We start from the raw sequence: 55207 nt of genomic DNA, 5'->3' as shown, positions 1-55207 counted from the left end.
CGCGCCGGCAAGGCTGGTCAGGGGAAATGCCAAGGCTAGAGCTAGGGCGGTTGCGCCCAGGGTCAGTGTGTTGCGTTTCATGGTGCGTCTCCTGTCGAAGGTGAAATTCAGCGGGCAGCGCCCGTACGCCTCTTCGGCGTTGGATAGAGTGTGGCCAAATGCACCGTAAACCGGGGCTCTGTTTGTGTAAATCTTGGTAAATCATCCATGGGGCGGCTTTTCAGTCACATTCGCTTGGCTATGATCGGCACATGACGAGCGCGAACGGATAGTTATGAAAGTATTGCTGGTGGATGACGATGCCGAATTGGCCGAGATGCTGGCGGAGTACCTGCACAGCGAAGGCTTCGCTACGGGCATCGCCCTGGAAGGCGCGCGTGGCGTCGCCGAGGCGCTCACCGGCCAGTACGACCTGGTGGTCCTGGACGTGATGATGCCGGGTATGAACGGCATCGAGGTGCTGGGCCGCATCCGCCTGCAGAGCCGGGTCCCGGTGCTCATGCTCACCGCCAAGGGCGACGATCTGGACCGCATCATCGGGCTGGAACTGGGGGCCGATGACTACGTGCCCAAGCCCTGCACGCCGCGGGAACTGACGGCACGCATCCGGGCCATCCTGCGCCGCACCCAGGGGGCAACCTTGGCCACGCCCGAAACCTTAAGCGAAGGGCCGCTGCAGATGCAGCCGCAGAAGCGGCAGGCAAGCTGGGGCGGTCTGGCCCTGGATCTGACCAGCACCGAGTACAGCCTGCTGGAGGCTCTGGTGCGCAATGCCGGGCGCGTGGTGAGCAAGAACGAGCTGTCGGAGGCTGCCCTGGGAAGACCTCTGGCCCGCTTTGACCGCAGCATCGACGTGCACCTCAGCAGCATTCGCCACAAGCTCGCCGCCTTGCCCGGCGGCGACGCATGCATACAGACCGTGCGCGGCCGCGGCTATCTGTTCGTCAAGGACTGAGGCCATGGGGCGCTTGTTCTGGAAGGTTTTTCTCGCCTTCTGGCTGGCTCTTTTGCTGGCAGGGGCGGGCGTTGGGACGGTGGTCTGGCTGCGTCACCTGGCCCTGGAGCAGGAGAGCGCGGCCAGCGTGGACCTGCGCTGGCGAGCGGCCCGCTGGGTCGGCGTTACGGAAGCGGTGCTGCGCCGGGGCGGCACCGCGGCCTTGCGTGAGCTGTTTTCGGACTGGGAAAGGTCGACGGCCCTGGAAGTGTTTGCGGTGGACGAGACGGGCCGCGATCTGCTCGGCCGGCCGGTGCCCGATGAACTGCTCGAAAGAGCCCGCGCGCTGGCCCAGGAAGGCCAGTTCCCGGACCAGGTGCGGCACGTCCAGGCCGACGATGGCCACAGCTATCTCTTGTTCATGCAAGGGCGCGAGCCGCCGCCGGGGGAGTCGTCGCCACCACCCGGAGGTTTCCGCACGCCGCCCCGGCATCGTCCGGCCCCCGCTCAGCCCGCCCCGGTGCTGCCGATCGCCTCCGGGATTCTTGCCAGCCTCTTGTTCAGCGCCTGGCTCGCCTGGTATCTGGCCAAGCCCATACGCAGCCTGCGCCGGGCATTCGCGGCGGTGGCGCAGGGGCAGATGCAGACCCGCGTGGCGCCATCCATGGGCCGGCGGCGGGACGAACTGGCCGATCTGGGCCGCGAGTTCGATCACATGGCCGGGCAGATCGCCAGCCTGATGGATGCCCAGCGGCGCCTGCTGCACGATGTCTCCCATGAATTGCGCTCGCCCCTGGCCCGTTTGCAGGCGGCCATAGGACTGGCCCGGCAAAACCCGGAAAAGCTGGATTCGACCCTCGCCCGGATCGAGCGCGAATCCCTGCGGCTGGATCAGTTGGTGGGCGAGTTGCTGACTCTTTCGCGCCTGCAGGCCGGCGTGAACGGCCCGCTGGAGGACGACATCGACCTGGCGGAGTTGATTGCGGACATCGTCGAGGATGCGCGGTTTGAATCGCAGGCCAAGGCCGTGCGCCTGGAATGCACCTCGCTCGAGCCGGTGCTGGTGCGTGGGCGGGCTGAGTTGCTGCACCGCGCCATGGAAAACGTGGTGCGCAACGCGGTCAGACATTCCCCGCAGAGCGGCTGCGTGATCGTTCAAGCCCGTATGGACAGGCGGGCCGGCCGTTTTCACCTGGCGGTACTCGATCAGGGGCCTGGAGTCGCGCCGGAGATGCTGGGCTCCATCTTCGAGCCCTTTTTTCGGGGCAGCGGCGAAGGGCAGGGCGGCTTCGGCCTTGGGCTCGCCATCGCGCGAAGGGCGGTGGAGGCGCACGGCGGCAGCATCAGGGCGCGCAACCGGCCGGGCGGCGGCTTGTGCGTGGATATCGTCCTGCCGGCCCGCGCGGTGGAAGCGGGGCTGGCTTATTGAACAGGCCCCAAAATACCCTCCTGGTATTTCGGGCCGACGCCAAGGTCGGTCGCGCCCGACCTTGGCTGACGCGGCCTGTGGCCGCGCCGGGGCATACGTGCCCCGCATTTACCCGGCCACTAAGGGCCGGGTAAATAACCGCTGGATCAGGCATTCACATTCACGACGATCCGCCCGCTGAGGGTGCCGTCGAGCAGGTCATGGGCGCATTGGATCACGTCCTTTAGGCCGATTTCCCAGGTCAGACCATCGGCCAAGGCTGCGGGCAGGACGCTTGCGAGTTGGCCCCAGGCGGATTCGCGCTCGGCCATGGGCGCTTGGGCACTGTCGATCCCCGCCAGGGTGATGCCGCGCAGGATGAACGGAGCCATGGAGCCCGGAAAATCCAGGCCCTGCGCCATCCCGCAGGCGGCCACCACGCCGCGCGGATGCAGCCCGGCGCAGACGTTCGCGAGGGTGTGGCTGCCCACGGTGTCTATCGCCGCGGCCCAGCGCTCGCGCTGCAGCGGTCTGGAGGCCGCGCTCAGTTCCTGCCGGTCCATGATTTCGGCGGCGCCCAGCGCCTTGAGGCGGGACCATTCCGCCGGCCGCCCGCTGCTGGCGGTCACCCGGTAGCCGCGCGTTGCCAGCAGGGCCACGGCGTAGCTGCCGACGCCGCCGCTGGCGCCCGTCACCAGCACCTCGCCGCGCTCAGGCGTGATGCCGTGGCGCTCCAGCGCCATGATGCAGAGCATGGCCGTGAAGCCCGCGGTGCCTATGGCCATGGCTTGACGCGGCGTGAACGCCCCCGGCAGCCGCTGCAGGTGCCTGCCTTCCACACACGCTCGCTGCGCAAGGCCGCCCCAGTGGCTCTCGCCCAGCCCGTAACCGTTGACGAAGACCGCATCGCCGGGCTTCCAGGCCGGATCGGCGCTTTCGCGGACTGTTCCTGCCAGATCGATGCCGGGCACCATGGGAAAGCGCCTCACCACCGGCGCGCCACGGGAAATCGCCAGCGCGTCCTTGTAGTTGAGGGTGGAATAGCTGACATCCACCAACACCTCGCGACCGGCAAAAGCGGATTCGTCGAGTTCGGCCAGTCGGGCCCGGAACACGCCTTCCGGGGATTCCAGCAGAATGGCTTTCACCATGGGGCAACTCCAGGCAAGATGGAAGGCGAGCGTATTGTCAAACCGCCCGGCCCGCCATGCAACGTCGCAGGACTTGCCGCGGTCCAAGGGAGCAGATCCAGGACATTTCCTCCGCAAGCCATCGCCATTCCAGGAGATCAGCCATGCTGCATCAGGAGACTACCCTCACACCCTGCAATTTCGTCATCTTCGGCGCCACCGGTGATCTTGCCACGCATAAGCTGCTGCCCGCCCTTTACCGGCTGGATCTGGCCGGGAAACTGCCGCAGGGCATGAATTTCGTCGCCTGCGGCCGGCGTGAACTGGACGATGAAAGTTGGCGCCAGCAGGTGCGGGCTTCCCTGGAGCAGAAACTCGAGGCACAAGGGGAGGTTCTGGATCGGTTCACCGGGCGTTTCGATTACCTGCGCGGCGAACTGAATGACCCGCAGTTCTACGTGGCCATGAAGGAACTGCTGGCCAAGCCGAAGCTGGGCGTCTGTTCCAATGTGGTGTTCTACCTGGCCATCAAGCCGGGGGATTTTCCTGCGGTGATCAAGAACCTGGACACGGTGGGCTTGTCGGGGCGCCGCGGTCAGCACCGCATCGTGGTGGAAAAGCCTTTTGGCATCGACATCGAGTCCGCGCAGACCCTCAACCAGTTGCTACACCGCTATTTCGACGAAACCCAGGTGTTCCGCATCGACCATTACCTGGGCAAGCAGACGGTGCAGAACCTGATGGTGTTCCGCTTCGCCAACACCCTGATCGAGCCCCTGTGGAACCGCAATTTCATCAACCATGTGCAGATCACGGTGGCGGAGCAGCGGGGCATCGAAGGCCGCGCCGATTATTACGACAAGGCCGGGGCTCTGCGCGACATGCTGCAGAACCACCTCATGCAACTCCTGACCCTGGTGGCCATGGAACCACCGCCCGCCCTGGAAGCGGATGTGCTGCGCGACGAGAAGGTGAAGGTGCTGCGCTCCATCCGCGCCATCGGCAAGCGTTCGGTGCATGCCTATGCCTGCCGGGCGCAATACCGCGCCGGCCAGTCCGGCGGCCAGGACGTGCCGGGCTATCAGGATGCGGAGGGAATCGAGCCCAATTCCATCACCGAGAGCTATATCGCCGCCAAGTTCTACATCGACAACTGGCGTTGGCGCGGCGTGCCGTTTTACCTGCGGACCGGGAAGCGGCTCAACCAGGCGGTGTCGATGATCGCCCTGCGCCTGCGGCATCCGCCCCAGCAGCTGTTTCGGGAAACGCCGCTGGAAGTGCTTGAACCCAACTGGATCGTACTCTCCTTGCAGCCGGAGGAAAGCATGCACATGGAGATCCATGCCAAGCAGCCCGGCCTGGACATGAACACCCGGGTGGTCAAGCTCAACGCGGGCTTCCGCGCGAATGACGAGCAGCCACTGGATGCCTACGAGACCTTGCTGTTGGACGTAATCGAGGGCGACCGCACCCTGTTCATCCGCTTTGACGAAGTGGAATGGGCCTGGCGAGTGGTGGACCCCATCGTCAAATACTGGGCCCAGGAGCGGGATTTCATCCACACCTATCCCGCCGGGAGTTGGGGGCCGGTGGAGGCCAATCGCCTGTTCGACGAGGACGACACCGCCTGGCGTAATCAGGTCTAGGCGCTGTGTCGGCTGCTCTGGTCACCCTGATGGCGGGCATGGCCTTGCTGCAGAATTTTCTGCTGTATTTTCCCGAGCCGGCACCGCTGGCGGCCGTGGAGCAAGGCGGCCTCCAAGCCTGGCCTGATCGGAATGCCTTCCGCGGGCTGCGGGCGGAGCCCGCCGGTGAAGCGCGTGGCACCGTGGTGGTCTTCCACGGCAATGCGGGCCATGCCGGGCAGCGCGGCTACTACGCTCAGGTTCTGGCAGGCCTGGGCTTTCGCGTGATCCTGGCGGAATATCCGGGTTACGGGCCGCGGCCCGGCGCACTGGGTGAGCAGTCCTTGGTGACCGATGCCATCGAAACCCTGCGCCTCGCTCATCAGGCTTTCGGCGCGCCGCTGATCCTGCTGGGTGAATCCCTGGGCGCGGCTGTGGCCGCCGGAGCCGCGGCACAGTCGCCCGATCGCGTGGCTGGGCTGCTGCTGATCACGCCCTGGGACCGGTTGGAATCGGTGGCCGGTCATCATTATGCTTGGCTACCCGTGTCATGGCTCATGAGCGACCCGTATGACAGCGTCCGCTATCTCACGAGCTTTCAGAAACCGGTTGTCGTGGTATTGGCGGAGCGAGACAGCGTCGTGCCCGTGGCCAGCGGCCTGGGCCTGTATCAGGCATTGCCGGGGCCGAAGCGCCTGGTGGTGGTCCAGGGCGCGGACCATAACGACTGGCCGGCTCGGGTTGAAGGGGTCTGGTGGGCGGAGGTTCTGGAATTTCTGGTCGGCAAGGGGGCTTCTTAAACCCTCTCATGCGAGTTCGGCTCAGGCGCTGGTTGCGCTCTTTGCTGCCCGGTTTCGCCGCGCTTCCTTGGGGTCAGCGATGAGGGGACGGTAGATTTCCACCCGGTCACCGGAGCGCAGGATCTGATCCAGCTTGCAGGCCTTGCTGAAGATGCCGATGCGGTTCTGGGCCAAGTCGATCTCGGGAAAGCGCTCCAGAATGCCCGACTGGCGGATGGCGCCTTCGGCCGTGGTCGCTTCGGCGACCTCCAGGGCTAGGATGACCTGCACATCGGGGCGCGCGTAGGCGACTTCAACCTTCATCTTCTTCGTGGTGATAGAGGTAGATGGCCTTGGCCCGCTCGCTGAAGGCCGAGACCATGGTGTTGCAGATCTGGTTGAAGATGGCGCCAAAGGCCAGGTTGGCCAGTTTGCCGTTCATCTCGAATTCCAGATCCAGGGCGATCTTGCTGGCGTCGGCGCGCAACTCGGTGAAGGTCCAGACCCCTTCCAGGTGACTAAAGGGACCGTTCAGCAGGCTCAGGCGGATTTCCCGCGGCGCCGTGATGGTGTTGCGGGTGGCGAAGGACTTTTGGAAGCCGGCGCGCGCGATGTCCAGTTCCGCGTCCACCACGTTGCCGGAATGGCGCAGGATGCGGCTTCCGGTGCACCAGGGCAGAAACTTGGGGTAGGACGGAATATCATCCACCAGGTCGAACATGAGGTGCGCGGGAAAACGCACCAGGGCGCTGCGCTGTACCGTGGTCATTCAAAGGACTCCGAGGGCGTCCAGAAAGATGATGACGATGCCGGCCGGCGCCACATACCGCGTCAGCGCATGCCACAGACCGAAGGCCGGGCCGGGCCCCATCTCCAGTTCGGACTCGACAGTCGCCCTTGGCATCACCCAGGCGGCGAACACGGCCACCAGGAGGCCGCCCAGGGGCAGCATCAGGTTGGCGGTGACGAAGTCCACCAATTCGAACAGGGTTTTGTCGAAAAGTTTCACTTCCGACCAGATGTTGAAGGAGAACGCGGTGGCCAGGCCCAGGGCCCAGCAGGCCAGGCCGGCATAGAGGCAGGCGGTCTTGCGGTGCAAGGCGAGGTTTTCGGCGAGGAAGGCCACCGCCGGCTCGATCAGGGCAATCGCCGAGGTGACGGCGGCAAAGAACACCAGGACGAAAAACACCATGCCGAACAGCCAGCCCGCCGGCATCTGGCCGAAAGCGATGGGCAGAGTCTGGAAGATCAGGCCGGGGCCCATGGTGGGTTCCAGACCATTGGCGAACACGATGGGGAAGATGGCAAGGCCCGCCATGAGCGCGACGGCGGTGTCGGCGCTAGCGACAAAGGCGCTGGAGCGGGCGATGGACACGTGGGCCGGCAAATAGGAGCCGTAAACCATGATGGAACCCATCCCCAGCCCCAGGGAGAAGAAGGCCTGGCCCATGGCCGCCAGCACCCCTTCGCCGGTCAGCTTGCTGAAGTCCGGGTTGAACAGGAAGGCAAAGCCCTGACCGAAACCGCCGGAACTCATGCCATAGAAATCCAGCAGCACCAGCATCGCCAACAGGGCCGGCATCATGTAGCGGGTGGCCCGCTCCAGACCGCCGCTGACTCCGCGGCTGACGATGACCATGGTGGCGACCATGAACACGGTGTGCCAGATGAGCTGGAATTCCCAGGAGGATTTGAACTCGTCGAAGAATCGGGTGGCCGCCGCCGCGTGGATATGTTCGAACAGGGCGCTGTTGACCTTGAAGATATAGGCCATGGACCAGCCGGCGATGACGCTGTAATAGGACAGGATCAGAAATCCCGCGGTAACGCCCAGCCAGCCGGCATAATGCCAGTTGGGGCTCGCCTTGGCCTCCTCGGCCAGGGTCAGCATGGTGTTGATGGGGCTTTGCCGGCCGCGCCGGCCCAGCAGGGTTTCCGCGATCATGATGGGCAGGCCGATGGCGACCACACACAGCAGATAGACCAGCACGAAGGCGCCACCGCCGTATTGGCCGGCGAGGTAGGGGAACTTCCAGATGTTGCCCAGGCCGATGGCGGAGCCGCTGGCCGCCAGGATGAACGCCATGCGCGAGGACCATTGCGCATGCAGGAGACGCTGCTCGGTCATTAATTTCCCCGGTGAGTTAAATCGTACCCGCGCAAGCGGTGACGCTGCGCGATGCGGTAAAATAACAAAATTACCCCCTACAGTCAGGCATATTCCTCCTCGCAATGGCAGCCAAGAAGAAAAACCAGAACGGTGATTCCAACATCGCGCAGAATCGCGCCGCCACCCACGATTATTTCATCGAGGAGCGCTTCGAGGCCGGTTTGGTGCTGCAGGGCTGGGAAGTGAAGAGCCTGCGCGATGGTCGGGCGCAGCTCAAGGAAAGCTATGTGGTGCTGAGGAATGGCGAGGCCTACCTGCTGGGCGCACACATTTCGCCGCTGTTATCGGCTTCCACCCATATTCACCCCGATCCGCTGCGCACCCGTAAGCTGCTGCTGCACGCCCGTGAGCTGAGCCGCCTCATCGGACATGTGGAGCGCAAGGGCTATACTTTGATCCCGTTGGCCCTGTACTGGAAAAAAGGCCGCGCTAAGCTGGAAATCGGTCTCGCAAAAGGCAAGAAGCTGCACGATAAGCGCGCCTCGGAAAAGGACAAGGACTGGCAGCGGGAAAAACTGCGCATCATGAAGCAAAGGTAAGCTCGAATTCCCGTTGTCGCTGTTTTCCCGGCCAGATACGGGCCGGGCTCCCGCCGTTCTTGGGGGAAACAGTGGCCACCCCGTACTCAAACTTTGAAATGCTAAGGAAGCAATGTTGTCACATCGCCGTATTCGCCATGGGTTCGCCCTTGCACTCGTCCTGATTGTTTCCGCCTTGCTGGTTGGTAATGCGACGGCGGGACCTTATTCCGCACTGGTGGTAGAAGTGGAATCGGAGCGGGTGCTGTTCTCGCAGAATGCCGAGGAACTGCGCCATCCCGCCTCACTCACCAAGATGATGACGCTGTACCTGACCTTCGAGGCGCTGGCTCGCAAGCAGATATCCCTGGACGACCGCCTCGTGGCCTCGCGCTACGCTGTGTCGAGGCCGCCCTCGCGGATCGGTCTTCGTGCCGGGGAAACCATCGCCGTGGAAGAGGCCATCCTGGCGCTGGTCACCCAATCCGCCAACGACGCAGCCACCGTGCTGGCCGAATCCCTGGGCGGTTCCGAACCGGGCTTCGCCGCCATGATGAACGCCAAGGCGCGCCAGTTGGGCATGAACAACAGCGTGTTCTACAACGCCTCGGGTTTGCCCAATCCGGACCAGGTGACCACGGCCTGGGATATGTTCCGGCTGGGCAAGGCCTTGCTGAAGGATTTCCCGGAATACTATCCCTATTTTTCCACCGACCATTTCAATTTCGGTGGAAGCAGCTTTCACAATCACAACCATCTGCTGAAGAACTATCCGGGCGCCGACGGGATCAAGACCGGGTTCGTCAACGCTTCCGGGTTCAATCTGGTTGCATCCGCCAAGCGCAATGGCAGCCGCCTGATCGGCGTGGTGTTCGGCGGCAGCACCCACTCGCGGCGTGATGCGCACATGCGCGACATCCTCGATGATGGCTTCGACCGTCTGGAAGGTCGCGAGCCGGTCCAGCGCTATGCGCTGATGCAACCTTCGGATGTGCCCACCCTGTTGCGGCGTCCGCCCAACGTGACGGATGAGCAGGATATGCTGCGCTATGCCCGTCGGACACAGGCGCGATCACCGGCGCCCAAGAACAGCCAGGAGGCTAACCAGAGCAAGCAGGCGTCGAGTTCTTGGCATGTACGCGTGGGCCAGTTCAAGAATGAAAAACAGGCGGAGCAGCGGCTGAGTCAGGCCATGAAAGCGGCCCCAACGGCCCTGCGGCATAGCAAGGCGGCCATTTCACGGCATGGCAAGACCAGTTACGTGGCCTACTTCAAGGGGCTGGACCGGAATGACGCGGCCCAGGCGTGCAAGCAACTGGGGCGCAAGCGTATCCAGTGCAGCCTGGCCGTGGCTTCCAACTAGCAGCCGGCCGATTTGCCTGTCAACTCGTGAATAAGGCCCGGGCGTGAGCGATTCCCGCCGCTGGTTCATCCTGACAGGCCTGGGGGCATCCGCCTGGCTGATCTATCTCTTGGCGCCGATCCTCACGCCCTTCGTGGCCGGCGCTTTGCTTGCCTACCTCAACGATCCTCTGGCGGATCGCCTGGAGGCGGCGGGCCTGAAACGGCAGACCGCGGTGATCGTGGTTTTCCTGGTGGTGGCTCTGGCCGCGATTCTGGCCCTGCTATTCCTGTTGCCCCTCCTGGAAGCCCAGGTCGGCCGCCTGCTGGACAACCTGCCCGCCTTCGCCGCCTGGTTCAAGACTTCCGCCTTGCCCTGGCTGCGGAACCGCTTCGGTGTCCAAATCAACCTGGGTGGTGGACTGGATCAGGTGGCCTCTCTGCTGGGCGCTTACTGGCAGGAAGCCGGAGGCGTCGCCACGGCCGTGGCCAAGTCGCTCTCGCATTCGGGGGCGGTACTGCTTTCCTGGATCATGAACCTGCTTCTGATCCCTGTGGTGACCTTCTACCTGCTGCGAGATTGGGATGTGCTGGTGGCGCATATCGCCGAGCTGCTGCCGCGCCCCTGGGCGCCCACGGCAAAGGGTCTGGCCCGCGAGGCGGATGAAGTTCTGAGCGCTTTCCTGCGGGGGCAGTTCTCGGTGATGCTGGCCTTGGGCACGCTATACAGCATCGGATTGTGGCTGGTTGGCCTGGATCTGGCCCTGCTGTTGGGTGTGACCGCAGGGTTGGTGAGTTTCGTACCGTACCTGGGGGCCGCGGTCGGTGTGGTGTCGGCCTCCGTGGCGGCCGTATCGCAGATGGGGGAATTCTGGGCAGTGTTGCCGGTGTTGGGGGTTTTTGCCGTCGGGCACGTGTTGGAAGGGGTCGTGCTCACGCCTTGGCTGGTCGGCGACAAGATCGGCTTGCACCCGGTGGCGGTGATTTTCGCCGTGCTGGCGGGAGGCCAGTTGTTCGGATTCTTGGGTGTTCTGATGGCGCTACCCTTGGCCTCCGTGGTCATGGTGCTGCTGCGCCATGCGCATGGCCTTTACAAGGACAGTGAGCTTTATGGAGATGCCGAGGTTACGGCAGCCGATCAAGACCCGCCGAGGAAACGCTAATCCGGAAACTGAGCGTGCTGCGCTCGGGGAAGGGAAGGGTTGGATTGCCTCCCGCGCCCATGACGGGCCCGGGAGGCAAACGAAGATGCCGGATTATTCCAGCTTGCCGCCGGGAACGGTGCCGTCGGAGCGGGCCTTCAGGTAGGCGTAGAGGTTGTCCATGCCGTCCATGACCATCTTGTTGTCCTTGAATGCGCGCATGGCGCCTTTTCCGTTCGTGACAGTGGCGGCGAACTGTTCCTTGGAGAGGGCCTTCAGTCCGTTGACGAGGTTGGGGAACGCGCCGCCGCCTTCCGCACCCGGCCCGTGGCAGGCTTCGCAGCCACCGCGCTCGTAGACCTTTCTACCCTTCGAGATGGCCTCTTCGACCGCGAAGGCGCTTTGAGCCGCGAACAGCAGGACAGCGCCGGCGCCGACCGCAGTTATGATTTTTTTGCTCATCAGTTTCCTCCTAGCATGGGAAATCAAGTAAATTCCTTCGGAATCGCCACGGCAAGCCATTCGCTTCTCGTGATTCCAGTCAGGGTCCTTTAGTTGTTAATCGCTAACCGGACCGCGCGTAATTCTATAGCCTTGCGGTGAATTTGACCAAGTGGAAAATTCCTCTTGTCCCGGTCACTTGAAGCCGAGTGTCGCCGGCCAGCGTAGCGCCGGATGAAGAAGCGCGCGGGCATAAAACTGCCTTTGCACCGGGGTAGCTTTGGACATCGCGACGCGAGGTCAGTGTGCCTGGCAATCGCTGAATGGGAACTGAACGCGCGAGCCAGTCGGGTGCGTCTACCGATTGGCGCTGTGGCCTGCCTTGGCGCGGGCTTGGACGTTGCTGGGAGTCCGTATTGGAGAGGTGTCAATTGATCGCATATCGAATGCTGGCTCTGGCTTGCTTGCTGTGTGGCGTGCCGCTCGGGGGCCAGGCTCAAACTTATGAAATCAAGGGCGAAGGGGTTCGCTTTCAGCCGGAGATCATCCATGCGCGTATAGGCGACGTCATCGCCTTCCGCAAGATGGTTCCCCATGCCGTCGAGTCCATCGATGCCATGTGGCCGCAAGGCGCCGAAGGTCTGAATTCAAGTCTTGGGGCGGACGTCGATTATGTCATTGCCACGGAAGGCGTCTATGTATTCCGGTGCCCGCAGCACTGGCGGGCACGCATGGTGGGCGCCATCGTCGTGGACGGCACGGAGGATGTGCCCGGCATCGTGGCGGGAATGCTGGAAAATGCCGACAGCGAGATGCTCAAACCCGCCAAACGCTTGCTCAAACGCCTCGCCGTTCTGTATCCACGACCGGTGGAAACCCCATGAAATTGGGAAGGTCAGAGTTGTAATCCATAAGTTTTAACTGATGATAACTATAAAAATAAGCCTATTCAAGGACTTAAGAAATTTCGACAAAAACAATGTAAAAAAAGTCAACAAGATCGCTTGAATATGACTGTTTTCATTTTTAGAATGCTTGCGCGGATGGGGGATGTCCTCACCGGCATCACTCCTCACGAGGTTGCAGGGCATAAGCCTTGCGAAGTAAAGGCGACGGTCTTTCCCGACGTCGATGTTTCAATGACTAGATCTTATGAGGGTACAAAAAATGGAAAACAACGAGAAAGATAACTTCTGGCTCTACATTGGAGGCATCATCGTAATCGCGGTCGGTCTGGTGTTCATGCTGAAGGGCCGTGAGATGGAGAGTGTTCCCTACGACGCCTATTCTCAGACCAAGGCCGAAGTAGAAAAGCAGATCTCCAAAGCAAAATAAGAAAATGTCGTTCCGTACGTGAAAGCGTGCAAGGGAACGATAAAAGCACCAGAGGAAAAAGAATAAGAAATCAGGAGGAGAGACTGTCAATTGGGCTTTGCTGTGTGGGAATGCTGCTGGCGTTCAGAAAATTAGAACAAACGACGTCGGTACCCACCCAGCAAAGTCGATTTACTTGGGAATGGATTTATCACCTCGGGTTTTCCCGCCCCACCTACCTATAGCGCATCGGGTTCCGCCCAGTCTTGGGCGACCCTTTCAGAGCCCTCACACCAGTAGCTTGAGTCCAGGAGGCAATGCCTCCCCGAAGGCGCGTTTCGAGTCGGCCTGGTCCAGATGCACATAGTGCTTCACCATCGCTACCCAGGTTTCGGGGGCCTTGGCCGCCTGTAGCGTGGCTACTACCTGGGCGCGCAGTTCCGCACTCACATCACGTTCCCGGTCTTCGCACAGCCGTGCCATGAGCGTCGCGGCAAAGCCCGCCAGGGGTTGCTTCTTCCAGTCCAGTTTCAGCAACTCGCCTAACCAGGCCTCCGCCGCGTCGACCGGCACCACTTCGTGGGAACTGCCATGGAAAGGAATTCTGGAGCCAATTCTGCCCAGGGCCCACCAGATTTCGGCGGGCGCGTCACCGCCCTTCTGCAATCGCTCCAGCAGCCAGCCGCCCAACTCCACCTTGGTGACTGGGGACAGGCGTTCCAGCGTCGCGGCAAGGCGGAGCATGTCCTCGAAGGCGCGCTTGCGCGCCAAAGTGGCCAGATTGCCGCGCTTGATGGCGCGAGGGTCGATGAAGTCGGACAGGTCCTGGAAGATCCGAGTTTGCTCGGTCGAGCCGAGACCGCCGCAAACTCTGCGCCACAGCGTCCACCACTCCGCCCAATTCTGCGCTTCGTTCACATGCTGGATACCGGATTCATAGATCGGCCAGAGACGTTCGACTCGCCAGTCATCCAGAGCCACCCCAAAGCCCGGCCGTAGACAGTAGCCGGTAAGGCTCAGCCACAATCTTTCGTGTTCGGCGGTACGGCGCCGGTGCGGCATCCCGTCAAGCAACGGTGCGGACAGTTCGCGCAACAGCTTGGTGTCCCATTCATCGCGTTTGCCCAGGCGCTTTTCCAGTTCGCCGCGTAGACCGCGAACGGCTTTGGGGTCAGCCTCCTTGGCTTTCTTGCCGAAGACTTTCTGGATAAGCGCGACCGCTTCGTTCAGGCGTGGATGCGTCTGGTCGTCGGGGTCGTCGGCTCCACGGCTTTCGTCCTGGCCTCGCAACTGGAATTCCACGTCCCAGCGGCGCTCCGGGTCATCCTCGGCGATACACTGAAGCGACAGGGTGCCGATTTCGCTCAGGGTGGCGGACAAACGAACCCTTACGTTCCCTGGCTGCGCGCCTTCGTTTTCGCGGAAGGCTACGGCCAGGGGAGGCAAGTGGACAAAGTCGGGATCGTCCAAGGCCACCATTTCGCCGGGCTGGCAATTCACCTCACCGGCGCTTGAAACGAGGTGGAAACGCACCGGCTGTCCCAGGCGCAACGCGAAACTGCGCCCTTCGAGGACGATTTCCCGGCCTTCCTCGCATCCCTTGGGTAATAGGCACACGCCTTCACGCCCTTCGCCGTCCGTGTCCACCAAAAGGAAAAAACTGCGCGGGGATCCGCCGCCGATGCGGCCGACGCCCAGGCCATGCCGCGCCATCGCATAGGCCACCGCGCCGTAGGCGACCGCCAGATCCGGACGGTCATTCTTGAGCTGCTTGGGTCGGCGACCGATCCAGGATTCCAGCAAGTCCAGAACCCGTGACTCGATGAGGGGACTACGGAAGGCCCCGCCGTTGAGCAGAATGGCATCAGGCGCATGGACGCCGTCTTCGCTGTCCTCGGGCGCGGCAGCGTGCGCGCTGAGGAAGGCAGCCAAGTGCCGGCTGACGGCCGGATCTGCCACATAGGGCAGCCCGAACTCGACCACCGCACTGCGGCGACGCTCCGGTCGCTGGTCCAGGGGGACGAGAGGAAAGAAGCCATCCAGGACTACCTGGCTTACCTCGCTTGCGCTGAGCGCCGTGCTGCGTGCCCCGCCGACGAGACGGGAGCCCCCGCCCAGCAGAGTGACGCTGGCCGATTCCGTACCATCGCCGGCGAGCAGGCGCTCCTTGGCTGAACGGCACTGCTCCACCAACTGCGCCAATTGCGCGGCGGTGAGCTTCTGTCCTTCGGGCACGAGCCGCTGTTCGAGCCGGTGCGCCAGGGTCAGGTCGATATTGTCCCCGCCGAGCATGAGGTGGTTGCCGACGCCGATTCGGGTCAGTTCCGGGCGCGCGTCTTCTCCATGCTCCACCCGGATCAGGGTCAGGTCGGTGGTGCCGCCGCCGACGTCGACAATCAGCAGCAGATTGACTCCGGAGAGGCTGCGCCGCAGGCTCTTTCGGTGCCGCCATAGCCAGTCATAGCAGGCGGCTTGCGGTTCCTCGAGCAACTGCACATCCCTTAGTCCGGCCAGGCGGGCCGCTTCCAGGGTCAGGGCGCGTGCGGATTCGTCGAAGGACGCGGGCAGGGTCAGAATGACCTCCTGGGCCTCCAGCGGATGTTGCGGCTGCTGGTGATTCCAGGCTGCCCGCACATAGGAAAGATAACTGGCGCTGGCTTCCAGCGGGGATACTCGGGCCGCGTCCGCCGGGGCGCCCCAGGGCAGGATGGCGGCGGTGCGATCCACGGCCGCGTGGCAGAGCCAGCTCTTGGCGCTGGTGACCAGGCGTCCGTGGGACTTGGCGCCCAGTTCACGCGCCCAGGTTCCGAAAATGGCGTCTTGGCAGAGTTCGCCTGCGGTCCAGGGCAAACGCATGTCCGTCTCGCTTAGTTCCCCCTGGGCGGGGTGATAGCGCGTCGATGGGAGCAGGGGGCGTCGGTCCACCTGGCCCGGGGCGATCAGTTGTTCGAGTTGGAACAGTTCGATCTTGGCGTTTCCCCGTTTTACCGTGTCGGCATAGGCCACGACGGTGTGGGTGGTCCCAAGGTCGATGCCGACCATGTATCGGGGCATGGCAAGCCCCGCTGTGTTGCTGGCGTTCATCATCGAGTGCTATTTGGACGGCAGGTGTTGCGGTTTGGCCAGGTAAAGCCTGCTATTGTCCGAAAAAGCAGGTGGGTATGGGAACTCCTGGTGGGAATTATGTCCCGCAGAGAACCGAGACGTGCACGCCGGCTAGCTTTAAGTGCTCGGGCGCGTCGGGCGGGAAGGATCGCTAGGCTGAGAGTGTGACACGAATGGTGGGAAAGAGAGTCGCGCCGGTCGGACCTGCTCGTGGCAGATCTCTGGGAGTCCGCCGGCGCCAAATAATCGTTTTATTGCCACTCAGCACAGCATGCGTTCATTCCCTCTGAAGGGAAGCGCATGCAAGCGCGAGCCTCAGGGCTTTGGCGATCTGTACTGAAACGCTAGTGAGCTCAAAACTTGGGATATGAGCTCGGGCACCGTGTGAACTTGTTGGATGCCTTGTTGGGGCCGCCGCGGCTGCCAAGACCGGTCGCAAGAAATGTCTCCACGGACCGGGTGGTTCCTCCCGCCTGCGGTCCGCTCGACAGCCCCCCGCCGGTGGAGGCTTTGACCTTGAACACGTTCTGACTGCGACCGTACATTTCGTTTTGAGACATAGTGCACCCTCCAAAAAAGATTAACGCTCGATGACTATTGACCTCCATCCATGAACGGGGCCGATCTGCCGTCCTGCTCACTTCGCGACGGCACGCCAGACGGATTCACTCACACATCAGGCTCTGGGCGTAATCGGCAATTTATTATTTCCAAAAAACGTCCTTGTAGCAATAGGTATTTATATGCTAACTGCGCGCCGCGGTGCGGACCTATGGAAAGCGTGGTGGGCTTAGGCTATCCTCTCTCGCCGGCAACGGCGGTCTAAGCCCGAACGGGTTGGTTCGAGTGCGTGCAATTTTGCAAGAGGTTGGTCAATGTTTTGTCGTTACTGCGGTAAGGAGTTGAAAGATACTGCGACGGTTTGTACGGCCTGTGGCAAGCCGGTTGATGCGCTGTCGTCCGGCGCTGCGCCGAAAGGAAGCCGCTGGAGTTTTTCCGAGATGGTGGGCCTGATCGGCGCGACCCTGTTCATCCCTCCGGTGGGTATCGTTATGGGATTGCTGGGGCTGCGTAATGAAGCCAAGAAAGTGCAGGCGGCGATCCTCCTCACCATATCCGTGTTCATGTCCCTGGTGATGCTGGCGGTGGTGCTGGGCCTTTAGCGTTCTTGCCGCTTCGGATTCGGGCGCCAGGCCCTTCTCATTACAGAATGCGGGCTGCGAAAGGCGCAGAAGTCGGCCTTAACGGCCGCCCTTAAGACAAGCCAGGGTCTTCTCGTCGATCACCTTGCCTTTTCCCATACAGTCGTTCAACGACCGCTGAAAGCGGGGGTCCGATGCGGCCGGCGGGGGAGTCGCGCTGGGCCCTGCATCGTAACTCAGGACCAGATTGTCGCCTTCCTGGCTGAACTGCAGCAGGCTGAGCGCGCTCATGCCCAGAAGCACGAATTCTTCCTTCATTTCAGGATTGATCGCCGCCGGCGTGTCGCTGATCTGGATACGGCCAATGCGCAGCGTGTCCAGTTCTGTTGCGTAGTGCGTGACAAGACCGCCACCGGTCCTGAAGTTCATAGCCTTGCCTTTTCTCAGGCCGATGCGCCTGGCAATGCCCTCGGGCACGACCACCATGCTGGCCCCGGTGTCCACCAAAAATCGCACATCGGTCCCGTTGATTTCCCCATCGCCCATGTAGTTGCCGGCGAGGTCTCGGGGTAGCACCACCTTGACCCGAGTGTCCCGGAGCGCTGGTGATTCCTCTGTAAGCCCAGATGCTTCCATCTCCGCGTGCGACGCGCCGATGCTCGTGCAGAGCAAAAGGACAGCACGGGCCAACTGCGCCTTTAGGCTGATGCTTTGGGTGTGTGCCATGCGTTGACTCGGATGGTGGTTGTCTGGCCGAGAGTATAGCGCCCGTGGTGCGTGGGAGTGCCTCGAGACGCCAGGAAGTACTCTTGGAAAACCTGGGGGGCAGGATTATGCTGCAACCACCGCCGGACTCGGACCGGCGCAAAGAAGAGGAGATGGTTATGCATCCCACAGCGAGATCGATATCCACCCCACTGGCATGCCTGGGCGTGTGCCTTTTGGCGGGAAGCAATGCGGCCCTGGCGAGCGGTGACTGCTGGCTGGACATCTATGACAAAACCAATTTCGAGGGGGCGCACGTGCGCATCGACGGGCCGGCGGAACTGCTGAGTCTGGGCAAACTGGCCGGCGAAGACTGGAGCAACCGCATCGACAGCCTGAAGGTCGGACCCAAGGCCCAGGTGATTGCCTACCGGCTGGAGCATTTCCAGGAGGCGCCATCCGAACAACCCTATCACGGCGACGCTATTCGAAATTGGGGTGGCGATCCGAAAGGCTACTCCGATCAGGATATAAGCTTCGCGCCGGGCCAGATGGAGCACCACCTGGGCGAACTCAACTATCACCAGAACATTAATTCACTTAAAATCAAGTGCCTGCCCTAAATCCCTGGGCTGGTTCGACCGACCGCCGCAGGCCCCTGCGGCGGTATTGACGCTACACACAACAATAGGGAGGTCCATATGTCAGAGTTTCTTTTCAAGACCGGCGAAGCCACCGTACTGGCGGCTGAAGGCCAGTACACCGACGCGATGCCCGAAGTGCTGATCGGGCACGTCAACGGTCCTGTCGGTCAGGCGTTCGCCAATATGATGGGGCAGACCGCCGGGCATACCCGGATGTTCGCCATCCGCGCCTGCAACCAGATGGTGCGGCCGGCGACCATGATGGTCCCCAAGGTCACCATCAAGAGCAGCGCCTACATCAACCTGTTTGGTGGCGTGGTGCAGTCGGCGACGGCCGATGCGGTGCTGGATTGTGTGATCGAGGGCATCATTCCGCGGGATCAGGCCAACCACTTATGCATCATCTCCCTGATCTGGCTGGACCCTGAATGCGTGAAAGATCCCAATCTGGACGAAAAGGACCTGTACCGCACCAATTATGAGGCCACCAAACTGGCTATCCAACGCGCCATGCGCGATCAGCCGAGCCTGGAAGAACTGATCGCCAACCGCCACAGCATCAAGCATGACATGTTCGATCCGGATGCCTGACGAACTCTCCCGCCTCGCGATTAGGCGCAGGGCGATTGGCGTACTTCTCATGCTCAGCCTGGCGGGTTGTGGCACGCCGACCAAGTCCCAGCCTTCGGGCCGGGACTATCTGAGCGACGCGGGCCAATGCAGTCGCGCCAGCCAGGCGGTGAGCACTGTTCGCGTCCGAACGGGTACGGCGCGCATGGACCTGCCTGTGGAACTCGGGATGGACCCGTCGAAATACCGCCAGTGTATGGAAGCCCGGGGCTGGGCTCCGCCGAGCCCTGAGCAGGATCCCTATTTCCAGGTGGCGCTGCGCTGCCGCAGGGCAGCTACTCAGACCATGCAGGTCGCGGATTCACAGGCGCGTCTGGATAGCCGTTTCGATGAGGCGGCTTACAGTGAGTGCATGAAACGCGGCGGTGTCCTAGGCGAGGTGATCGTGCATCCCCTGCAGCCAAAGTAGTCCTGGCCAGCAATCATGCGCAGGTTTTGACGATTTCCTTGACCAGTGCCGGTCCGCGGTAGATGAAACCGGTGTAGATCTGCACCAGGCTGGCCCCGGCCTGGAGCTTCGCTTGCGCGTCAGCCGCGCTGAAGATGCCGCCGCAGGCGATGATGGGCAAAGCCCCGGCCAGATTTGCGGAGAGCCTTGCCACGACCTGGGTCGATTTCTCCAACAGCGGTCTTCCGCTCAGGCCCCCGGCTTCCCCGGCCAGGGGCGAGCCTTCGACCCCGGCCCGGGACAGGGTGGTATTGGTGGCGATGACGGCATCCATACCGTGCGCCACCATCAGTTCGGCGAGGCGGGCGATCTCGTCCGCTTCTAGGTCCGGGGCGATCTTCACGGCAATGGGTACACGGCGCCCCTGTGCCTGGGCGAGGGCTTCCCGTTCCTCCTGGAGTCCCGCCAGCAGAAGGCGGAAATGTTCACCGCTCTGCAGGTTGCGCAGACCCGGCGTGTTGGGCGATGAAATATTGACCGTCACGTAATCGGCGTGGGCGTAGACCTTGCGCAGCCCGGCGCGGTAATCGTCCAAGGCGTTTTCGACCGGTGTCGTCAAATTCTTGCCGATGTTGATGCCGAGTATCCCCTGGTAACGCCGCCGCCGCAGGCGCTCAATGAGCGCATCCACGCCTTGGTTGTTGAAGCCCATGCGGTTGATGAGCGCGTCCTGCTCCACCAGGCGGAACAGGCGTGGCTTGGGGTTGCCGGGCTGCGGCCTGGGCGTCACGGTACCCACTTCGATGAAGCCGAAGCCGATGGCGGCGAGCCCCTCCAGGCAAATACCGTCCTTGTCCATGCCGGCCGCCAACCCCACCGGATTGGGGAAGTCCAGGCCCATGACGGTGACCGGTTTGGCGGCAAGGCGCTGGCGCAAGGGATTCAGCGGGCCCAAACGGGCCATTTGCTCCATAGAGACAAGACCGATGGTGTGGGCGGTCTCGGGGTCCAGGCGAAACAGCAGCGTACGCAGGGTTTCGTAGAGCATGGCTCGGCCTCGTCAGGCAGTTGCGGTGGATGCGTGCAGCATGGCGCGGATGTATTGCAGCGCGTTGACATCGATCTCCGCCACGCGCCGCGCACCATGACACAGGGCTCCGCGGAAGCCCAGGTAATCAGGCGCCAGTTCGCGCAGGGGAACGATGTCCCTGGCGCGCAGCGAGCCCGCGAGCCCGCAGAGCAGCCCGTGCGCCTGCGCCTGGTTTACGAACGCGCGCAAGAATTCAGCGTCGCGCACTTCGGTGAGGGAGCCGCGGTCCTTATCCATGGTGTCCAGCATGGCGCCGGCAAACCCCGCTTTAGCCAGGCGCGGCAGCCAGTCCAACTCCGCGGGTTGGTCGGCGAACAGCACGGCTACCAGGGAAACCCCGGCGGCGGCCATGGATCGGAGGATTTCCAGCGTGCCATCCCAATCGCCTTCGGGAAAAAAGCCGATCTTGACGTAATCGACGCCGGTTGCGGCCATCTCCTGCACGGCTGCGAACACCGTAGACGGGCACATGGGCAAATCACCCACGGTGGCGCTGATGGGCCTTTGGCCGCGCAGCTCGGTGACGATGAGTCGCACCTCGCTGACCGGCAGGGCGCCCAGCGCGCCGAAGCGCGGGGCCTTCAGGTCAATGATATCGGCCCCGGCCGCTGCCGCCAGACGGGCCTCCGCCAGGTTGGCTACGCTGGCCAGCATGCCGGTCATGGGATTTCGGTCTCCTGGACTTGTCCTTGCCGGAAGGCGTCGAATTTTTCCATCAGCCAGGACCAGGCCTCGTTCTCGCGCTCCCCGGCGGTCTTCTCCAGTCCGATGCGCAAATAGGCCAGTTCGGCCGCGATTTTTTCCCAAGGCAGCATACCCACACGGCTGGCCAGGATCGCCGCCTCCAGCACCGCAAACTGGGCGCGGTTGAAGCCGCGAAAGGGCGCATGGTTGGCTTCATGCACTACGCGGCAGTGCAGCTTGGGGCGCAGTTCATGCTCTTCCATGCTCACCAGTTCCAGTTCGGCATGGCTGAGGGCGCAGGCAAGGCGCCAGCCCGGCACGCGCTCCGTAGCCGTTACCGGCCAATCACGGCGGCCTGTCAGGCAGCCGGCAAACAGGCGGACATCGTCGGTGTGGTTCATGACGGCGTGCCCCGTGGCGAGAATATTGTCCAGGGTCCTGGAGGGCCGGTAGGGCATGATGAGCATCTCGCCGTTCACCGCGTGCACACCCATGGGCGCGAGATAGGCTGTGCCGTCGGGCGACAGGCTGGTGATGATGGTTTCCAGGATCATGGTTCGTCCTTGTGCTTTTTCAGGGTAGTGCCGGCGGCTTTGTAGACGTGCGGGTCGACCGCGCTCTCCTGCGTCTCCACCGCGCAGCCCCAGTCCAGGGCTTCATCCTGGGTGTAGCGCTTGCCCAATTGCCAGGCGATCTGCGCCCGGCCCAGTTCGACGCCCAGATAGAAGGCGTGGCCACCATCGTGCTCGACGCCCAGATGGGGAAACAGGTCGAAGGGGTCGGTAGCGGTATGGAAGCCGTCGCGGTTGAAAATGTGCATGCCCTCCGGGCTGGTTTGGATACGGAAGCTGGGGTCCTTGATTTGGGCCCAGAGCTCTTCCAGTTCGGCCCTCGAATAGGGAAAGGGCGCGCGCCCGTGCAGGGCCATCAGGCCGTCGTCGATATGCTTGGGCAAGGTGTTCAACTCTCGCGCGGCGAACAGGATGCGCCGGGCCAGATCGGCCTCGCGCACCGCGCGGCGCGCGTGCTTGCTGACCTGGGTGGTGAGAATCGCGCCCACGTTCAGTTCCGAGCAGATGCCGAGCAGCATGGCGTTGATGCCGATGGTGTCCGCATGCGTCAGTTCGGTCAGGTTGCCCACCCCCATCATGATTGCGGCATCGGGGTGGCGGCGCCGGGTCTCGTGGTAGCGTACCAGGGAGTCGCTGAAGCCGAAATGTATGGGGTCGAGGATGGGGTCGAGCAGAAAATCGCGGTTTCTGGCGAGCATGGCGGCCACGGCGCGGTCCAGGCTGTCGAGGTCGCCGTGCCGGGCGGGAATCAGCACCGGGGTGGCGGCGACCTCGTCGGCTATCCACAGGCTGTCCTCGTGCAGGCTCAGCAGGTAATCGGCACCGGCGCGTCCGCCGCGCAACAGGTCGTCGTTCTCCAGGGAGTCGACGCTGACTTTGAAGCCTTCCACGCGCAGGGCGGCGATGGCGGTTTCCATGTGATCGAAAGGCGTCGCCGGCAGACAGCCCAAGTCGATGACATCCGCTCCGTCGCGCCGGTAATCGCGGGCCTGGCGCAGGATCGCATCGACGGGCAGGCGCGGCGCATCGGTGATCTCGGCGAATATCAGCAGATCGTAGCGGTCCAGCGAGGGCTTCCGGGCCTTCTTGCCGAAGAATTCGGGCAGGTCCCGCAGTTCCTCCGGTCCACGTTCGAAGGGCAGGCCCATCGCCGCGGAGAGTTGGTCCAGATCGCCCCGGCAACGGCCGGGGACCAGCACGCGGTCGGCACCGTAAGTGTCTTTCAGACGCCTTCGAATCATGTCCGCGGTCATCAGGGCCGCCACGCTGACGCCCAGCTGATGCACCGTGTACTGGAACTCCGGCTCCATGTCCGCAAGCACCTGGCGCAACTGCTTTTCAGCCAGCTTGCCGGTAAGAAAGAGGATATGCTCCGCCATGTCGAATCCCTGCGGTCAGGCGCGGAGAGGGACCGGCGCGCAAGCCGACACGCCCCGGATCTCGCGGATTCCGTGCGGCGGTCTGGCGTGCGGTCGAGGGCGGTGTCGGGGACCGGGCATGGGTCGGGATTATATCAGAGCCAGGTTGCACAAAGGGCTTGAAGTGGGGCTCGGCTCTCCACTAGATTAGCGCGTGTGGAATCATGGAATCGCAAGGGAGAGTTATGAAATCATTGCCTTACCCAATGCTTCAAACCGGTCTGCTGGTCTTGATCCTGTTTGTGGCGCAGGCGGTCGGCGCTGCAACCGTGCAGGCGGTTGGGGCGAATTTCGCGCTATCCGCGGGGACCAGTCTGGATAGCGCACCCGCGGTTGCCGTCAACCCGGAAGCGGGTACTTTCCTGGTGGCATGGAGCCGTTCCGATTCGGCATCCGTGGTCATTGGCGGGGAAACCGTCACACGCAACGTGACAACGGTGGCCGCACGCCTGGTCGCCTCGGACGGGTCCTTCCTGACGGATACGATCACCGTGACGCCGGCCTTCGACGCGGACACCATCCTCGGCGGAAGCACGCCTTCAGTCGCCTATAACACGGCGGACAATGAGTTCCTGGTGGTTTACGAGCGGAGCGAAAACCAGAGTCAGGACCCGGGGATCTTCGCTCAACGCATCGGTGCAGGGGGTGTGCCGCGCGGAACCGAGATCGCCTTGATCCGGGCCAATAGCCAGACCGCGCCCGTGGTGAGCTACGACGCTAACTCCAACCGCTATTTTGTGGTCTGGAACGGCGCCGGCAATGTGAACACATTCGGGCTCCTTTTGACCAATGCGGGAGTGGCGCTGGGCACGGTCACCCAGATGGGCCCCATCGGGCAGGTGACGCGCAGTCCCGCACTTGCTTTCAATGGCGACGCGGGACGTTACCTGCTCGCCTTGGAGACGAGCCTGGCCAGCGCGTCCGATATCATTTCGCGCCTGTTGGATTCCAATGGCCTGCAGGTCAGTGATACGGTTTCCGTTTCCGCGGCGGCTGGCGCCCAGACCCTTCCACAGGTGCTGCCGGTCGGAGGCCAGTTCCTGGTGGCCTGGAACGATGGGGGCACCCGCTTGAAGGCGCAACTGGTGAACGGCGACGGCAGTTTGGCCGGTGGCAACCGTGCCCTGCGCAATAATGCGGCGTCTCCCGTGATCGCCTATTCGAACGCGCGCAAGCGCTATCTCGCGGCCTGGATCGAGGCCGGGGCAGCCAATGCGAACAAGGGCCATCTGATGGGCCAGTTCTTGCCGGCCAGTCTGAGCGGCGGCAGCGCCGTGTTCAAGGTATCCGAGACGGCCACGGTCAGCGGCCGGGCGGCGGTGGCGGTTTACCAGCGCGATAACCTGGGGCTGGTGGTGTGGTCGCGGCGCATCAGCGATACCGTTTCCACCATCTGGGGTCAATTCGTCGACTTTTCCACCCAATTCGCCACGCTCTCCCTGAATGTGAAGGCCACACCGAAAACGGTGAGCGCCGGGGCGGAGTTGACCTATGTCATGACGGTTCAGAACAAGGGCGGGAGTGCTGCCAAGGGCGTCTCGCTCGCCGACGCCCTGCCCGAGGGCGCGACCCTGGTGTCCGCAACGCCCAGCACGGGTAGCTGCGCACCGGTGGATGCGGTGGTGAACTGCGATCTGGGAACGCTGGCGGGTGGTTCCAGTGCTACGGTGGAGCTGGTCGTGGTTCCGTCGAGGCTCGGGACGAGCAAGAACCAGGCTCAGCTCGACTGGAGCAACAACCCCGGCAGCTCGCTGCAAGTCAACACCAAGGTGAAGATCACATACCCCGGAACCCTGACCCTGGTCGCACCCGATGGCGGCGAGACCTTGCCGGCCGGGTCACTGTATCAGGTGTCATGGGATCTGCAAGGCGGGATCCCCGGCGATGTGGTGAGCTACCGCCTGGATTATTCGCTGAATGGCGGCACGAGCTGGAAGAAAATCGCCACGGGTCTTTCGGAGACCACCTACCCCTGGAGTGTTCCGGCAGTGACCGGCAACCAGAGCAAATCCCTGCTGCGTGTTACCGGATTCAATCAGGACGGTCTGGAGATAGGCAGCGTGCGCTCGGCCAAGGCTTTCACCATCCAGGTCATCAGCATGAAGACGCCGGTGGGCGGCGAAGTGGTCAATTCAGGCCACGTTCTGAACATCATCTGGGAGACCTTCGCTACCAAGGGGGCGGTGCGCAAAGTGGAACTGGCTTACAGCCTCAACGGCGGCAAGGCCTGGAAGAAGCTGGCGAAGCTTCAGGGTAATCCCGGCAGCTACGCCTGGACCGTGCCAGCTTTGACCAAGACCTACGGGAAAAGCAAGGTGCGCGTGCTGCTCAAGGGAGCTTCCGGGAAGGTGCTCGGCAGTGTCGTGAGCCCGAATTTCACCCTGTTGCCCTAGGCGTATTGGCGACTTATTTGGCGATCAGGGTCAGTTCGCTGTTTTCGTCGTCCAGAGAGAACCGGTAGCGGTTGAGAAAGCTCATGCCCAGCAGCATGGCGCCGTTGAGTCGCTGGTCGGGGAAGAAGCTGACGTCGACATTCTCGGCCACCACCTGGCCGACCTGGACGGAGGGCAGGGTGCCGATGCGGATGTTCACCGTATCGCTGGCGGTTTGGCTAACGGCGGGCCGCAGGCTGGCCGGGTCGAAGCCCAGGGTTTCGATCATGGATTCCGGCAGCACCAGGGTGGTGGCTCCGGTGTCCACCAGCAGCGTGACTTCCGCCGCCTGGCCGGAGGGGCCGGTAACCCTGGCCTGCACCTGATGGTGGCTGCCATAGCGGGTCGTGGCCACTACCGGACTGAAGCGGGGCTTTGCGCTGGGGTCCTTGAGGCTGGTGATGGAAACCCGTTCAATGCGTCCGCCGGTACCTTGGATGAGCACGTAGTTGTAATTGGACAGCAGATCCTGCACCTGCTCCCGTAGGTCGCCCTCGACCGGCCGGCCCGGTTCCCGGTTCAGCCGATCGAGGCCTTCCAGCCGAAACTGGTGGGTTTGCGCCAGGTTCTGCAACTGCCGCGAGAGGGATTCCGCCCAACAGTTCGAACTCACCGCCAAGGCAAGGCAGAACAGCGCCGGGGCCCGTCTGAACATGGACTTGGGCGCGCTCATTGAGCGCAGACCGAATAGATGACGTAGGCGCTCAGGGTCACGCCCATCATCAGCAGGCACAGGTTGAGAAGCAAGGGCAGGTAAGGGGAGTAGCGCTCCGGTATTTCCGGCGGCGCCAGCGTTTTCAGCACCTGACGGTACTGCCGCGATGACAGCAGGAGAAAGGCGCAGCCCAGCAGGATGAAGCTCAACCCGATCCAGGCGGACGCATTGTGGTCATCGACGATGGCCCTTCCCGGCACCATGAACTTCAGGAACAGGCCAAAGCGCTCCAGTACGAAGCCAAAGCCCATGAGGGTCAGGCTGGTACGGCTCCAGGCCAGCAGGGTGCGTTCCGCTGCGAACAGAACGCGGGGATCGTTGAGTTCAGACATTGTGAAGTCATCATAACGCCGCTTTGGCGGGTGGCGATAGGGTAGGTTTGGTCAGGGTGGCGCCTCGGGGAACCGTGCCGGGATGTCGAGTGTTGGAAGTCAAACGCGAGCGTATCGTGGTGGAAGGCAGGGTGCAGGGCGTGTTCTTTCGCGCCGCCACGCAGGATCAGGCACGCGCCTTGGGGTTGGTGGGCTGGGTGCGGAATCTGTCCGACGGCCGGGTTGAAATCCTGGCTCAGGGCGAGGCCCGCGCCGTCGACAGGCTGCGGAGCTGGTGCGCCCATGGGCCGGCCCGGGCCCGGGTGGACAGCCTGGAGTCGTTCGAAGAACCCGCGCGTGATGAGTTCGGAGATTTCGAAGTGCGCCGGGATGCCTGACGGCCCGGCCGGCGCGCGACTATGTGCTCTCGTTGCCGCACAAGGCCTCGACGGCCTCATCGAGTTCGGTAAGGGCGTCCTCGATTTCCACAAGTCGCTCTTCCGCCTTGTCCGGCTCCATGCCCAGGCGGTTCAAGAGATGCGAGTTGGTGGGTGAACAATTGCGGGCGTCCCCGATGCCGATCTTGCCGAGTAGGCGGTCAGTCAGACAGGTAAGCCAGACCATTTCCTGGTGCTCGCCGCGATAATAGGGATTGTGGTGATGCAGGGTGACCGTCTGGATCAGCTCCGGCATGCGCCAGCTGGCCATCAGCCAGGCGCCAATCTGTCCATGATCCACGTCCAGCAGATAGCGCTCCAGGGCAATCAACCGGGCATCCGGATTGGCGCTGATGCTGCAGCGCAGATAATCGAACTCCGCACGGAACAAATGGGCCAGCAGCAGGTGGCCGATGTTGTGCAGCAGATAGACGAGGTGCAGCGCGCTCGCATCCGGACGCGCCTCCAGCGAGCTAAGGTACAGTAATTTCTGCATCAGGGCGGACCCGGCCAGGGTCTGTCGCCAGAAAAATCGTTTACCCAAAGGGCCTTCCACCGGCACCTGGAAGGGACGGATTGCGCTCAGTGCCAGGGCCAGGTTGAAAACCTGTTCGTAACCCAAGGCCAGGGTGATGGCGTCCTTCACCGAAAGAATGCGGCTCTGGAAGCCGTAACGCGCGGAATTGGACCAGCGGATCACCTGTCCCGCGAGGCTCGGGTCCAGTTCGACGATCTGGGCAAGCTTGCGTGCGTCGGCCTTAGGGTCGCTCTTGAGAGCGAGCACGCGCTGGGCCATTTCCGGCAGCGGCGGCAGTTGCTGGGCTCCCTGAATGCGCTCGCGCATATCGTGCGGCGCATTGAAATCCTCCGGGTGTTTTCCCGTTACATCCAGCGCCCACAGGGCGTCGATCAGGCCAAGTTTGCCGGTGTCAATGCTCATGCGCGTCATTCAGGTGATAACGTTTGAGCTTGCGGTAAAAGGTGCGCTCGCTGACGTTCATTTCCTCGGCGGCCAGCTTCCGGTTGCCGTGGTGGCGCCGCAGCAGCTCCTTCAGGTAGGACATCTCCAGTTCGTCCAGAGGGTTGGGCGACGCAGCCGGTCTGCCCTCCCGTGGCGCCGTGGCGGCATGGGCGCCGCCCCTGGTGCCAAGCACCACATGCTCCGCTTCGATGCGGCCGAAGGGAGCCAGGGCCGCCGCCAACTGCAAGGCATTGCGCAATTCCCGGATATTGCCGGGAAAGGCGTGCTGCTGCAGCCTTTCTGCGGCGGCGAGAGATAAGCTCAGTTGACGCCCTACGGAGGCGCCGATTTGAGCGAGCAAGTGCCGGGCTATGACAGGAATGTCGCCGCCGCGCTCCCGTAGCGCCGGTACTGCGACGGGCAAGACGGCGAGCCGGTAGTAGAGGTCGGCGCGGAAAGTCCCCGCTTGTACCATCGCGGCGAGATCACGGTGGCTGGCGCTGATCACGCGCACGTCGGCCTTGCGCGTCTCGGTGCCGCCGACGCGGCGGAAGGATCCCGATTCCAGCGCGCGCAGCAGCTTGGGCTGTTGTGTCAGCGGAAGTTCGCCGATCTCATCCAGGAACAGGGTGCCCTGGTGAGCCAGTTCGAACAGGCCAGGCTTGGAACCTGCCGACCCGGTAAAGGCGCCTCTTTCGTGGCCGAATAGTTCGCTCTCGAAAAGCGCCTCGCCCAGCACCGTGCAATCCACCACCACCAGTTGGCCGCTCGCCCGAGTTGAGTGGGCATGTATGAATTGCGCGGCCAGTTCCTTGCCCGTGCCTGTTTCGCCTTCCAGCAGTACCGGGGCAAGGCTGCCCGCCGCCAATGTGAGCCGTTCCAGCAGTTGCCGAAAGCGTGGGCATTCGCCCGCCATGGCAGACTGGCCCAAGGCGCCGCTGAAGCCCACGGGCAGGATGGATTCACCGAGAAAGAGATGACTGCCGCTGTCCACCAGCGGGAAGCCGCGAACCCGAAAACTGCGGGATTGGTCCACGCCATCGGTGACTGAATGGATGATCTGGTAGGGCTCGAGATCCCGAAACATCCGCTGGTGCCGGCAGGGCTGATGCTCGTCATGCTCATCGCCGGCGAGATGGCAGCAGGGTTGTCCGACGAGGGTATCGCGATTCCTGGCGAACAGGGTTTCGTAGGCGTGATTGACCGCGATCACCCGCAGCGAGGCATCAATCACGCAAAAAGGCTGGTCGTGGGTTTCCAGCAGGGAATGCAGGGTGATCGTCGACGCCATTCGATCCATGTTGGGTAAGGGGCGACTCGCCGCCTGTTACGGCTGTCATGACAGAAGTGTCAGCCGTTTTTGACACTTCTGTCAGTGGATTGCCGTTAAGTATAGGCGCAAAGCCCGAAATGTCTGGAGATGGGGCTTATGGCATGCCCTTTGCTCCTTATTAGGCAACAGCGGTAAGCCGGCACACTGCCCCTACCGCGCAGGAAATTCAGTTGGTTGGCAAGCGTGGACGCGGCGACTGAAAGAACCAAAAGAAAAGGCGGGGCTCCGCTCCGCACAACTCCTTCCTCAAGGCCGTGCTTGCACGGCCTTCTTTATTCCGGCCGCTATGCAGTCTGCGCGTGAGCCCGTTCGGCCCGATGAACCGAGGGTACGGCGGGCCGTTATCTTTTCCAACGGACCCGCAGCATCGGTTCCTCGTTGGCATAGGAAAATTCCATCTCACCCTGGTAGGCACTGTGCAAGGCTTCGGCGACCCCGCGGGCTAGGTGGGGGTCCGTGAAGGTGATGTGCAGTTCTTCACCCGAGGTCTCCACATTCATTATCCGGTGCAGGGGATGCTCCCGGGCTTGGTGCTGCTCCACATGGCGGATCAGATTTATGATTTCCTCGTGGTGAGCGCGGGCGAATTCGCCGCTGACGCAGAGGTGACCGGCAGGTACCTTGTCCTGGATGCGCTGGCAGGCCGGGCACAAGGTGCTGCCGAAGGCTTCGGGGGCTGCGAGCCACTGCCAGCGGCCCTGGTGGAACACGGCTCCGCACTGGGCGCAGACCGACGGCTCCTGCGGCTTTAGCCGCGCTTTGTAGGTATCGTGCACGCGTTCCTTCAGTAATCGGTCGCGGCGTTCGTGCTCTGGCGGTTGGTTCGGGGGTGGCGGCGCTTTCATGTCGGCCTCCTCGGGGTCGTTGGGTCCGGATGCGGTGCATCGGAGCCTTGCGGGCCGTGGTGGGAGAATCTGGCCGCGGACGCAAGGCGATTGCTGCGCGTACCCCGTGCCGGGACGCCGTGAACTGTCCTGGCGAGCCCGCGCGGGATGGCGGAAGTTGACGAACGCGAATAGTCTCTGCCTGCCGCGGCGATGGCGGAATCCGTAGACCTGCTTAGACTTCAGGAACCTCGGGGCTTGGGCAAACGAGGGGATTCAAGCGGCTCGCGGCGTCATTGAAACGACGCGGAGACTTAGTTCTTTGGAATCAAACGAAGAAGAAATATGGTGCCGAGGAGAGGACTTGAACCTCCACGAGTCGCCTCACATGTACCTGAAACATGCGTGTCTACCAATTTCACCACCTCGGCAAGAGGTGCAGCGCTGAGCTGCTTGGGAAGTGCGCATTATGCGGATCTCGCCAGGTCGTGTCAACAATCTCCCGACAAAATTTACGGGGCGGTCCCGGCGCCCCGGCTCAGTGGTCATGACCCGCCCTCGGACTGCGTCTAAAGGTCGCGTCAAGGCGGAGTCAAGGCGGCGTCGATGGCAATGAAGCCACCCCGGTTGGGCATCTTGACCTGGGGCAGGGTGGCTGCGTTCATCTCGGCGCGCTCATCGATGATGCCGTTCAGGTTCAACAGATAGGCCGTCACCGCATACAGCTGATCGCTGCTGAGGGACCCAGGCGCATCCAGGGGCATGGAACGGCGGACGAAATCGAAGACGGTGGTGGCATAGGGCCAATAGGTGCCTATGGTCTTGTCCGGGCTGGGGCCGTCGAGCCGGCCACCGGCCAATTCCTCGGCGCTGCCGCCGGTTCCGGTCGCGCCGTGGCAGGAGGCACAGCGCTCGGCGTAGATGGCTTTGCCCTCTAAGGCGCTGCCCTTGCCATCGGGCAGTCCCTTGCCGTCCGGGAAAACGTTCAGGCGGCGCGCCGCAACTTCCGCCGCACTCGCGGGTATGCCCAGCCCTTCGGCGTTGGCATTGGACAGGGCCGCGATCAGGGCCACGGCGGTCGCTAGCCGATTCAGGAAAGGATCACGCGTACACATGGGTCAGCTCTCCTTCGGTGGATACGGACCAGCAGACGATGGCGTTGTAGTGGAAATACCCGTTTCGGCCGCGTTCGGCGATCAGCCGGCTGCGCTCGGGTTGCACGTAACCGGTCTCGTCGGTGGCACGGCTTTTCAACAGCGCCGGAGCCCCATCCCAGCGCCAGGGAATCCGGAAGCGGGTGAAACTACAGGGCAGCACCGGTTCCTGCAACTCGGCATCGGCCCAGCTGCGTCCCCCGTCGGCAGAGACCTCCACGCGTCGGATCTTGCCGCGCCCACTCCAGGCCAGGCCACTGATGGGATAGACCCCTCGCTCCCGCAGGCGGTGCCCCGGCGAGGGGTGCGTGATCAGGGATTTGGCCTCCATGACGAAGGTGAATTGGCGCGATTTACCGTTCGGTTGCAGTTCCGTGTACTTGGCGGTTTCGTTACGCGCCATGACCGGTTGATCGGCCACCTCCAGGTTGCGCAGCCACTTGACCTGGGTGACGCCTTCCCAGCCAGGCAACAGCAAGCGCATGGGGTAGCCGTTCTCGGGCCGCAGGTGCTCGCCATTCTGATAGACGGCAATCAGGGCGTCGTCCATGGCCTTGCGCAGGGGAATGCTCACGTTCATGGCCGCTGCGTCGGCGCCTTCGGCGATGATCCACAGGGCTTTCGGGTCGAGACCGGCTTCCTCCAGGAGCAGGCGAAGGGGCACGCCGGTCCATTCGCTGCAGGACACCAGCCCGTGCATGTTGCCCAGGGGCGCCTGCATGGGTTCCTCGTGCCAGCCGGCGTTGCTGTTGCCGCCACATTCGATGAAACAGGTGCGCGACACCATGGGATAGCGGTACAGCGCTTCGAGGGAGAAAAACAGCGGTGTTTTCACCAGGCCATGGATCAGCAGACGGTGCTGGTCGGGGTCGATTTGCGGTACGCCGTTATGATGGCGTTCGAAGTGCAGACCGGATGGCGTAATCGTTCCCGCCAGTTTCTGCAGGGGCGTCCAGGAGATGCCGTTGCCCGGCGCTCCGGGGTTGGCGGCGACCCAGCGGATCACGCCTTTTTCGTGCGAGGAGGGTTGTCCGTAGTTGGAGAAGGGGGCGCCCGGCGAGCGCATCCAGGCGGGACGCTCGATTTCACCTGCCAGCGCAGCCGCCGGGGCGACGGTGGCTGCCAGGCCGAATGCCGCACCCTGCCTGAGGAACAGGCGCCGATCCAGAAGTCCGCCGCCAGCCACCCTGTCCGCTTCCGCCAGCGCTGGAGCTTGTTGTTGTTCTGTCATGGGGTTCTCCTCTACGATGGACGGCCAGTTTAATCGCTTCGCCGGCAAACGCCCATGTCTTCGGTCCTGCCTGTCATTGGGGAATCCGAATCCGCGCGGACGCCGTGCCGCGGCGCTGTGCGGGCCCTGCGGGGGGCACGAAACCAAATGCCGTTGCCGCGGTCCATGAGTATGTTGAATCAATTCTGAAGGAGGCTCGAGCACATGGGCGAACTCGCCTCGTTGTTGCTGAGGCATCCCCTGCATGCGGTTTTTGCTGCCGGTGTGTTGGGCGCCTTGTCTCTGATTTTTCTACCTGCCGCCGTGCTCAGCGCTGCGGTTTTGGCCTTGGTGGCACTTCGTCACGGCACCCTGATCGCCGCCCTCATCTCGGCGGGCGCTCTGCTTGTGGTGGGGGTCGGGTGGTTGCTGGTCAACCTGCGGCCCGGCCTGGCCTTTCCCATCGTCGTCTCATTATGGGTGCCGGTGCTGGCGGGGGCCTGGGCGCTGCGGGCGTATCGCTCGCAGGGAATGGCTGTGCTTGCCGTGGGCTCCACCTGCCTGTTCTGGGTCCTCGCCATGCATGTGCTGACCGGCGACGTGGAAGCGTTCTGGAGAGATTGGCTGGAGCGCGCAGTTGCGGGGGTGCCGGGTGCGACCGTGCAGGGTTTCGAGCGCGACGGCACCCTGCCGTTGATGAATGGCCTGGTGGCCTTCGCCATGGGCGTAGGGGCTATGCTCAGCCTGCTGCTGGCGCGCTGGATGCAGTCGCTGGTGTATTATCCAGGGGGATTCGGGCAGGAGTTCCGCGCCTTGCGCCTGCCGGTCAGCGTGACCGTGCTGGTGGCCGTTGTGCTTTTTGCAGTCTCGGTCTTCAGCCTGGTTCTGATGTCGGACTTGTTCCTGGTCGCCTTGATGATGTATCTATTCGTGGGACTTGCGGTGATCCACGGCATCGTTGTCCAGCGCCGGCTGTCATGGCTGTGGGCTGCGCCGCCGTATGTGCTGATTGCCATGATGCCGCAGTATGCTGCCCTGGGGCTCGCCATGCTGGGTGCGGTGGACGGGTTCATGCGCTTCCGCACCCACGCAAGGCGCATGTGGTGAGCCAGCTTTCTGGATGGACCGTTTTTAGGCAATGATTCCCTATCGAGACACGATTCCCTGCGTCAATACGCCGTGGGTCACCTGGTCGCTCATGGTGGCGAATTTTGGCGCGTTCGTGTTTTCGCTGATGATTCCGGAGCAGGCCCAAACGCGGTTGTTCTACCTCTATGGCCTGGTGCCGGCGCGCTACGCCCATCCCGACTGGGCCGCCTGGGCCGGCTTGCCGGCCAACGACTACACGCCGTTCGTTTCCAGCATGTTCCTGCACGGAAGCTGGATGCATCTGGTGGCCAATATGTGGCTACTCTGGATCTTCGGCGACAATATCGAGGATCGGATGGGCGGCGTGCGCTACCTCGCTTTCTATCTGATCTGCGGGATCGTGGCCGGCTGGCTGCAGATTTATTTCAGCCCCGATGCCACCGTGCCGGCCATCGGTGCGTCCGGCGGTCTGGCGGGCATCATGGGCGCGTTTTTCTTTCTCTATCCCTATGCCCGCATCGTCATATGGGTCTTCTTCATGCCGCTATTCATCCAGGTGCCGGCCATCGCCTTCCTGGGCGTGTGGGTCATTATCCAACTCTATAAAGCCACGGGAGGTCTGACCGCGGGAGGTGGCTATGCCGACGTGGCGTGGTGGGGCCACTTGGGAGGCTTCGTCGCGGGCATGCTCCTGTACCGCCTGTTCCTGCGTGACGGACCGCCGCGCGATTCCGAGCCACCGGAGCAGTCACCTTGAGTTACCGTATCGACCCGGAAGAGCGCATCGGGCACGGCATGGACAAGGGACTGTTCCTGAGACTGCTGGGGGAGGTGATGCCTGCGGAGCAGCTCCTTTCAGAGCAGGAAGACCTGGCTCCCTTCGAGTGCGACGGACTCTCCGCCTACCGCACGCTGCCCTGGCTGGTGGCGCTTCCGGAAAGCATCGAGCAGGTGCGGGGCGTGCTGCGCCTGTGTCACCAACATGGCGTGCCGGTGGTGGCGCGCGGTGCCGGGACCGGACTGTCGGGGGGCGCCCTGCCGGTGGACAATGGCGTGTTGCTGAGCCTGGCCAAGTTCACCCGGATTCTGGAGATTGACCCTCTGAACCGCATCGCGCGGGTGGAGCCCGGCGTGCGTAACCTCGCCATCTCCGAAGCCGCGGCAATTCACGGCTTGTATTACGCGCCGGACCCGTCTTCGCAGATCGCCTGCACCATCGGCGGCAATGTGGCGGAGAACGCCGGCGGCGTGCACTGCCTCAAGTACGGCCTCACCGTGCACAATCTGCTGGGGATGAAGCTGCTGACCATGGAAGGGGAATTGCTGGAACTGGGCGGGGCCGCCCTGGACAGTCCGGGCTATGACCTGCTGGCCCTGCTGACGGGTTCCGAGGGGCTCCTCGGCATCATCATCGAAGCCACGGTGAAACTCCTGCCCAGGCCAGAGGTCGCCCGCGTGCTGCTGGCCGCGTTCGATTCCGTGGAGAAGGCCGGACATGCCGTGGCCTCCATAGTGGGCGGCGGACTGCTGCCCGCCGGCCTGGAAATGATGGACAGTCTTGCCATACAGGCGGCGGAGGCGTTCATCCAGGCGGGTTACCCGGTGGATGCCGCCGCCCTGGTCTTATGTGAGATGGATGGCGGCGAGCACCAGGTGGCGGCCGATCTGGCGCGCTCCCGGGAAATTCTGCTGGCTTGCGGCGCGCTGGAGGTTCGCGAGTCGCGCGACGAGGCGGAGCGGCGGCGCTTCTGGGCCGGCCGCAAGGCGGCATTTCCCGCCGTGGGGCGGCTCGCGCCCGATTACTATTGCATGGACGGCACCATCCCCAGGCGGCGGCTTGCCGAGGTGCTGGCCGGGATCGCGCGGCTATCCGCAGCATACGGGCTGGGCGTGGCGAATGTGTTCCACGCTGGCGACGGCAATCTGCACCCCCTCATCCTGTACGACGCCAACCGACCCGGAGAACTGGAACGGGCCGAGGAACTGGGCGGACGCATACTGGAGCTTTGCGTCGCCATGGGCGGCACCGTAACGGGCGAGCACGGCGTCGGCATCGAGAAGATCAATCAGATGTGCATCCAGTTCCGCGGTCCGGAGTTGGCCCAGTTCCACGCAGTCAAGTCGGCCTTCGATGTCAGCCGGCTGCTTAATCCAGGCAAGGCGGTCCCCAGCCTGCACCGCTGCGCCGAATTCGGCGCCATGCATGTCCACGGCGGTGCTTTGCCGCATCCGGAACTGGAACGTTTGTGAGTCAGGACTTGGCTAGCAGGCCTGGGGCGGGCGACAGGGAGCACGAATTGGTCCATCAGGTGCAATCGGCCCTTGACGGCAGATACAGCCTGGAGATCGTCGGTTCCGGCAGCAAGCGATTCTACGGGCGACGTGTGAAGGCGCAGCCGCTGGCGGTGGGAGCGCATTGCGGGATTGTGGAATATGAGCCCACGGAACTGGTGATCACCGCCCGCTGCGGCACGCCGCTCAAGGAAATCGAGGCGGAACTCGCCGCTCATAAGCAGATGCTGGCTTTCGAGCCACCCCATTTCGGCCCTGGCGCGACCCTGGGAGGTGCGGTCGCGTCGGGTCTATCTGGGCCTCGGCGGCCTTTTGCCGGCTCGCTGCGCGACTTCGTTCTGGGCGTCAAGCTGATCAACGGCAAGGCCGAGTCGCTGTCCTTTGGCGGCCGGGTCATGAAGAACGTGGCCGGGTTTGATATATCTCGGCTGATGGTCGGGGCCATGGGCACCCTCGGGGTGGTGCTGGAAGTTTCCCTCAAGGTGCTGCCACGGCCCGAGACGGAATGCAGCCTATGCTTCGAATCCGATGCAGCCTCCGCCCTGGAACGCATGAACCGTTGGGTGGGCGAGGGTCTGCCGATCTCCGCCGCGTGTCATGCCGATGGTCGCCTGTGGCTGAGGTTATCGGGCGCTGAATCCAGCCTGAGTGGCGCTTGTCGGCGCTTGGGCGGTGAGTTGATGGGTGATGGCGAGGTGTTCTGGAGGGATCTGCTTGAGCAGCGTCTGCCATTCTTCCAGGGGGCTGCGCCCCTGTGGCGGCTGTCCGTGAAGCCTTTGGCACCTTTGCCTGAACTGGCCGGCGAGTGGCTGCTGGATTGGGGCGGCGCTCAGCGCTGGTTGCGCAGCAGCGCCGCGCCGGATGAGGTGTTTGCCGCCGCGGCCCGTCTGGAAGGGCATGCCGCGTGCTTTCGCGGCGCCGCCGATGCGGTGTTCCAGCCGCTTCCCTCCGCCTTGCTCAAGCTGCATCAGCGCATCAAGCACGCCTTCGACCCTGAGGGTGTATTCAATGTGGGCCGACTATACCCGGCGTGGTGAGGCATGCAGACCCAGTTACTCGATTCCCTCCTTGAAACCGCGGAGGGCCGCGAAGCGGACGCCATCTTGCGCAGTTGCGTGCACTGCGGCTTTTGCACCGCCACCTGCCCGACCTATCAGTTGCTCGGTGATGAGCGGGATGGCCCCAGGGGGCGCATATACCTGATCAAGCAGGTCCTGGAGGGTTCACCCGCCGGCGCGGGAACCCAGATGCATCTGGACCGCTGCCTGACCTGCCGCTCCTGCGAGACCACCTGTCCTTCCGGCGTCCGCTACGGACGTCTCCTGGACATCGCCCGGCCGCTGGTGGATGCCCAGGTGGCCAGGCCCTGGCTGGAGCGCCTGCAGCGCCGCCTCCTGCGCTGGATGTTGCCATATCCTCAGCGTTTTACGCCCTTGGCCAGGCTGGGGCACATCCTCAGGCCGATCTTGCCTGCACCCTTGCGAAGTCAGGTTCCGCGCATCACGCCGGACTCGCCCTGGCCGCAAAAGACGCACGCTCGCAGGATGCTGGTGCTCGAAGGGTGCGTCCAGCCCGCCTTGGCACCCTCCATCAACGCGGCGACGGCTCGTGTGCTCGATCGTATGGGCATACATTTATTGACGGCGAAGGCTTCGGGCTGCTGCGGCGCCGTCAGCTATCACCTCAATGCCCATGAAGAGGGTCTGCAATTCATGCGGCGTAACATCGATGCCTGGGAGCCGTATCTCGACCAGGGCGTGGAAGCCATCGTTATCACCGCCAGCGGTTGCGGCTTGATGGTGAAGGAATATGCGGCCGCGCTTGCCCACGATCCAAAATACGCGCAGCGGGCGGCGCGCATCTCGGCCGCGGCCAGGGATCTGGTGGAGATCCTGGAACAAGAGGAGCTCGACGCCTGGCGAAGCGCTTCAGGGGCCCGCATTGCCTTCCAGTCGCCTTGCACCTTGCAGCACGGACAGCGGCTGGCGGGGCGGGTCGAGGCGGTCCTGTCCAGGCTGGGGTTTCACCTGTCCCCGGTCGCAGAGGCGCATCTGTGCTGCGGGTCTGCCGGCACCTATTCGATCCTGCAGCCGCAATTGTCCAGGCGACTTTTGAAAAACAAGCTGGAATCCCTGCAGGCGGGCGATCCTGAGGTCATCGTGACGGCCAACATCGGATGCCTGACGCATCTCCAGACGGCGGCCAAGGCGCCGGTCCGGCACTGGATCGAAGTGGTCGACCAGATGATGGCGGGCTGATCCGTCCGGCACAGGGGGGATTGACTAGTTTCCTATTCGTTGATAAACCATTTCTTCGCGACCCCATGGAAAAATACTGAGTGTCGAGTCTGCGGCCCTTTGAACCCGGAGGAGAATTGCGATGAAACGACTGTATTATCTGACCGAGAGCATTGATAGCGCCGAGGAAATTTCCAATGACCTGCATCAGGCAGGGATCACCGATTGGAATTTCCACGTCCTGAGCAAGGACGAGGCGGGGCTTTACAAGCGTCACCTTCATTCCGCTAACTATCTGCAAAAACTGGATATTGTGCGCAATGGCGAGCGCGGCGCGATGATCGGTTTCGCCCTGGCCATTCTGGTTACGTGGTACGTGGTGAGTGCCGAACCCTTCGGCAGTCAGTTGAATGGGATGGTCTATGCGGCCATCTTTGGCTTCATCACCCTGTTTGGTGCCTGGATGGGCGGGCTAGTTGGCCTGAGCCGCGAAAACCAGAAAATTGCCCTGTACCATGACGAAATCGAGTCGGGCAAGTTCTTGATCATGGTGGACGTCAAGGCCGAAGAAGAGGATAAGGTGCGGGAAGCCATGGCCAGGCGACATCCTGAAGCCCAGTTCAAGCGCGCCGGCTCCACGTTCATCAACCCCTTCAAGTTCGAGCATAGCCACGCCTGAAATCGGTTAATGAGGCCGGTACACCCGCGAGGAGGCTCAGCGCTTCATGGTATCGGCCGTGTTTGCAGGCGCGGATGGGGCCCCGGCTTGACTGGGGCCCTCGGTTTGATCGGTCCTGCGTGTTCGGATGAGACCGGGCCGGGGCGATTCTGATAGAATATCCCCATTACAACGAGCGGGATTTTTCTTCCCTTAATGTCAAAAAAGCTTTACATCGAAACCTTCGGGTGTCAGATGAACGAGTACGACTCCGCCAAAATGGGGGATGTGCTCAAAGCGGCCCAGGGTTTTGAGCTGACGCAGGACCCCGAGCAGGCCGATGTTCTGTTGCTGAATACCTGTTCCATACGTGAGAAAGCGCAGGAAAAGGTGTTTTCCGAATTGGGGCGCTGGCGCCCTCTCAAGGAAAAGCGCCCTCATGTGATGATTGGCGTCGGCGGTTGCGTGGCCAGCCAGGAGGGTGAGGCCTTGCGCAAGCGGGCGCCCTTCGTGGACGTGGTTTTCGGTCCCCAGACCCTGCATCGCCTGCCTGACTTGCTGGAGCGGGCGCGGTCCGGGTCGGGTGCCGTCGTCGATGTCTCATTCCCGGAAATCGAAAAGTTTGATGCCCTGCCGCAGCCCCGGGCCGAGGGGGTCAAGGCGTTCGTGTCGGTCATGGAGGGCTGCAGCAAGTACTGCACCTTCTGTGTCGTGCCCTACACCCGCGGCGAGGAAGTCAGCCGGCCGGTCGCGGACGTGGTGCGCGAGATCGAGGTGCTGGCCGCCCAGGGCGTGCGCGAGGTCAACCTGCTGGGGCAGAATGTGAATGCCTACCGCGGGGAGACCGAGGACGGCGACACGGCCGACTTCGCCCTGCTGCTTTACTACGTCTCCGCCATCGATGGCATCGACCGCATCCGCTACACCACCTCGCATCCGGTGGAATTTTCCGACAGTCTGATCGAGGCCTACGCCGAGTTGCCGAAGCTGGTGGATCATCTCCACCTGCCGGTACAGAGCGGCAGCGACCGCATCCTGGCTCTGATGAAGCGCGGCCACGGCCGCGCGGACTACATCGGCAGGATCACAAGGCTGCGTCAGGTTCGCCCCAACATCAGCCTTTCGTCGGACTTTATCGTCGGGTTTCCGGGCGAAACCGACGCGGACTTCGAGGCCACCATGGATCTTATCGATACCCTGGGGTTCGACCATTCCTTCAGCTTCATCTACAGCGCCCGTCCGGGAACGCCGGCGGCGGACATGCCCGATGACGTCAGCATTGATACCAAGCGGGCGCGGCTTGCCCGTCTGCAGGCACGCATCGGCGCCATGGCCGCCGAGATTTCCCGCGGCATGGTGGGCAGCGTGCAGAAAGTGCTGGTGGAAGGTGTCTCCCGGAAGGACTATGCGCAGATGAGCGGACGCACCGAGAACAACCGGGTAGTCAATTTCGAAGGCCACCCGCGGCTTGTCGGTTACTTCGCCGACGTACTCATTACCGAGGCCTTGCCTAATTCCCTGCGCGGGCGGCTGGTCGATGTGCCCGACGCGCCTGCCGAGCGCCCAGTATCCGCCGTAGCCGGCCGCTAACTTGCCCACCAGTCATCCTAACTGCCTGCAGTTCGTCCTGGAACCGGACGATAACGAGCGGCTCGCCAGCCTGTGCGGACAATTCGACGAGAACCTGCGCCAGATCGAACGGCGCCTGGGTGTCGAGATCAGCAACCGCGGCAACCACTTCCAGGTGCTGGGTTCAGGCAAACCGGCCCAGGCGGCCAGACATTTGCTGCAGGACCTGTTCGAGGCGACGGTGAGCGAGATCATTACGCCAGAACGGGTTCACCTGGCCCTGCAGGGGTCCAACGTGGCGGCCCTGGCTGAGGGGGAAACCGAATCCGACCAGGAGGCCGGGCTGATCCGCATCCGGCGCGGCCTTTTCAAGGCGCGCGGTCCCAACCAGCGCCGCTATTTGAAAAGCATCCAGCAGTTCGACATCAACTTCGGCGTCGGCCCGGCGGGCACGGGCAAGACCTACCTGGCCGTGGCCTGTGCCGTGGCGGCGCTGGAGCGCGAGGAAGTTCGGCGCCTCATCCTGGCGCGTCCTGCGGTGGAAGCCGGTGAGAAGCTGGGCTTCCTGCCGGGGGACATGGCGCAGAAGGTCGACCCTTACCTGCGGCCGCTGTACGACGCGCTGTATGAGATGTTGGGATTCGAGCGTGTCGCCAAGCTGATCGAGCGCAACGTCATCGAGGTGGCGCCCCTGGCTTTCATGCGCGGCCGCACCCTGAACGATTCCTTCATCATCCTTGACGAAGCGCAGAACACCACCACCGAGCAGATCAAGATGTTCCTGACCCGCGTGGGTTTCGGTTCCAAGGCGGTGATCACCGGCGACATCACCCAGATCGATCTGCCTCGCAACAAGGAGTCCGGGCTGCGCCACGTGCTGGCGGTGCTGCGCGAAGTGGAAGGCATCAGTTTCACCTTCTTTACCGCCCAGGACGTGGTCCGCCATCCTCTGGTGCAACGTATCGTGACGGCCTATGAAGCCTACGAAAGGGCACAGATCGAGGCATGATCGAACTGGAGCTGCAGAACGTCAGCCAGGCCTTGGACGTCCCCGATGCCGCGAGCTTCGAGCGCTGGGCGGAAGCCGCCCTGCAGCGCGAGACGGCGGAGCTTGTGATCCGCGTGGTGGACGAGGACGAGAGCGCCGAACTCAACGGCCAATACCGGCATAAGACTGGCCCCACCAATGTGCTGAGTTTTCCCTTCGAATCCCCGCCCGGAGTCGACACCGCGATTCTCGGGGATCTGGTGATCTGCGCTCCGGTGGTGGCGCGCGAAGCACGGGAGCAGGGCAAGGCTCCGGTGGCTCACTGGGCGCATATGGTGGTGCACGGTGTGTTGCACCTGCAGGGCTACGATCACATCGATGATGCCGAGGCAATGACAATGGAGGCGGAAGAAGTCGCCATCATGAGACGGCTGGGCTTTGCCAATCCCTATGAGGATGAAACATGAGCGAGGAGCAGGCCGGCGAGCACCGGAGCTGGCTGGAGCGGCTTGGGCATTTCCTGGCTGGCGAACCGGAGGACCGCGAAGATTTGCTGGTCTTCCTGCGGGATGCGCAGAAGCGCCAGTTGCTGGACCCGGAAGCCCTGGCGATGATCGAAGGGGTGATCCAGTTCTCGGAACTGAGGGTCCGCGACATCATGATTCCCAGGGCGCAAATGGTGGTGGTGCCGCAGGACGCGGAATTGGAGACCATTTTCCCCCTGGTCATGGAATCCGCCCATTCGCGCTATCCGGTGATCGGCGAGGATCGGGCCGAGGTGGTGGGCATCCTGCTGGTCAAGGATCTTCTGGCCCAAGGGCTCAAGAACAAGGCCTTGCAGGTGCGGGACATCATGCGTGCCGCCCAGTTCGTGCCTGAGAGCAAACGGCTGAATGTGCTGCTGAAGGAATTCCGCTCCACGCGCAGCCACATGGCCATCGTGGTGGATGAGTACGGGGCTGCCGCCGGGTTGGTGACCATCGAGGACGTGCTGGAACAGATTGTCGGTGAGATCGAGGACGAACACGATTTCGGCGAGGAGGAGTTCATCTTTCGCAAGAGCCAGCACGAATTCACCCTCAAGGCCCTGACGCCCATCGAGGAATTCAACGAATATTTCGACGCGGAACTGGCCGATGACGAATTCGACACCATCGGCGGCTTGATCGTCCATCAGATGGGGCATCTGCCGCGCCGCGGCGAGCGTGTCGACATCGGCCGCTTTCGCTTTATCGTGATCCGCGCCGATGACCGCCGCGTGCACCTGCTCAAGTTGATCGTCGCAGAGGCCGGCGAAACCCTGCTCGCGAGTGACGAATAGCGGAGTAATCGGGCTGGGAGAACTGGCGGCGCTGGCCGGCGGTCTCCTGTTGCCTTTTGCGTTCGCCCCCTTCGAGACGCCCTATCTGGCCATACCATCCCTGGCCATGCTGTTCTTCGCATGGCTGCGGGCCACCCCGGGCCGCGCCTTCTGGCGTGGCTATTTGTTCGGCCTCGGGCAGTTCGGGGTAGGTGTTGGCTGGGTTTACATTAGCATTCACCGATTTGGAGGCGCCGATACGGCCGAGGCCTCGCTGCTCACCGCCCTGTTTGTCCTGTTTCTCGGCTTGTACCCTGCAGTGGCCGGCTATCTGGCGCAGCGCATCGCCGCGGGTGCCGATGCGACCGCGCGCCTGTTGTTGTATTTCCCAACAGTCTGGACCCTGGTGGAGTGGTTCCGCTCCTGGTTCCTGACAGGGTTTCCCTGGCTGAACCTTGGATCCAGCCAAGTCGACACACCCTTAGGGCAGGGGCTGGCGCCGCTGGTCGGCGCATACGGGATCACCTGGGCCGTAGCCCTGCTGGCGGGGTTGGCGCTGCTGACACTGATTGGGGACCCTCGCCTGCGCTTGAGGGCATTGGCCGGAGTAGCCGGGCTTTTCCTGGGCTGCGCATTGCTGGCCCGGGTCGACTGGGTGGAAGAGGCCGGGAAGCCCTTCAAGGCGACCTTGCTGCAGGGTAATGTGCCGCAGAATCTGAAGTGGCGACCGGAAGTGCTGGCCAGCACCCTGGACCTTTACAGCACCATGACCCGGGCAAACTGGGATTCCCATCTGGTGGTGTGGCCGGAAACGGCCGTTCCGGCCTTTCATCATGAGGTCAAGGACGGTCCCCTCGCGGCGCTGCAGCAGGAGTCCCGCGAAAACGGGACCGACGTGCTGGTCGGCGTGCCCGTCGTTGATCCCGCCAGCCAACGTTATTACAACGCCCTGGTTTCCCTCGGTGCTCAGCCCGGCATGTACTACAAACGGCACATGGTGCCCTTCGGCGAGTTCATACCCTTCCGGCCTTTGTTCGGGGCCATCGCCGACATGCTGCAGATTCCCCTCGCCGATTTCGCCCGGGGCACCGATGCGCAAAGTCCCCTGATGGCCGCGGGGTACGAGGTATCGACCTCGATCTGTTACGAGGACGCGTTCGGCCACGAGTCGCGCTTTGGCCTGCCCGCGGCGGGCTATCTCGTCAATGTCACCAACGACGCCTGGTTCGGGGATTCCTGGCAACCCCATCAGCATCTACAGATGGCGCGCATGCGCGCCCTGGAAACCGGGCGTTCCCTGCTGCGCGCCACCAATACGGGCATTACCGCCGCCATTTCTCCGCGCGGCTGGGTCATTGCCCAGGCACCGCAATTTACGCAAACGGCGCTGACCGTCGAGATTACGCCCATGCAAGGCGCCACGCCCTATGTGCGCTTTGGCGACTGGACGGTTGCCGGTGCCGCCGCGCTGGTGCTGTTGTCGGCCCGGCGCCGTGTGCTCGGCTTGTCCTGGCTGAAACGAGTGCCTGAACAGATATCTTAGATGTCAAGTCATGGCCGTGGGAAATTGCGGCTGCGGGTTAGACAATTTAGGAATCAAATTTTGTCTATTGCATCGATTCGGTTATCATCCTTGCCCAAGGCTTGGATCAAGCACAGAATTTGGAGGTAATGGATGCAAACGAGACGATGGATGGCCCATTCCGTCATTTCGGTCTGCCTGGCTTCGGCGAGTGCCGTAGCCCATGCCAAACCAACGGCGCCGCGGGGTGGCGCGGGAAAGCAGGTGGGACTGGCGTCGTACTACAGTGACCGCTTCCATGGACGCCGCACCGCTAACGGCGAGCGTTACGACAAGAATCAATTGACCGCCGACCATCCGCACCTGCCGTTCGGGACAGTGGTGCGGGTCGTGAACCTGAGCAATCAGCGCAGCGTCGAAGTGCGTGTGAATGACCGGACGCGCCTGCCGAAAGGGCGTATTCTGGATCTGTCCAAGCGCGCGGCGCGCGAGTTGGGGATGGTGAACCGGGGGGTTGCGCGGATCGCCCTGGAGGTGTTATCAAGCAAGGGAGACTCGTGACAACGGGTGAGCTGAGCTCTCAGTCACCATAACCTAGGGTGCGCGAACCCACCACGCGGCTTCCCTCGAAAAGCAGGGTTTCCATGAATCGGTTCGGGCCAAAGTTGTAAGTCCATTCCTCCACGTTCACGGGAATCCAGCGCTCCTGCTCCAGTCCCGGGTTGCGTAGGCGCACTGCCCGGTACTCCACCCGGGTTTCCTTGAAGTAGGGTTCTCCGCACTTACGATAGACGTCCAACATGTGGTCTCCCTCCACGATGAGGGCCTGGCCGCAGCGCATCGCCATGGCCGACTGGGTCGTGCTCAAAAGGAGCAGTGCTGTCCCTAGGAAAAATCGCATTTTCATCAGCATACGTCCTTAAACTTGAGGTTGGATGGGAGCGGGTTATTCTTGACCAGCAAGCTTGGTATAACGATAATCCAGCACGTTAATCCTAAGAGACTCACGCCATGACTACGACCCAGGACCCGATCATCTTTACTGACAGCGCGGCCGCCAAGGTGAGCGAACTTATCGCTGAAGAGGGTAATGCCGAGCTCAAGTTGCGTGTCTATGTGCAAGGGGGCGGTTGTTCAGGTTTCCAGTACGGCTTTACCTTCGATGAGGTCGTGAACGAGGATGACACCCTGGTGGAGAAAAATGGCGTCACCGTTCTGATTGACTCCATGAGCATACAGTATCTCACCGGTGCCGAGATAGACTACAAGGACGATCTTTCCGGCTCGCAATTCGTCATCCGTAACCCCAACGCCACCACGACCTGCGGCTGCGGGTCCTCCTTCTCCGCCTAGTTCGGGGTCGTTTGAGGGGCGCCGCCCGACGGGCGAGCGCAGCGCGGGGCTTTTGCGCCAGAATCATTTAAAATCCCCGCCTTTACCCCCTTCTCACGAAAGCCGAGTAGTTGTGATGTCCACAGATGAGTCGTTGGCGCTGATCAAGCGCGGCGCAGAAGAATTGCTGCGCGAAGAGGAATTGCAAAAAAAGTTGGAGGAAGGCCGTCCCTTGCGGATCAAGGCTGGCTTCGATCCGACCGCGCCGGACCTGCATCTGGGACATACGGTGCTGCTCAACAAGCTGAAGCAGTTCCAGGACCTGGGCCATGAAGCCATGTTCCTGATTGGCGATTTCACCGGCATGATCGGTGATCCAACGGGCAAAAACGCAACCCGCAAGCCTCTGAGCCGGGACGAGGTGATTGAAAATGCCCGGACCTACGAGTCGCAGATCTTCAAGATACTGGACCCGGAAAAGACCCTGGTCATGTTCAATTCCAGCTGGATGAACGCCATGAGTCCGGCGGAACTGATCCAGCTGGCCGCGAAGCACACCGTTGCCCGCATGCTGGAGCGCGAGGACTTCAATAACCGCTACAGGACCGGGCAGCCCATCGCGATCCACGAATTTCTCTACCCGCTGATCCAGGGCTACGACTCTGTCGCCATGAAAGCCGATGTGGAACTGGGCGGTACCGACCAGAAGTTCAATCTGCTGGTGGGGCGTCAGTTGCAGGAGGCTTTCGGCCAGAAGCCGCAGGTGGTGCTGACCATGCCGATCCTGGAAGGCCTGGACGGGGTGCAGAAGATGTCCAAATCCTTGGGCAACTACATCGGCATCGCCGAGCCTGCCGAGGAGATGTTCGGCAAGCTCATGTCGATTTCCGACGAACTGATGTGGCGCTATTTCGAACTCTTGAGCTTTGTGCCCTGGAAGGAAATAGAGGGCTGGAGGGAAGCCTGCGCAGAGGGCGCCAATCCTCGAGACTGCAAGGTTCGATTGGGCCTGGAGATTGTGGAGCGTTTTCACGGTGCAGCGGCCGCCCGCGCCGCCGTGGACAGCTTCGAAGCGCGCTTCAAGCAGGGCCTGATTCCGGAGGATCTGGAGGAGCAGACCCGCCAAGTGCCCGAAGGCGGGTATCCTATCGCCAGCCTCCTTAAAGATCTCGGATTGACCTCGAGCACCTCCGAGTCAAACCGCATGATTCAGCAGGGAGCGGTGCGCATTGATGGCGAAAAGGTGTCTGACAACAAGCTCGTGCTGCTGCCCGGTGGGCCCCACATCATCCAGGTGGGCAAGCGCAAGTTGGCCAAGGTGTTGCTCGCCGCGTGAGCCTCAGTCCCTGATGACTGGCCCCGGTCAGGATGTGGCCGGGGCGATTTCCTCGAGAATCTCGCCGTCTTTCACCGCCTTCCAGGACCACGATCCATCCGGCCTGATTTCCAGCACGGATTCGTAGTTCTCCAGGCGATCGTCCGTGTCGCGGCGGCCGTGACGGTCGCGGCCGAGCGACAGGTAGGTGATGTCGTGTTTGCGCAGCATGCGCAGCATCTGCGTCACGTCTTCCGGATTCAGCGCAGTACTGATGCGGTCGAGGAAGGCAAAGTGCGGCCGGGCCAGCAGCAGGCGTGAGAAGGCCAGCATCTGTTGCTCGCCTAGTGACAGCAGTTCGTCCCAGTCCTGCTCCTCATCCAGTCCGCCGGAGCGCTGCACCAGAGGCATCAGGTCCATGTCGCGCAGTATCTCCAGCAACCGGTCGTCGCCCACTTCGGTTTCGGTCCCGGTGCGCACCAGGAGTTCGCGTAGTGTGCCTGGCGGCATGTAGGGCCGTTCGGGGAGGAAAAAGATCTGCTTGAACTCGGGGCGCACGATGCGGCCATGGCCATGCTCCCAGATGCCGGCCGTGGCGCGGAACAGGGCGACCTTGGCGGCGTCGTTGCAGCCCAGGATCAGGAGGCGGGTGCCTTTGGGAATGGAAACGCACAGATCGTTCAACAGAATCTGGCCCGACTGCGGCGAGATCAAGGTCAGGTTCTGGAATGCCAGAATACCTTCCTCCTCGCGCACCGAGATGATGGAATCGTCCTTGGCGGATTCACTCTGCGCTGGTTTCGCTGACTCATCCGGGGCAGGCCCGTCGCCATCCTGCAGGGCTTCGCCCAGGGAACCCACGCGTGCAATGACGGCGGCGAATGCCGAAATCGACTGGAAATTCGTAACAATCAAGGAGAACGCGCCGAGCAGTTGCGCGAAAGCCATGGCGGCCTGGGTGATCACGCCGAACTCCACCTCGCCCCGGATGAACAAGGGCGCGACGATGAGTGCCGGGATGATCTGGATCAGGTAGTTGTAGCCGGTGGTGAAAAAACCCAGGTTGCGGTTCACCGCAATGATGTTGCGGAAATTACTGATCAAGGCATCGAGATGGTTGAACAGCCGTACCTTGAGTCGCCTTTCGCGGTGCAGCAGCGCGACGGACTCAGCGTTTTCGCGCACATGGATCAGGTCTGCGCGAAAATTGGCTTCCTTGTCCAACTGGCTATAGTTCAAGCCCACCAGAGGCCGGCCCAGGCGCACCGTGAGATAGGATCCGCCCGCGGCGTACAGCACGGCCACCATGAACAGCAATGGGCTGATGCTCCAAAGCACCCCGGAAAAAGCTACCACGGTGAAGGTGCCATTGAGGAACATCAGGGTAAAGGAGAGGGTCGTGACGGTGAATGCCTTGATGTCATCGGCGATGCGCTGGTCGGGGTTGGCGATTTCCCCGCTGGAGTCCAGCCGGTAATAGGTACGGTGATCCAGGTACAGGGTGACCATGCGAGCCGTAAGCCATTCGCGCCAGAGCAATCCGAGCCGCTCCTCGCAAAACCGAAATAGCACGGCGGTGATGGTGGTGAGCGCGAACACACCCACGTAGATCATCGCCCAGCCAATGAAACCGCCCATGTCGCGGTTCTCGATGGAGGTAATGAAATCACGCCCCACATAACTGTTGACCACGTTGAGGCCATTGATGCCCACCATGCCCAACAGCAGCAGAAAGAACAGGGTTTTGGCTTTTCCGCCTACGGGTGAGGCGATGAAGGCCTTGACGCCGCCCAGCAACCGGTCCACGGTGAGGCGGTCGAGAGGAACATGCGGAAGGCTATCTGGCTTCATTGTCGTACCTTTTTTGTTATTTTAATCCGCTAGGGCAGGCGCACAGTGAGTCGGGTTACCCTCTGTATCGGCAGCGATGTACATCTTATTGGTAAAATTACTGAGGCTCAAATATAGGACGGTTCGCCGCGTTTCGCTCGGGTACGACCGCACAGTCCGCGACTGGGCACTGTGGGCAACTCGATGCTCAGTTGGGGGGAGTCAGACTTTGGGCGGCGGGTTTTCGCGTTTGGCTCTGGATTCTCGGAAAACGCCCAGGCCCCAGATTCCCCAGGAGGCTGTCTTCAGCATCAGCAAGGGCAGCGCCACGGTCTGCAGGCCCCAGACAACAATCGCCATCGCGCTTGCCCCGGAAATGCCCCACGCTATAATCCCCATGGGGCCGCCTATGGCCACGCGCAACCATCTGCCGAGTTTTTCTTTTATTTTTGCCATGTGGCAGACCAAGCCAAGGGTTAAGCAAAGTAACCTGGTACCGGGTCGGCCACTACATCTGGCGGGCGAAGCCCCGCCCGGGGCTTGGGTGGAGAGACTCGGTGAGTGGAGCTGTGACCCTGCGGCTGCGCATAGCGCAAGCGCCTCTCCGCCTCGATAGTGCGCGATCGTAACAATTCCGTCATGCCGACGCAAACGCGCCGCAGATCTCTCAGTAATTGACGCTATCCGCCATACTCCACCCATTCCCTCAGTATCGGAGACCCGGATGACCACGCCGCTTCAAGATAGGCATGTATCTCTTGCTCATGGCAATGGCGGGCGCCTCATGCGCGAGCTGATCGAGCACGTGTTTCAGCGCCACCTGGGCAACGATGTGCTGGACACTGCCGCGGACGCTTCCTGTTTGCCCGCGACTGAACTGTCCGGTGACTGGATGGTCACGACCGACGGTTTCACGGTCGATCCCCTGGAGTTTCCGGGCGGTGACATCGGCAGCCTGTGCATACACGGAACCGTCAATGACCTCGCGGTCTCTGGAGCGACCCCGGTGTATCTCACGCTGAACGCCTTTATCGAGGAAGGTGTACCGATGGACCTTCTGATCCGGGTCGTTGCCAGCATGGCGTGCGCGTGTCAGGAATGCGATGTGCGCATCGTGGCGGGTGACACCAAGGTTCTGCGCAGAGGGCAGGGTGGAGGCATCTATTTTGCGACGACCGGGATTGGCATCCGGCCGCCGGGACTGAACCTGGGGCTGGACTCGCTCCGGGAGGGCGATGAGCTGGTGGTCAGCGGAGCCGTAGGCGATCACGGCACGGCAGTGCTGCTGGCACGCGAGCAGTTCGGCCTTTCGGGGGACCTGATTTCCGACGCCGCCAGCGTGCTTCCCATCACCCGGATCCTTTGCGGCCTCCCCGGCTTGAAGTTCATGCGTGATCCCACGCGTGGGGGGCTGGCGACCGTGTCCCACGATATCGCCAAAGCTACCGGCCATACGGTTCGCCTGCAGGAAGCGATGATTCCGGTCCGCGACCCGGTGCGTTCCGTTTGCGAGATTCTGGGGTACGATCCGCTCTACCTGGCGAGTGAAGGCCAGGTGTTGGCCGCCTTTGCCCCGGGCGAAGGGTCAAAGGCGGTGCAAGCCCTGCATGCGGCCGGCTACATGGAGGCCGCGCAAATCGGGCGTGTGGAGGGTGAGAAGGCGCTGGTGGTGCTCGAGACGCCAATCGGCGGGGAGCGGGTCCTCAACGAACTGGAAAACGACCCCTTACCCCGCATCTGCTGAATCGGAGCGAGATGCTACCACGGCGGGATTATTGCTCGCCGGCGTGCTGCTCGATAGCGATACCCATGCAGCCCATGATGTGATCGGTGACACCGACTGCTGCTTCTCGAGCCTGTATGACGGAACCGAACAAATCCTTGTACTCATTGGTCGCGTTTTCCGCATCGGTAGGCGATTTGACCGCCACGAACTTGGCGTAGGCCTCGTAATATTTGGCACGCTTTGGATCGCCCGGGAAGCCTGGCAGGCTATCGGTAATCGCCTTGACGACGCAATCTGCCACTTCTGCTGGTTCGATCTTGTAGTCCTTCAGATCGGAGTCGTCTTTCAGCTTGGCTACCAGCGCCTCTTTCAGGCTGACCTGCTCGGGGCCGCCGCTGCAGGCACCCAGTAGCGTGGAGGTCAGCACGGCAATAATGATCTTCTTCATCGGATTCGAAACCACGTCAATCAGAATTCAAAAGCGCTATTATGCGGCTGATGCCGGCCCGCTGGCCAGAGATTGTGCCTTCAAGCAATGGATGATGTTGTTGCACTACAAGTTTTTCCCATCAGGTCGATAGCCTAATCGGAGCTGAGTTCGAACAGTTCCTGAGAGGTTGTTATGTTGACCAGCGCCATCGGGCAATACGGTTTGACCGCCGTGACGCGGGGGTTCAACCATGTGGATCAGGCAGCCGAAAAGATTGCCAAAGCGTCGATGGGAGTGGCGGTGGAAGGGAAACCGCTGGATCTGATCAAGCCGATTGTGGAATTGAAGGCCGCAGATCTTGAGACTCAGGCAGCCATCAAACTGCTCGACGTGGAGAACGAGACGCTTGGCACCTTGCTGAACGTCACTGCCTGAACGTTGAAACCGAGTGAGCCCACGCCGTTACGGCGTGGGCATCTTTTTTCGGACTTCCGCCAGCCGGGCTAGGGCCCGTGCAGCATCAGGCCACGGCATCAACGTACGGCCGCGCCACTCATCGGCGCTTTCCTTTCGCCTCTTTGGCAGCACCGGGCTTCGCCGTTTCATCCGAGAGTGTCGTCAGTTCGGCAGGTGGCACGAATCGGGCGCAGATCGTTTCAGGCAGGATGAATTCGCGCTCGCTGAAAAGTAGCTGCAGTTTTTCCGCGGCTCCTTCACTTTCCTGCAGGCGCTGCTGCAGGTCCTTGTCCGCATCCGTAACGGCCAGCGGCGCTTCCGCAGTCGGCTTGCCGGATGCCTGGAATGCTTTCTGTGTCTGATTTTGCGCCGACTTGATGAATGCCGTGGCTTCTTTTGGGCTGAACATGGCGGTCAGGTGTGCGTGGCACAGGTTTTCTTGGGTCCAGGCCTGGATTGTCAGGTTCAGCCCGTCGAAGGTGTCGTAACGCAGCGAATTGGCAGTGGCGGTGGCTTGCGTTGCGGGTACCACATCGATGAGGGTCAATCCGGACAAGGCCGTAGGCAACGCCCCGAGTGCGCCTGCCTCCAGCGCTTTGGACTGACGCTTCTCGCTCAGACGGAAAGCGGCGTCTTCAGGGCTGCTTCGTGACAGTCGCGAGGGCTTGACGCCAGTGCGGTCCACAGTGACGGCGGCGACGCGCTCGGGGGCGACGTCGAGGAGATTGTGGTCCAGCCAGAAAACCGGGTCGAGATTGATCTGCAGGTTGCCTTTGGCCAGCCAGGCCTTGCGATCCTCGGCACGTCGCACGAAGGTACCTTCGGTGGTGGCGTTACCGATGATCAGGCGAACGGGCGTGGAAAGGCCGGTCAGGACCAACTTGATCCCCTTGGCCTGCGCATTTTTGACGTCCTCGACACCAAGTTCTGCGTAGCGTTGCTCGACAGCGGTTTTCGCTTCCAGCAGGCGTGCGTCGGCCAGCTTGCGTAACAGGCCATTGATCGCGGCTGAATCGGCCGGGTAGCCTCCTTTCTGCGTCACTGTCCAGCCACCCGTGTCCCGCTTCAGGTTCAATACATCTTTTTCGCCGGCGGCGGTTACGGTGAGGCTGCGCACCTCGCTCAGGTGCTCGCGCAATTCTGGCAGTGCGAAACCGCGGCCGGTTTCTGCGACGTTGCGGGAAACTTGCGAAATGGTCATATAGGCCATGCCCGCCAGTATGGCGACACCAACCCCCAGTACCAATTTCGAACTGACATCACTCATGGGATGACTCCGGCTTCTTATGGTTTGCGGCAGTTTATCATTCTCGCCGGTCCCTGCCCCAGCGATAAGGCATGCTGGCACAAGACCAAAGCTCGATTCCTGGGGTTGGTTCGGCCGGAGTTTCAGTGTCCCGCCGCACAAGGCGCTCGTGACCGGTGCACTCCAAGCCGGTGCCGCCCGTTCGGTCGGACGACCCCTTGAAATCCTCCAGCGGCGTCCCTAGATACGGCGGGACGCTGAGTGCAGCGTGCAGGTTTATGTTTTTGCATATGTTCTTATTAAAGCGAGGTGAGTAAGACATGAATATCCGTCCCCTGTATGACCGCGTCGTCGTAAAGCGCTGGGAGGAGGAAAAAACTTCTCCGGGCGGGATCGTGATCCCGGACACTGCGAAGGAGAAACCCATCAAGGCGGAAGTCATTGCCGTGGGTAATGGCAAACTGCTGGACGATGGCGAACTGCGTCCCTTGTCGGTGAAGTCGGGTGACAAAGTCCTGATCGGGAAGTACTCAGGCACCGAGGTCAAGCTCGACGGTGTCGAGTACGTCATTCTGCGTGAAGATGACATCATGGGCGTTTTGGACGCCTGAGGCCTGCGAAAAGAATCACCGTATTGGATATGTGGAGGTAATCAGACATGGCTGCTAAAGAAGTCCGCTTTTCAGATGATGCCCGTCACCGCATGCTCGCCGGGGTGAACATCCTTGCCGACGCGGTCAAGCAAACCTTGGGTCCCAAGGGCCGCAACGTGGTCCTGGAAAAGAGCTTCGGTGCGCCCACCGTGACCAAGGACGGCGTTTCCGTGGCCAAGGAAGTGGAACTGAAAGACAAATTCGAGAACATGGGTGCGCAGATGGTGAAAGAGGTCGCCTCCAAGACCTCCGATGTGGCCGGCGACGGCACCACCACCGCCACCGTGCTGGCTCAGGCCATCGTCCGCGAAGGCCTAAAGTCGGTTTCGGCAGGTGCCAATCCCATGGACATCAAGCGCGGTATCGACCAGGCGGTTTCCGCTGCGGTCGAGGAATTGAAAAAACTTTCCAAGCCCTGCGCAGGCAGCAGGTCCATTGCCCAGGTGGGAACCATCTCCGCCAACGCCGACGAGTCCATAGGTCAGATTATCGCCGATGCCATGGACAAGGTGGGCAAGGAAGGCGTGATCACGGTGGAGGAGGGGTCTGGCCTGCAGAACGAACTGGATGTAGTCGAGGGCATGCAGTTCGACCGCGGCTATTTGTCGCCGTACTTCATCAACAACCAGGAGACCATGAGTGTCGAACTGGATGCACCCTACATCCTGCTGCACGACAAGAAGATCCCCAATATTCGGGATCTGATTCCGCTGCTGGAAAAGGTGTCCAAATCCGGAAAATCCCTGCTGATCGTCGCTGAAGACGTGGAAGGCGAGGCCCTGGCTACCCTGGTGGTCAACAACATGCGCGGCATCCTCAAGGTCTGCGCGGTCAAGGCGCCTGGGTTCGGTGACCGCCGTAAGGCCATGCTGGAGGACATAGCCATCCTTACCGGCGGCAAAGTCATTTCCGAAGAAGTGGGCCTGAGCCTCGAGAAGCTCGATCTGGCCGATTTGGGCAGCGCCAAGAAAGTGCAGATCGGCAAGGAAGATACCACCATCGTCGATGGCAGCGGCGATCACGCTGCCATCAAGGCGCGCGTCGAGCTGATTCGCCGGCAGATCGAGGACTCGACTTCGGATTATGACCGCGAAAAGCTGCAGGAGCGTGTCGCCAAATTGGCCGGCGGCGTGGCTGTTATCAAGGTCGGAGCCGCCACCGAAGTGGAAATGAAGGAGAAGAAGGCTCGGGTCGAGGATGCGCTGCATGCAACCCGCGCCGCGGTGGAAGAAGGCATCGTCCCGGGCGGTGGCGTAGCCTTGCTGAGGACCTTGACTGCGCTCAAAGGTCTGCAGGGCAAGAACCACGACCAGAGCGTCGGGATCGGGATTCTGCGCCGCGCCATCGAAGAACCGTTGCGCCAGATCGTTGCCAACGCCGGCGAAGAAGCATCCGTGGTGCTGGCGAAAGTGCTGGAGGGTTCCGGTACCTTCGGTTACAACGCGGCCACGGGTGAATACGGCGACATGATCGCCATGGGCATTTTGGATCCCACCAAGGTGACCCGCTCCGCGCTGCAGAATGCCGCGTCCATCGCCGGCCTGATGCTAACCACGGAGGCCATGGTGGCTGAACTTCCCAAGAAGGAAAAAGCGTCCCTTCCGACAGGCGGCATGGACGACTATTGATCTTCCCTTTTCCCTTGCCCCATCAAGCCCCGCCATGTGCGGGGCATTTTTTAGGAGCCCGGAAGGGTGCTCGCAGCGGTTGCTTGCGATTCATTCTGGTTGCGAGGCAATGCGGATGCAATGTAAGCGCGTGGCGATCCCATGTTGACGCAATCCGGAATCGGATCGCGCTTGGAGGAACTAAGCGGGAGCGGTTTCAAGCTGCCAGCGATGCGGCAGAAGTTCATGAATCCGATGGGCGGGTTGCGTCGGAAGTCGCGTGAGCACGTCTTTCAAATAGACGTAGGGGTCGTGACCATTGAGTTTCGCCGACTGGATCAGGCTCATGATGGCAGCCGCGCGCTGACCGGCACGCAGACTTCCGGCGAATAGCCAATTG

58 protein-coding genes and 1 tRNA gene (1 of these 59 cut by a window edge) are annotated in these 55207 nt (G+C 62.3%); 33 read left to right on the top strand and 26 right to left on the bottom strand.

Features of this window, described 5'->3' with window-relative positions; translation table 11 throughout:
• Positions 1-81: the start of a Spy/CpxP family protein refolding chaperone gene (locus tag EK23_RS07665; RefSeq protein ID WP_045224764.1), read on the bottom strand. The gene continues 402 nt to the left of window position 1, outside the view; only the first 81 of its 483 coding nucleotides appear in the window; it begins with the start codon at positions 79-81; its stop codon lies off the left edge, out of view.
• Positions 82-274: 193 nt separating this feature from the next.
• Here EK23_RS07665 and EK23_RS07660 point away from each other — a divergent pair, with 193 nt between their 5' ends.
• Together EK23_RS07660 and EK23_RS07655 are read left to right on the top strand one after the other, a co-directional pair.
• On the top strand, positions 275-955 hold the full coding sequence (locus EK23_RS07660; RefSeq protein WP_045224763.1) for a response regulator transcription factor: 681 nt from the start codon (positions 275-277) through the stop codon (positions 953-955).
• Between the two features lie 4 nt (positions 956-959).
• Positions 960-2363, top strand: a complete 1404-nt coding sequence (locus tag EK23_RS07655) for an ATP-binding protein (RefSeq protein WP_045224762.1) — start codon at positions 960-962, stop codon at positions 2361-2363.
• Between the two features lie 146 nt (positions 2364-2509).
• Here EK23_RS07655 and acuI read toward each other — a convergent pair whose 3' ends face one another.
• The gene (gene acuI / locus EK23_RS07650; RefSeq protein ID WP_045224761.1) at positions 2510-3493 is read right to left on the bottom strand and encodes an acrylyl-CoA reductase (NADPH); all 984 of its coding nucleotides are present in this window, start codon (positions 3491-3493) and stop codon (positions 2510-2512) included.
• 143 nt (positions 3494-3636) lie between these two features.
• Between acuI and zwf the strand changes: the two genes are divergently transcribed.
• Both zwf and EK23_RS07640 read left to right on the top strand, forming a co-directional pair.
• On the top strand, positions 3637-5118 hold the full coding sequence (gene zwf / locus EK23_RS07645; RefSeq protein ID WP_045224760.1) for a glucose-6-phosphate dehydrogenase: 1482 nt from the start codon (positions 3637-3639) through the stop codon (positions 5116-5118).
• 5 nt (positions 5119-5123) lie between these two features.
• Positions 5124-5897, top strand: coding sequence for an alpha/beta hydrolase (locus EK23_RS07640; protein WP_200892118.1), 774 nt, complete (start codon positions 5124-5126; stop codon positions 5895-5897).
• 21 nt (positions 5898-5918) lie between these two features.
• On the opposite strand, the gene EK23_RS07635 is transcribed toward EK23_RS07640, so the two are convergent.
• From EK23_RS07635 to EK23_RS07625, 3 genes are read right to left on the bottom strand one after another with little or no spacing between them, the layout of a single operon-like run.
• On the bottom strand, positions 5919-6200 hold the full coding sequence (locus EK23_RS07635) for an RnfH family protein (protein ID WP_045224759.1): 282 nt from the start codon (positions 6198-6200) through the stop codon (positions 5919-5921).
• The gene (locus tag EK23_RS07630) at positions 6190-6645 is read right to left on the bottom strand and encodes a type II toxin-antitoxin system RatA family toxin (RefSeq protein ID WP_045224758.1); all 456 of its coding nucleotides are present in this window, start codon (positions 6643-6645) and stop codon (positions 6190-6192) included. Before EK23_RS07630 ends, EK23_RS07635 begins: the two co-directional genes overlap by 11 nt.
• A complete protein-coding gene (locus EK23_RS07625; RefSeq protein ID WP_045224757.1) occupies positions 6646-8004 on the bottom strand; it encodes a sodium-dependent transporter in 1359 nt (452 codons plus the stop codon).
• 104 nt (positions 8005-8108) lie between these two features.
• Between EK23_RS07625 and smpB the strand changes: the two genes are divergently transcribed.
• From smpB to EK23_RS07610, 3 genes are all read left to right on the top strand, one after another.
• Positions 8109-8585, top strand: a complete 477-nt coding sequence (gene smpB / locus EK23_RS07620) for an SsrA-binding protein SmpB (RefSeq protein ID WP_045224756.1) — start codon at positions 8109-8111, stop codon at positions 8583-8585.
• 112 nt (positions 8586-8697) lie between these two features.
• Positions 8698-9927 carry a D-alanyl-D-alanine carboxypeptidase gene (locus EK23_RS07615; protein WP_045224755.1) on the top strand — a complete coding sequence of 410 codons (1230 nt, stop codon included), beginning with the start codon at positions 8698-8700 and terminating at the stop codon, positions 9925-9927.
• A gap of 43 nt (positions 9928-9970) precedes the next feature.
• Positions 9971-11068: an AI-2E family transporter gene (locus EK23_RS07610; protein ID WP_045224754.1), complete on the top strand. Its 1098-nt coding sequence runs from the start codon at positions 9971-9973 to the stop codon at positions 11066-11068.
• A gap of 93 nt (positions 11069-11161) precedes the next feature.
• Here EK23_RS07610 and EK23_RS07605 read toward each other — a convergent pair whose 3' ends face one another.
• Positions 11162-11509 carry a c-type cytochrome gene (locus EK23_RS07605; protein ID WP_045224753.1) on the bottom strand — a complete coding sequence of 116 codons (348 nt, stop codon included), beginning with the start codon at positions 11507-11509 and terminating at the stop codon, positions 11162-11164.
• 410 nt (positions 11510-11919) lie between these two features.
• On the opposite strand from EK23_RS07605, the gene EK23_RS07600 reads away from it, so the two are divergent.
• Together EK23_RS07600 and EK23_RS23895 are read left to right on the top strand one after the other, a co-directional pair.
• Complete coding sequence (locus EK23_RS07600; RefSeq protein WP_145998594.1) at positions 11920-12372, top strand: plastocyanin/azurin family copper-binding protein; 453 nt, start codon at positions 11920-11922, stop codon at positions 12370-12372.
• Between the two features lie 283 nt (positions 12373-12655).
• Positions 12656-12823, top strand: a complete 168-nt coding sequence (locus tag EK23_RS23895) for a hypothetical protein (RefSeq protein WP_200892117.1) — start codon at positions 12656-12658, stop codon at positions 12821-12823.
• A 267-nt stretch (positions 12824-13090) separates the two neighbouring features.
• Here the strand turns inward: EK23_RS23895 and EK23_RS07595 are convergent, their stop codons facing one another.
• Positions 13091-15856, bottom strand: a complete 2766-nt coding sequence (locus EK23_RS07595) for an Hsp70 family protein (protein ID WP_235281954.1) — start codon at positions 15854-15856, stop codon at positions 13091-13093.
• Positions 15857-16782: 926 nt separating this feature from the next.
• On the opposite strand from EK23_RS07595, the gene EK23_RS22410 reads away from it, so the two are divergent.
• Positions 16783-17070, top strand: coding sequence for a zinc ribbon domain-containing protein (locus EK23_RS22410; protein WP_082054027.1), 288 nt, complete (start codon positions 16783-16785; stop codon positions 17068-17070).
• A gap of 78 nt (positions 17071-17148) precedes the next feature.
• Here the strand turns inward: EK23_RS22410 and EK23_RS07585 are convergent, their stop codons facing one another.
• Positions 17149-17775, bottom strand: a complete 627-nt coding sequence (locus tag EK23_RS07585; RefSeq protein ID WP_082054026.1) for a retropepsin-like aspartic protease family protein — start codon at positions 17773-17775, stop codon at positions 17149-17151.
• Positions 17776-17933: 158 nt separating this feature from the next.
• Between EK23_RS07585 and EK23_RS07580 the strand changes: the two genes are divergently transcribed.
• From EK23_RS07580 to EK23_RS07570, 3 genes are all read left to right on the top strand, one after another.
• Positions 17934-18377, top strand: coding sequence for a beta/gamma crystallin domain-containing protein (locus tag EK23_RS07580; protein ID WP_145998593.1), 444 nt, complete (start codon positions 17934-17936; stop codon positions 18375-18377).
• A 78-nt stretch (positions 18378-18455) separates the two neighbouring features.
• Complete coding sequence (gene fae, locus EK23_RS07575) at positions 18456-18989, top strand: formaldehyde-activating enzyme (RefSeq protein WP_045224749.1); 534 nt, start codon at positions 18456-18458, stop codon at positions 18987-18989.
• Between the two features lie 49 nt (positions 18990-19038).
• Positions 19039-19437, top strand: coding sequence for a hypothetical protein (locus tag EK23_RS07570; RefSeq protein WP_145998592.1), 399 nt, complete (start codon positions 19039-19041; stop codon positions 19435-19437).
• A 13-nt stretch (positions 19438-19450) separates the two neighbouring features.
• Here the strand turns inward: EK23_RS07570 and EK23_RS07565 are convergent, their stop codons facing one another.
• From EK23_RS07565 to EK23_RS07550, 4 genes are read right to left on the bottom strand one after another with little or no spacing between them, the layout of a single operon-like run.
• Positions 19451-20464 carry a quinone-dependent dihydroorotate dehydrogenase gene (locus EK23_RS07565; protein ID WP_045224747.1) on the bottom strand — a complete coding sequence of 338 codons (1014 nt, stop codon included), beginning with the start codon at positions 20462-20464 and terminating at the stop codon, positions 19451-19453.
• 12 nt (positions 20465-20476) lie between these two features.
• On the bottom strand, positions 20477-21169 hold the full coding sequence (locus EK23_RS07560; RefSeq protein WP_045224746.1) for a (5-formylfuran-3-yl)methyl phosphate synthase: 693 nt from the start codon (positions 21167-21169) through the stop codon (positions 20477-20479).
• Positions 21166-21744 carry a DUF447 domain-containing protein gene (locus EK23_RS07555; protein WP_045224745.1) on the bottom strand — a complete coding sequence of 193 codons (579 nt, stop codon included), beginning with the start codon at positions 21742-21744 and terminating at the stop codon, positions 21166-21168. The genes EK23_RS07560 and EK23_RS07555 overlap by 4 nt, the downstream gene beginning before the upstream one ends.
• Positions 21741-23141 carry a DUF6513 domain-containing protein gene (locus EK23_RS07550; RefSeq protein WP_045224744.1) on the bottom strand — a complete coding sequence of 467 codons (1401 nt, stop codon included), beginning with the start codon at positions 23139-23141 and terminating at the stop codon, positions 21741-21743. The genes EK23_RS07555 and EK23_RS07550 overlap by 4 nt, the downstream gene beginning before the upstream one ends.
• 224 nt (positions 23142-23365) lie before the next feature.
• Between EK23_RS07550 and EK23_RS07545 the strand changes: the two genes are divergently transcribed.
• Positions 23366-25573, top strand: coding sequence for a DUF11 domain-containing protein (locus EK23_RS07545; RefSeq protein WP_158002465.1), 2208 nt, complete (start codon positions 23366-23368; stop codon positions 25571-25573).
• A 13-nt stretch (positions 25574-25586) separates the two neighbouring features.
• On the opposite strand, the gene EK23_RS07540 is transcribed toward EK23_RS07545, so the two are convergent.
• Positions 25587-26267, bottom strand: a complete 681-nt coding sequence (locus EK23_RS07540; protein ID WP_158002464.1) for a retropepsin-like aspartic protease family protein — start codon at positions 26265-26267, stop codon at positions 25587-25589.
• A gap of 14 nt (positions 26268-26281) precedes the next feature.
• Positions 26282-26659: a YidH family protein gene (locus tag EK23_RS07535; protein ID WP_045224741.1), complete on the bottom strand. Its 378-nt coding sequence runs from the start codon at positions 26657-26659 to the stop codon at positions 26282-26284.
• 89 nt (positions 26660-26748) lie between these two features.
• Here EK23_RS07535 and EK23_RS07530 point away from each other — a divergent pair, with 89 nt between their 5' ends.
• Complete coding sequence (locus tag EK23_RS07530) at positions 26749-27036, top strand: acylphosphatase (RefSeq protein WP_052808023.1); 288 nt, start codon at positions 26749-26751, stop codon at positions 27034-27036.
• A gap of 19 nt (positions 27037-27055) precedes the next feature.
• Here EK23_RS07530 and EK23_RS07525 read toward each other — a convergent pair whose 3' ends face one another.
• The 6 genes from EK23_RS07525 to soxC form a co-directional block, all read right to left on the bottom strand.
• Complete coding sequence (locus EK23_RS07525; RefSeq protein WP_052808022.1) at positions 27056-28015, bottom strand: HDOD domain-containing protein; 960 nt, start codon at positions 28013-28015, stop codon at positions 27056-27058.
• Positions 28005-29327: a sigma-54 interaction domain-containing protein gene (locus EK23_RS07520; protein ID WP_045224740.1), complete on the bottom strand. Its 1323-nt coding sequence runs from the start codon at positions 29325-29327 to the stop codon at positions 28005-28007. The genes EK23_RS07525 and EK23_RS07520 overlap by 11 nt, the downstream gene beginning before the upstream one ends.
• Positions 29328-29710: 383 nt before the next feature.
• Positions 29711-30214 carry a BCAM0308 family protein gene (locus tag EK23_RS07515; RefSeq protein ID WP_045224739.1) on the bottom strand — a complete coding sequence of 168 codons (504 nt, stop codon included), beginning with the start codon at positions 30212-30214 and terminating at the stop codon, positions 29711-29713.
• 325 nt (positions 30215-30539) lie between these two features.
• Positions 30540-30624 (bottom strand) — tRNA-Leu (locus EK23_RS07510).
• A gap of 150 nt (positions 30625-30774) precedes the next feature.
• Positions 30775-31308, bottom strand: a complete 534-nt coding sequence (locus EK23_RS07505) for a c-type cytochrome (protein WP_045224738.1) — start codon at positions 31306-31308, stop codon at positions 30775-30777.
• Entirely contained in the window at positions 31295-32578 is a 1284-nt protein-coding gene (soxC, locus tag EK23_RS07500) for a sulfite dehydrogenase (protein ID WP_082054023.1), read from the bottom strand. Before soxC ends, EK23_RS07505 begins: the two co-directional genes overlap by 14 nt.
• Before the next feature lie 204 nt (positions 32579-32782).
• Between soxC and EK23_RS07495 the strand changes: the two genes are divergently transcribed.
• From EK23_RS07495 to EK23_RS07440, 12 genes are all read left to right on the top strand, one after another.
• On the top strand, positions 32783-33664 hold the full coding sequence (locus EK23_RS07495; RefSeq protein WP_045224737.1) for a hypothetical protein: 882 nt from the start codon (positions 32783-32785) through the stop codon (positions 33662-33664).
• A 31-nt stretch (positions 33665-33695) separates the two neighbouring features.
• Positions 33696-34403: a rhomboid family intramembrane serine protease gene (locus tag EK23_RS07490; protein ID WP_045224736.1), complete on the top strand. Its 708-nt coding sequence runs from the start codon at positions 33696-33698 to the stop codon at positions 34401-34403.
• On the top strand, positions 34400-35896 hold the full coding sequence (locus tag EK23_RS07485; protein ID WP_235281953.1) for an FAD-linked oxidase C-terminal domain-containing protein: 1497 nt from the start codon (positions 34400-34402) through the stop codon (positions 35894-35896). Before EK23_RS07490 ends, EK23_RS07485 begins: the two co-directional genes overlap by 4 nt.
• 8 nt (positions 35897-35904) lie before the next feature.
• Positions 35905-36975: a glycolate oxidase subunit GlcE gene (gene glcE, locus EK23_RS07480; RefSeq protein ID WP_052808049.1), complete on the top strand. Its 1071-nt coding sequence runs from the start codon at positions 35905-35907 to the stop codon at positions 36973-36975.
• A 3-nt stretch (positions 36976-36978) separates the two neighbouring features.
• Positions 36979-38196 (top strand): glycolate oxidase subunit GlcF, encoded by a 1218-nt coding sequence (gene glcF, locus EK23_RS07475; RefSeq protein WP_045224735.1) that lies wholly within the window; start codon positions 36979-36981, stop codon positions 38194-38196.
• A 121-nt stretch (positions 38197-38317) separates the two neighbouring features.
• On the top strand, positions 38318-38854 hold the full coding sequence (locus tag EK23_RS07470) for a hypothetical protein (RefSeq protein WP_045224734.1): 537 nt from the start codon (positions 38318-38320) through the stop codon (positions 38852-38854).
• A gap of 195 nt (positions 38855-39049) precedes the next feature.
• Positions 39050-40423, top strand: a complete 1374-nt coding sequence (miaB, locus tag EK23_RS07465; RefSeq protein ID WP_045224733.1) for a tRNA (N6-isopentenyl adenosine(37)-C2)-methylthiotransferase MiaB — start codon at positions 39050-39052, stop codon at positions 40421-40423.
• A 1-nt stretch (position 40424) separates the two neighbouring features.
• Positions 40425-41411 (top strand): PhoH family protein, encoded by a 987-nt coding sequence (locus tag EK23_RS07460; RefSeq protein WP_045224732.1) that lies wholly within the window; start codon positions 40425-40427, stop codon positions 41409-41411.
• Complete coding sequence (gene ybeY, locus EK23_RS07455; protein WP_045224731.1) at positions 41408-41857, top strand: rRNA maturation RNase YbeY; 450 nt, start codon at positions 41408-41410, stop codon at positions 41855-41857. Before EK23_RS07460 ends, ybeY begins: the two co-directional genes overlap by 4 nt.
• Positions 41854-42711, top strand: coding sequence for a CorC family transporter (locus EK23_RS07450; protein WP_045224730.1), 858 nt, complete (start codon positions 41854-41856; stop codon positions 42709-42711). Before ybeY ends, EK23_RS07450 begins: the two co-directional genes overlap by 4 nt.
• On the top strand, positions 42701-44233 hold the full coding sequence (gene lnt / locus EK23_RS07445) for an apolipoprotein N-acyltransferase (RefSeq protein WP_045224729.1): 1533 nt from the start codon (positions 42701-42703) through the stop codon (positions 44231-44233). Before EK23_RS07450 ends, lnt begins: the two co-directional genes overlap by 11 nt.
• Before the next feature lie 132 nt (positions 44234-44365).
• Positions 44366-44773 carry a septal ring lytic transglycosylase RlpA family protein gene (locus EK23_RS07440; RefSeq protein WP_045224728.1) on the top strand — a complete coding sequence of 136 codons (408 nt, stop codon included), beginning with the start codon at positions 44366-44368 and terminating at the stop codon, positions 44771-44773.
• A gap of 19 nt (positions 44774-44792) precedes the next feature.
• On the opposite strand, the gene EK23_RS07435 is transcribed toward EK23_RS07440, so the two are convergent.
• Positions 44793-45119 (bottom strand): DUF2845 domain-containing protein, encoded by a 327-nt coding sequence (locus EK23_RS07435; protein ID WP_158002463.1) that lies wholly within the window; start codon positions 45117-45119, stop codon positions 44793-44795.
• A gap of 104 nt (positions 45120-45223) precedes the next feature.
• Here EK23_RS07435 and erpA point away from each other — a divergent pair, with 104 nt between their 5' ends.
• Complete coding sequence (erpA, locus tag EK23_RS07430) at positions 45224-45565, top strand: iron-sulfur cluster insertion protein ErpA (RefSeq protein ID WP_045224727.1); 342 nt, start codon at positions 45224-45226, stop codon at positions 45563-45565.
• Between the two features lie 115 nt (positions 45566-45680).
• Entirely contained in the window at positions 45681-46880 is a 1200-nt protein-coding gene (gene tyrS / locus EK23_RS07425; protein WP_045224726.1) for a tyrosine--tRNA ligase, read from the top strand.
• Between the two features lie 27 nt (positions 46881-46907).
• Here tyrS and EK23_RS07420 read toward each other — a convergent pair whose 3' ends face one another.
• Positions 46908-48710: an ABC transporter ATP-binding protein/permease gene (locus EK23_RS07420; protein WP_045224725.1), complete on the bottom strand. Its 1803-nt coding sequence runs from the start codon at positions 48708-48710 to the stop codon at positions 46908-46910.
• Positions 48711-48911: 201 nt separating this feature from the next.
• The gene (locus tag EK23_RS23250; protein WP_145998591.1) at positions 48912-49145 is read right to left on the bottom strand and encodes a hypothetical protein; all 234 of its coding nucleotides are present in this window, start codon (positions 49143-49145) and stop codon (positions 48912-48914) included.
• Positions 49146-49413: 268 nt separating this feature from the next.
• On the opposite strand from EK23_RS23250, the gene hypE reads away from it, so the two are divergent.
• Entirely contained in the window at positions 49414-50433 is a 1020-nt protein-coding gene (hypE, locus tag EK23_RS07410) for a hydrogenase expression/formation protein HypE (protein ID WP_045224724.1), read from the top strand.
• Between the two features lie 28 nt (positions 50434-50461).
• Here the strand turns inward: hypE and EK23_RS07405 are convergent, their stop codons facing one another.
• Positions 50462-50863 (bottom strand): hypothetical protein, encoded by a 402-nt coding sequence (locus EK23_RS07405; RefSeq protein ID WP_045224723.1) that lies wholly within the window; start codon positions 50861-50863, stop codon positions 50462-50464.
• A gap of 174 nt (positions 50864-51037) precedes the next feature.
• On the opposite strand from EK23_RS07405, the gene EK23_RS07400 reads away from it, so the two are divergent.
• Entirely contained in the window at positions 51038-51280 is a 243-nt protein-coding gene (locus EK23_RS07400; RefSeq protein WP_045224722.1) for a hypothetical protein, read from the top strand.
• Between the two features lie 118 nt (positions 51281-51398).
• Here EK23_RS07400 and EK23_RS07395 read toward each other — a convergent pair whose 3' ends face one another.
• On the bottom strand, positions 51399-52568 hold the full coding sequence (locus EK23_RS07395; RefSeq protein WP_045224721.1) for a DUF4340 domain-containing protein: 1170 nt from the start codon (positions 52566-52568) through the stop codon (positions 51399-51401).
• 299 nt (positions 52569-52867) lie between these two features.
• Between EK23_RS07395 and groES the strand changes: the two genes are divergently transcribed.
• Positions 52868-53158: a co-chaperone GroES gene (gene groES, locus EK23_RS07390; RefSeq protein ID WP_045224720.1), complete on the top strand. Its 291-nt coding sequence runs from the start codon at positions 52868-52870 to the stop codon at positions 53156-53158.
• A gap of 47 nt (positions 53159-53205) precedes the next feature.
• Positions 53206-54828 (top strand): chaperonin GroEL, encoded by a 1623-nt coding sequence (groL, locus tag EK23_RS07385; RefSeq protein ID WP_045224719.1) that lies wholly within the window; start codon positions 53206-53208, stop codon positions 54826-54828.
• Between the two features lie 180 nt (positions 54829-55008).
• Here groL and EK23_RS22405 read toward each other — a convergent pair.
• Positions 55009-55207 (bottom strand): transposase domain-containing protein (locus EK23_RS22405; RefSeq protein ID WP_145998590.1); only part of this gene is annotated, 199 nt, incomplete at its 5' end.

Origin of the sequence: Methyloterricola oryzae (assembly GCF_000934725.1) — a bacterium.
In the GTDB taxonomy this organism is placed as follows: Bacteria; Pseudomonadota; Gammaproteobacteria; order Methylococcales; family Methylococcaceae; genus Methyloterricola; species Methyloterricola oryzae.
The sequence above is the reverse complement of the archived record's forward strand: the minus strand, read 5'-3'. Positions and strand labels throughout refer to the sequence as shown.

Coding starts and splice junctions, on each gene's coding strand:
- EK23_RS07420 (WP_045224725.1), bottom strand. CDS start 48,710: ATGAAGCCAGATAGCCTTCCGCATGTTCCTCTCGACCGCCTCACCGTG.
- EK23_RS23895 (WP_200892117.1), top strand. CDS start 12,656: ATGGAAAACAACGAGAAAGATAACTTCTGGCTCTACATTGGAGGCATC.
- EK23_RS07580 (WP_145998593.1), top strand. CDS start 17,934: ATGCATCCCACAGCGAGATCGATATCCACCCCACTGGCATGCCTGGGC.
- groES (WP_045224720.1), top strand. CDS start 52,868: ATGAATATCCGTCCCCTGTATGACCGCGTCGTCGTAAAGCGCTGGGAG.
- zwf (WP_045224760.1), top strand. CDS start 3,637: ATGCTGCATCAGGAGACTACCCTCACACCCTGCAATTTCGTCATCTTC.
- EK23_RS07470 (WP_045224734.1), top strand. CDS start 38,318: ATGAAACGACTGTATTATCTGACCGAGAGCATTGATAGCGCCGAGGAA.
- EK23_RS07585 (WP_082054026.1), bottom strand. CDS start 17,775: ATGGCACACACCCAAAGCATCAGCCTAAAGGCGCAGTTGGCCCGTGCT.
- EK23_RS07400 (WP_045224722.1), top strand. CDS start 51,038: ATGTTGACCAGCGCCATCGGGCAATACGGTTTGACCGCCGTGACGCGG.
- EK23_RS07630 (WP_045224758.1), bottom strand. CDS start 6,645: ATGACCACGGTACAGCGCAGCGCCCTGGTGCGTTTTCCCGCGCACCTC.
- ybeY (WP_045224731.1), top strand. CDS start 41,408: ATGATCGAACTGGAGCTGCAGAACGTCAGCCAGGCCTTGGACGTCCCC.
- EK23_RS07635 (WP_045224759.1), bottom strand. CDS start 6,200: ATGAAGGTTGAAGTCGCCTACGCGCGCCCCGATGTGCAGGTCATCCTA.
- EK23_RS07535 (WP_045224741.1), bottom strand. CDS start 26,659: ATGTCTGAACTCAACGATCCCCGCGTTCTGTTCGCAGCGGAACGCACC.
- EK23_RS07450 (WP_045224730.1), top strand. CDS start 41,854: ATGAGCGAGGAGCAGGCCGGCGAGCACCGGAGCTGGCTGGAGCGGCTT.
- EK23_RS07605 (WP_045224753.1), bottom strand. CDS start 11,509: ATGAGCAAAAAAATCATAACTGCGGTCGGCGCCGGCGCTGTCCTGCTG.
- EK23_RS07495 (WP_045224737.1), top strand. CDS start 32,783: ATGGGCGAACTCGCCTCGTTGTTGCTGAGGCATCCCCTGCATGCGGTT.
- soxC (WP_082054023.1), bottom strand. CDS start 32,578: ATGACAGAACAACAACAAGCTCCAGCGCTGGCGGAAGCGGACAGGGTG.
- miaB (WP_045224733.1), top strand. CDS start 39,050: ATGTCAAAAAAGCTTTACATCGAAACCTTCGGGTGTCAGATGAACGAG.
- EK23_RS07655 (WP_045224762.1), top strand. CDS start 960: ATGGGGCGCTTGTTCTGGAAGGTTTTTCTCGCCTTCTGGCTGGCTCTT.
- hypE (WP_045224724.1), top strand. CDS start 49,414: ATGACCACGCCGCTTCAAGATAGGCATGTATCTCTTGCTCATGGCAAT.
- EK23_RS07515 (WP_045224739.1), bottom strand. CDS start 30,214: ATGAAAGCGCCGCCACCCCCGAACCAACCGCCAGAGCACGAACGCCGC.
- EK23_RS07505 (WP_045224738.1), bottom strand. CDS start 31,308: ATGTGTACGCGTGATCCTTTCCTGAATCGGCTAGCGACCGCCGTGGCC.
- groL (WP_045224719.1), top strand. CDS start 53,206: ATGGCTGCTAAAGAAGTCCGCTTTTCAGATGATGCCCGTCACCGCATG.
- smpB (WP_045224756.1), top strand. CDS start 8,109: ATGGCAGCCAAGAAGAAAAACCAGAACGGTGATTCCAACATCGCGCAG.
- EK23_RS07395 (WP_045224721.1), bottom strand. CDS start 52,568: ATGAGTGATGTCAGTTCGAAATTGGTACTGGGGGTTGGTGTCGCCATA.
- erpA (WP_045224727.1), top strand. CDS start 45,224: ATGACTACGACCCAGGACCCGATCATCTTTACTGACAGCGCGGCCGCC.
- EK23_RS07565 (WP_045224747.1), bottom strand. CDS start 20,464: ATGCTCTACGAAACCCTGCGTACGCTGCTGTTTCGCCTGGACCCCGAG.
- tyrS (WP_045224726.1), top strand. CDS start 45,681: ATGTCCACAGATGAGTCGTTGGCGCTGATCAAGCGCGGCGCAGAAGAA.
- EK23_RS07545 (WP_158002465.1), top strand. CDS start 23,366: ATGAAATCATTGCCTTACCCAATGCTTCAAACCGGTCTGCTGGTCTTG.
- EK23_RS22410 (WP_082054027.1), top strand. CDS start 16,783: ATGTTTTGTCGTTACTGCGGTAAGGAGTTGAAAGATACTGCGACGGTT.
- EK23_RS07550 (WP_045224744.1), bottom strand. CDS start 23,141: ATGGCGGAGCATATCCTCTTTCTTACCGGCAAGCTGGCTGAAAAGCAG.
- fae (WP_045224749.1), top strand. CDS start 18,456: ATGTCAGAGTTTCTTTTCAAGACCGGCGAAGCCACCGTACTGGCGGCT.
- EK23_RS07595 (WP_235281954.1), bottom strand. CDS start 15,856: ATGCCCCGATACATGGTCGGCATCGACCTTGGGACCACCCACACCGTC.
- EK23_RS07560 (WP_045224746.1), bottom strand. CDS start 21,169: ATGACCGGCATGCTGGCCAGCGTAGCCAACCTGGCGGAGGCCCGTCTG.
- EK23_RS07435 (WP_158002463.1), bottom strand. CDS start 45,119: ATGAAAATGCGATTTTTCCTAGGGACAGCACTGCTCCTTTTGAGCACG.
- EK23_RS07555 (WP_045224745.1), bottom strand. CDS start 21,744: ATGATCCTGGAAACCATCATCACCAGCCTGTCGCCCGACGGCACAGCC.
- glcF (WP_045224735.1), top strand. CDS start 36,979: ATGCAGACCCAGTTACTCGATTCCCTCCTTGAAACCGCGGAGGGCCGC.
- EK23_RS07625 (WP_045224757.1), bottom strand. CDS start 8,004: ATGACCGAGCAGCGTCTCCTGCATGCGCAATGGTCCTCGCGCATGGCG.
- EK23_RS07660 (WP_045224763.1), top strand. CDS start 275: ATGAAAGTATTGCTGGTGGATGACGATGCCGAATTGGCCGAGATGCTG.
- EK23_RS07405 (WP_045224723.1), bottom strand. CDS start 50,863: ATGAAGAAGATCATTATTGCCGTGCTGACCTCCACGCTACTGGGTGCC.
- EK23_RS07525 (WP_052808022.1), bottom strand. CDS start 28,015: ATGAGCATTGACACCGGCAAACTTGGCCTGATCGACGCCCTGTGGGCG.
- EK23_RS07615 (WP_045224755.1), top strand. CDS start 8,698: ATGTTGTCACATCGCCGTATTCGCCATGGGTTCGCCCTTGCACTCGTC.
- EK23_RS23250 (WP_145998591.1), bottom strand. CDS start 49,145: ATGGCAAAAATAAAAGAAAAACTCGGCAGATGGTTGCGCGTGGCCATA.
- EK23_RS07490 (WP_045224736.1), top strand. CDS start 33,696: ATGATTCCCTATCGAGACACGATTCCCTGCGTCAATACGCCGTGGGTC.
- EK23_RS07540 (WP_158002464.1), bottom strand. CDS start 26,267: ATGTTCAGACGGGCCCCGGCGCTGTTCTGCCTTGCCTTGGCGGTGAGT.
- EK23_RS07520 (WP_045224740.1), bottom strand. CDS start 29,327: ATGGCGTCGACGATCACCCTGCATTCCCTGCTGGAAACCCACGACCAG.
- acuI (WP_045224761.1), bottom strand. CDS start 3,493: ATGGTGAAAGCCATTCTGCTGGAATCCCCGGAAGGCGTGTTCCGGGCC.
- EK23_RS07440 (WP_045224728.1), top strand. CDS start 44,366: ATGCAAACGAGACGATGGATGGCCCATTCCGTCATTTCGGTCTGCCTG.
- EK23_RS07570 (WP_145998592.1), top strand. CDS start 19,039: ATGCTCAGCCTGGCGGGTTGTGGCACGCCGACCAAGTCCCAGCCTTCG.